The organism is Mesorhizobium sp. B2-6-1, assembly GCF_006440475.1.
GTDB lineage: Bacteria > Pseudomonadota > Alphaproteobacteria > Rhizobiales > Rhizobiaceae > Mesorhizobium.
Genome location: NZ_VFUH01000005.1, coordinates 1 through 57,443 on the forward strand (window position 1 = coordinate 1; position 57,443 = coordinate 57,443).

Here is a 57,443-nt window from a genome sequence, read left to right on the forward strand (position 1 = left end):
CTTAGAGTGTATTGCTGCCGGCACTCTTGCAATTTGGCCGCTTCCCCTTGACCGGATGCAAAAGCGCGGCCAACCCTAGTGTCACGGTTTTCATCGAAATCTCCCTGCTGATCCGAGGATGCGCGGCAATCGCGGCCTCGCTCGATCAACGCGCAGGCACCGACGTTTATTCCCGGGCATGCCAACACAATGGTGATTGGCAGAGGGCCCCGGGCGTCGCTATATCGGCGCCGTAAAGTCGGAGTTCTGGAATGGCACTCGATATAGGCTATGTCAGCGCGGTCGGGGCAGGGGCGATCTCGTTCCTGTCGCCTTGCGTGCTGCCGCTCGTGCCGCCCTATCTCTGCTACATGGCCGGCGTGTCGGTCGACGATTTTCGCGGTAATGCCGGAGCGGCAGCCAAAGCCGGCGCCCGCACCGCGCTGCTTTATTCCTCGATTGCATTCGTGCTCGGCTTCTCGACCGTGTTCGTCGCGCTGGGCGCCGGCGCCTCGACCATCGGCCGCCTTCTGCGCGTCTGGCAGGAGCCGCTGGCAATGGGCGCCGGCGTGCTGATCATCCTGATGGGGCTGAATTTCCTCGGCATCCTGCGCATTCCGCTTTTATCGCGCGAGGCGCGTTTCCAGTCGCAGGGCAAACCGGCAAGCGCGGTTGCGGCCTATGTCATGGGACAGGCCTTCGCCTTCGGCTGGACGCCGTGCATCGGCCCGGTGCTGGGGCCGATCCTGACGCTGGCCGGCGGCCGCGAGACAGTGGGCGAAGGCGCATTGCTGCTCGCCGCCTATTCGCTCGGCCTCGGTATCCCATTCCTGATCGCGGCACTGTTTTCCGGCGCCTTCATGCGTTTCCTCGGCAAATTCCGCGTCCATCTCGGCCGCGTCGAGAAGGCGATCGGCGCATTGCTGGTCGTCGCCGGCGTGTTTTTCCTCACCGGCGGGGTGCAGGCCGTGTCGTATTGGCTGCTGGAGAATTTTCCGCTGCTGGGCCGGCTGGGATAAGGCTGTCGGTATCGGGTGCGCACAAGATTGAACCTGTGACCCGCTGATTAAGAGTCGGCTGCTCACCATCTCACCGGAATTTAACCGCATTGGTGCAGCATGGCGCCCACTGCTAGCATAATTTGATTCCCAACGCTTTTCCTATGGTTGTCCTTCCATGAACCAGAGAACATGCCTATCCGTCATCCTCGCCGCCGGCGAAGGCACGCGCATGAAGAGCGCGCTGCCCAAGGTGCTGCACCAGATCGCCGGGCTGCCGATGGTCGCGCATGTGGTCAAGGCGGCCGAGGCAGCGGGCGCCGGCGACCTTGCGCTGGTGATCGGCCACGGCGCCGAGGAGATGCGCAAGGCGGCGCAGAAATTCGCGCCGGAGGTAGAGGCTTTCGTGCAGGAAAAGCGCCTCGGCACTGCGCATGCGGTGCTTGCCGCGCGCGCTGCTATATCAAAAGGTTACGACGATATCCTCGTCATGTTCGGCGATACGCCGCTGATCGATCCGGACGCCCTCACGGCCGCGCGCCTGAAGCTGGCGCAAGGTGCTGCCGTCGTGGTCATCGGCTTCCGCACGGCGAACCCCACCGGCTATGGCCGCCTGATCGAAAAAGGTGGCAAGCTCGTCGCCATCCGCGAGGAAAAGGACTGCTCCGACGAGGAGAAGAAGATCACCTTCTGCAATGGCGGGCTGATGGCGATTGCCGGCAGCCAGGCGATGAAATTGCTCGACGCCGTCGGCAACAGGAACGCCAAGGGCGAATACTATCTCACCGATATCGTCGAGCTTGCCAGCAACCAGGGCCTCGATGTCGTCGCTACCGAAGCCAGCTTCGAGAATGCGCTCGGCATCAACAACCGCGCCGAGCTGGCGCAGGCCGAAGGCATCTGGCAGGCACGCCGCCGGCAGGAAGCGATGCTTTCGGGCGTGACGCTGATCGCACCAGAAACGGTGTATTTCTCGCACGACACCGAGATCGGCGCCGATACCATTGTCGAGCCGAACGTCTGGTTCGGGCCGGGTGTGAAGATTGCAGGCGGCGCCAGGATTCACGCCTTCAGCCATATCGAAGGCGCCATCGTCGCCGCTCATTGCGATGTCGGCCCCTTCGCGCGGCTGCGGCCGGGCGCCGATCTCAAACAGAAAGCCAAGGTCGGCAATTTCTGCGAGGTCAAGCAGGCCGTCATCGAGGAGGGCGCCAAGGTCAACCATTTGACCTATATCGGCGACGCGCGGGTGGGCGCCGGGGCCAACATCGGCGCCGGCACGATCACCTGCAATTATGACGGCTATCTGAAGCACTTCACCGATATCGGCGAGGGCGCCTTCGTCGGATCGAATTCCTCGCTTGTCGCGCCGGTCACCATTGGCAAGGGCGGCTATATCGCCTCGGGCAGCGTCATCACCGAAAGCGTGCCCGACGATGCGCTGGCCTTCGGGCGTGCCCGCCAGAAGACGATCCCCGGCAAAGGCAAGGAATTGCGCGAGCGCTTCGCGTCGGCCGCGGTTGCCAAAAAGAGGTAAAACCGGTCTTCAAAAACTGAACGATTGCAGTAACTGGATTGCAAGTGCGCTGTGTCATGATGCATGCGTACGAGACTGTTCCCATTACACGGAACGAAACGCAAAGTAACTTTCGCGAGAGCCCGGCAATCCGTAGATAGCGCCGGGTTCTGCCGGGGATTGGGGACTGTCTGCATGTGCGGTATCGTTGGAATTGTCGGCCATTCGCAGGTTGCGCCGCTCATCGTCGATGCGCTGAAGCGGCTTGAATATCGAGGCTACGATTCGGCCGGCGTCGCCACCATAGAGAAGGGGGCGCTTGGCCGCCGCCGCGCCGAAGGCAAGCTGGTCAATCTCGAGCGCAGGCTGAAGGACGAGCCGCTCGACGGCACGATCGGCATCGGTCACACCCGCTGGGCCACGCATGGCGTGCCGAACGAGACCAACGCGCATCCGCATTTTTCCAATGGCGTCGCCATCGTCCACAACGGCATCATCGAAAATTTCGCCGAGCTGCGCGACGAACTGATCCGCGACGGCTATTCCTTCTCGTCGCAGACCGACACCGAGGTCGTCGCGCATCTGGTGGCGCGGGAAGTCGCCAAAGGCTTGAAGCCGGTCGATGCCGCGCACAAGGCGCTCAAGCGGCTGGAAGGCGCCTTTGCGCTGGCGATCATGTTCACGGGCGACGAGGACCTCATCGTCGGCGCCCGCAACGGCCCGCCGCTGGCGGTCGGCCATGGCGACGGCGAGATGTTCCTGGGCTCCGACGCCATCGCGCTTGCCCCGTTCACCAATTCGATCACCTATCTGGAAGACGGCGACTGGGCGGTGGTGCGCCGCAGCGGTGTCGCCATCTTCGACATTGACGGCGAAAAGGTCGACCGCAAGCGCCAGCAGTCGCTCTCGACCAGCTTCATGGTCGACAAGGGCAATCGCCGCCACTTCATGGAGAAGGAAATCCATGAGCAGCCGGAGGTGATCTCGCACACGCTGGCGCATTATGTCGATTTTGTTTCCGGCGTCTCCAAGCCGCTCGACCTGCCGTTCGACTTTGCTACGATTAACCGGCTGGCGATTTCGGCCTGCGGTACCGCCTATCTCGCCGGACTGATCAGCAAATACTGGTTCGAGCGCTACGCTCGGCTCCCGGTCGACATCGATGTCGCCTCCGAATTTCGCTACCGCGAAATGCCGCTGTCGAAGAACGACGCCGCCTTCTTCATCTCGCAATCGGGCGAGACCGCCGACACGCTGGCCTCGCTGCGCTATTGCCGCAAGGCCGGCATGAAGATCGGCGCCGTCGTCAACGTGCGGGAATCGACCATGGCGCGCGAATCCGACGTCATCTTGCCGACGCTGGCCGGGCCGGAGATCGGTGTCGCCTCGACCAAGGCCTTCACCTGCCAGTTGTCGGTGCTGGCCTCGCTAGCCGTCCGGGCGGGCGTGGCGCGCGGCACGATTTCGCGGGACGAGGAAAAGTCGCTGGTGCGGGCGCTTTCCGAGGCGCCGCGCTATGCCAACCAGGTGCTCAAACTCGAAGAGCAGATCGAACGGATCGCGCGGGACCTGTCGCGCTACAAGGACGTGCTCTATCTCGGACGCGACACCAATTTCCCGCTCGCCATGGAAGGCGCGCTGAAGCTCAAGGAGATCTCCTACATCCACGCCGAGGGCTATGCCGCGGGCGAGTTGAAGCATGGCCCGATCGCGCTTATCGACGAGAACATGCCGGTCATCGTCATCGCACCGCATGACCGCATCTTCGAGAAGACGGTGTCCAACATGCAGGAAGTGGCGGCGCGCGGCGGCAAGATCATCCTGATCACCGACGCCAAGGGCGCCGCGCAGGCGAGCGTGAAGACGATGGAGACGATCATCCTTCCGGACGTGCCGGAAATCATCTCGCCGATCATCTACGCGCTGCCGATCCAGATGCTGGCCTATTTCGCCGCCGTTTTCATGGGCACCGACGTCGACCAGCCGCGCAATCTGGCGAAATCGGTGACGGTGGAGTAGGCGTTTTTTAAACAGGTGCTTTAAAAACTTCGCAGTTCCAAAGCACCTTCCGGTTCACTAATGTTTGCGCTGCAACTCGCGCCCCGGTGAACCATGTCAGATGCTCTCAAGACCTCCGGCATGACCCGGCTGAGGAACTATTTCCTCACAGGCTTCGTCGTCTGCGCGCCGCTGGCGATCACCGCCTATATCGCGTGGTCCTTCATCGGTTGGGTGGATTCCTGGGTCAAACCCTATATTCCGGCACGCTACAGTCCCGATACCTATCTGCCGTTCCCGGTTCCGGGGTTCGGGCTGATCGTGGCGCTTGTCCTGATCACGCTGATCGGGTTCATGACCGCCAATATCGTCGGCCGCGCCATCGTCAATTTCGGCGAGCGCCTGCTTGGCCGAATGCCGCTGGTGCGGGGCATCTATCGCTCGCTGAAGCAGATTTTCGAAACCGTGCTGTCGAACAAAGGTGACATGTTCCGCCAGGTCGGCTTGGTCGAATATCCGCGCAAGGGGGTGTGGTCGCTGGTGTTCGTGGCCAGCGAGAAGGAAACCGAGATCAACCAGAAGCTTGACCAGGAAGGCGATCCGCTGACCGCTGTCTTCATGCCTTGTACGCCCAATCCGACGACGGGCTTCCTGATGTATGTGCCGAAATCGGACATCGTGCTGCTCGACATGACGATCGAGGATGGCGCCAAGCTGATCGTCTCGGCCGGGCTGGTGGCGCCGGAGGTGAAAACGAAGCTGGTGATGCTGAATGGCGAGCCGATCACGGGCACCCTGGCCAATCCGCCGCTCGGGCCTTATCCCGCCCGCAGGAGCCGCACCGCCTCGTCGCGGCCGAACAAGTAGAGCAGCAGGCGCAGCGCTTCGCCGCGCTCGGTCTGCAGGTCCGGATCACGCGACAGGATCAGTCTTGCGTCATCGCGGGCCGCTTCGAGCAGGTCCGCATGCGCCTCGATGCGCGCGACCTGGAAGCCCGGCGTGCCGGACTGACGGGTGCCAAGCAATTCGCCTTCGCCGCGCAGCTTCAGGTCCTCCTCGGCGATCACGAAGCCATCCTCGGTCTCGCGCATCACCGACAGGCGCCGCTTGGCCGTTTCGCCGAGCGGATCCTTGTAGAGCAATACACAGGACGAAGGCTTGTCGCCGCGCCCGACGCGGCCGCGCAACTGGTGCAGCTGGGCGAGGCCGAAACGTTCGGCGTGTTCGACGACCATGATGGTCGCGTCCGGCACGTCGACGCCGACCTCGATGACGGTTGTGGCAATCAGGATACGTGTCTCGCCCTGCTTGAAGGCGCGCATCGCTTCGTCCTTCTCGGCGCCCTTCATGCGGCCGTGGACGAGGCCGATCCGGTCGCCGAACAGCGGCTTCAGGGAAGCAAAGCGGTCCTCGGCCGACATCAGCTTTATCTCTTCGGATTCTTCCACAAGCGGGCATATCCAGTAGATTTTCTGGCCGCCGGCCACCGCTTCCACCATGCGATCGACGAGTTCGTCCAGCCGCTCAAGCGGCAGCGTGACGGTGCGGATCGGCTGCCGGCCGGCCGGCTTTTCCGTCAGCTTGGAGACGTCCATGTCGCCGAAGGCGGTCAGCACCAGCGTGCGCGGAATGGGGGTTGCCGTCATCACCAGCATGTCTGGCGCGTCGCCCTTGGCGGTGATGGCAAGCCGCTGGTGAACGCCGAAGCGATGCTGCTCGTCCACGACGGCAAGGACAAGATCGTGGAACGCCACCGTTTCCTGGAACAGCGCGTGCGTGCCGATGACGATGTCGATCTCGCCGCCGGCCAGTCCCGCCAGCGTTTCGGCGCGTTCGCGGCCCTTTTCGCGACCGGTGAGGATGGCCGTGCGCATGCCTGCCCGTTCCGCCAAAGGGGCGATCGTCGCCAGATGCTGGCGCGCCAGGATTTCGGTCGGCGCCATTAGGGCAGCCTGGCCGCCAGCCTCGACGGCACGCGCCATGGCCAGGAGCGCAACGACCGTCTTGCCGGAGCCGACGTCGCCTTGCAGGAGGCGCAGCATGCGCTCGGGGTCGGCGAGGTCTGCATTGATTTCGGCGAGCGCGAATTCCTGGGACGCGGTCAATGTGTAGGGCAGGGCCGCGCGCAGCTTGTCGACGATCCGGCTGTCGCCGGTGAGCGGCCGGCCGGACAGCCTGCGGACCCTCGACCGGACCAGGGCGAGTGACACCTGGCCCGCCAGCAACTCGTCATAGGCGAGGCGCCGCCATGCGGCGCCTTCGATGGCGACATCGATCGGGTCCGCGGGATGATGGATGCGGGCCAGCGCGTCACCGAAAGACGGGAAACTCTGGCGGCGCATGAAAGCACCATCCTGCCACTCAGGCAGTTCCGGCAGACGGCCGAGCGCCTGGCCGATGGCGCGGCGCAGCACCTTGGCGGACAGCCCCGCCGTGAGCGGATAGACCGGCTCGACCAGCGGCAGGTTTTCGGCGTCGCCGGCCAAGGCGATATGATCCGGGTGGACCATGGTCGGGCGCCCGTTGAACCATTCCATGCGTCCGGAGACCACGACATGCTCGCCCACAGGCATCGATTTTTCCAGATAGGCAGCATGGGCGTGGAAGAAGGTCAGCGCCACTTCGCCGGTATCGTCATGGGCGTAGACCCGGTAAGGCACCGACCTGTTGCCGCGCGGCGGCGGCTGGTGGCGGTCGATGCGCAGGTCGAGCGTGACAATGGCGCCTTCGGCCGAGCCGGCAATGCCCGGCCGGTTGCGGCGGTCGATGACGGTATGCGGCAGCACGAACAGAAGATCGCCGGCGCGCGCCGCTCGGTCGCCGAGATCGGCCGCGACGACTTTTTCGATCAGCGCACCGACCTTCGGCCCGACACCGGCGAGCGACGTGATCGGGACGAAAAGCGGGTCAAGGATGGAAGGACGCATGATGTCAGCTTATGTCGCGACGGCTGCAGCGCAAGGCTGACAGCCTCTTCTATCCACGCTATATGCGCCGCAGCAAGCGAGGATGCGGCACAATGACGGGAACGAAACGATCAAGCGAGGGGCTCGACGCCCGCCGCCGCAAGCTCTTGTTTCGCTCCTGGCACCGCGGCATGCGCGAGATGGACCTTATCCTTGGCACCTTCGCCGATGCTGAGATCGGCGCCTTGACCGGCGATGAAATCGACCAATATGAAAAGCTCCTCGATATTCCCGACACCGAGTTCCTGCCCTTGATCACCGGCGAACGTCCTGTTCCCGCCGAAATTGATTGTGCGGTCCTGCAAAAAATCATGGCTTCACGCCGGACAATGACCTTTTGAAGAACGCTTCCATGAGCCTCATTCCCACCATCGGCTTGCCGAAAGGCCGTGCCGGCCAGTTCATCGTCGACGGCGTCGCCGACGGCTATGAAGCCTTCGCGCTGGTGCAGGCGGCGCGCGAGATCGCGCCCGACAAGCCGGTGCTGTTCGTGGCGCGCGACGGGCAGCGCCTGCCGGCAATCACAGAGGCGCTGGCCTTTGCCGCTCCCGGCCTGCCCGTGCTGGAACTGCCCGCCTGGGACTGCCTGCCCTATGACCGCGTCTCGCCCGGCTCGGATGCGGCCGCCCGGCGGCTCGACGCGCTCGCCGCCATGATCGCGCTGGCGAGGAAGCCGCATCGCGCCGTCATTCTCACCACCGCCAATGCGCTGCTCCAGCGCATTCCGCCCGCGGATCTCATCGAGGCGCAGACCTTTCACGCCAAACCTGGCAACCAGATCGATATGAACGCGCTGGTGTCGCGGCTGGAGACATCGGGCTTCGAGCGGGTGCCGACGGTGCGCGGCATCGGCGAGTTCGCCGTGCGCGGCGGCATCCTTGACCTGTTCGCGCCTGGCTGGACCGAGGCGCTGAGGCTGGATTTTTTCGGCGATACGCTGGAATCGATCCGCGTCTTCGACGTGGCCACGCAGCGCACCACCGGGCAGCGCAAGTCCATGGCGCTGCAGGCGATGAGCGAGGTGGCGCTGACGCCCGAGACGATCAGCCGCTTCCGCCGCGCCTATATCGAAGCGTTCGGCGCGCCGTCGCGGGACGATGGGCTTTACGCCGCGGTCAGCGAAGGCCGGCGCTTCGCGGGCATGGAACATTGGCTGCCGTTCTTCTACGAGCGGTTGGAGACCGTGTTCGACTATCTGCCGGACACGCCTGTCGTTTTCGACCATCTGGCGCATGAAGCGCTTGCCGAACGCCACACGCTGATCCTCGATCACTACGAGGCGCGCAAAAAGCAGGCCGAAGGTGCGCTGAAGGACGCGGTGCCCTACAAGCCGGTGGCGCCGGACCTGCTTTACCTCTCGCCGGAAAATCTCGTCGCTTCTCTCGGACCGCGCGAAGCGATCGACTTCACCGCCTTCGACGCACCGGATGCGGGAGCAAGAAAGGTCTTCCACGCCGGCTCGCGCCATGGCCGCAGCTTCGCGGAAGAGCGCGCCGACCCCAACGTCAATGTCTTCGACGTGGCGGTGAAGCACATCGCCGACGAACGCGCGGCACGCCGCCGCGTCATTGTCGCCGGCTGGACCGAGGGCTCGCTCGACCGGCTCGGCCAAATTCTCGCCGAACATCGTCTGGGCAATCTTGCGCCGGTGGCGACCTTGGCGGAGGCGGAGAAACTCGAGCCGGGGCAGGCGGCATTGGCCGTGCTGCCGCTGGAATCCGGTTTCGAGACCGAAAGACTGGTCGTCGTCGCCGAACAGGACATTTTGGGCGACCGGCTGATCCGGCGCTCCAAGCGCAAGAAGCGCGCGTCCGACTTCATTGCCGAAGCCTCGGCCCTGTCGGCTGGCGACATCGTCGTCCATGCCGACCACGGCATTGGCCGCTTCATCGGCCTGCGCACAATCGAAGCCGTCGGGGCGCCGCATGATTGCCTGGAAATCCACTATGCCGGCGACGACCGGCTGTTCCTGCCGGTGGAAAACATCGAGCTCCTGTCGCGCTACGGCTCCGATACAGCCGAGGCGACACTCGACAAACTCGGCGGCGGCGCCTGGCAATCGCGCAAGGCGCGGCTGAAGAAACGCCTGCTCGACATGGCCGGGCAGTTGATCCGCATCGCCGCCGAACGGCAGATGCGCGCTGCACCCCCGCTGGTGCCGGCGGAAGGCCTCTATGGCGAGTTCGCCGCGCGCTTCCCCTATGAGGAGACCGATGACCAGCAGACGGCGATCGATTCCGTCAGGGACGATCTGGCGGCCGGCAAGCCGATGGACCGGCTGATCTGCGGCGATGTCGGTTTCGGCAAGACCGAGGTGGCGCTGCGCGCCGCCTTCATCGCGGCGATGGAAGGGTTCCAGGTGGCGGTCGTCGTGCCGACAACCCTGTTGTCCCGCCAGCATTTCAAGACCTTCTCGCAGCGCTTTTCCGGCCTGCCGATCCGCGTCGCCCAGGCATCGCGGCTGGTCGGCGCAAAGGATCTGGCAGAGACCAAGAAGGGCATTGCCGAAGGGACGGTGGATATCGTGGTCGGCACCCACGCGCTGCTCGGCAGCGCGATCTCGTTCAAGAATCTCGGCCTCCTGATCATCGATGAAGAGCAGCATTTTGGCGTCAAGCACAAGGAACGGCTGAAGGACCTGAAGACCGACGTCCACGTGCTGACGCTGTCGGCGACGCCTATCCCGCGCACGCTGCAACTGGCATTGACCGGCGTGCGCGAACTGTCGCTGATCGCCACGCCGCCGGTCGACCGCATGGCGGTGCGCACCTTCATCTCGCCCTTCGATCCGCTGGTCATTCGCGAGACGTTGTTGCGCGAGCGTTATCGCGGCGGCCATTCCTTCTATGTCGTGCCGCGCATCAGCGATCTGGCGGAAATCCATGATTTCCTGAACCAATCCGTGCCGGAACTGAAGGTGGCGGTGGCCCATGGCCAGATGCCGCCGGGCGAACTCGACGACATCATGAACGCCTTCTACGACGGCCAGTACGACGTTCTCTTGTCGACCACCATCGTCGAATCCGGCCTCGACATCCCGACCGCCAACACGCTGATCGTTCATCGCGCCGACATGTTCGGCCTGTCGCAGCTCTATCAGTTGCGCGGCCGTGTCGGGCGCTCGAAGGTGCGCGCCTACGCACTGTTCACACTGCCGGCCAACCGCAAGCTGACCGACACCGCCGAACGTCGACTGAAAGTGCTGCAGTCGCTCGACACGCTGGGCGCCGGCTTCCAGCTCGCCAGCCACGATCTCGATATCAGAGGCGCAGGCAATCTGCTCGGCGAAGAGCAGTCCGGCCACATCAAGGAAGTCGGCTTCGAGCTCTACCAGCAGATGCTGGAGGAGGCGGTCGCGGAGGTGAAGGATTCCGGCGAGGTGCTGGATGGCGGCTGGTCGCCGCAGATCGCCGTCGGCACGGCGGTGATGATCCCGGAGAGCTATGTGCCGGACCTGCAGCTCAGGCTGGCGCTCTATCGGCGTCTCGGCGACCTCGAGAGCACCGAGGAAATCGATGCTTTCGGCGCCGAGCTGATCGACCGTTTCGGCCCGATGCCGGAGGAGGTGAAGCATCTCCTCAAGATCGTCTTCATCAAGGCGCTCTGCCGCAAGGCCAATGTCGAGAAGCTCGACGCCGGGCCGAAGGGCGTCGTCATCCATTTCCGCAAGCGCGAATTCCCCAACCCGGTCGGATTGGTCAAGTTCATCGGCGAGCAGGGCTCGCTGGCCAAGATCCGACCCGACCAAAGCGTCGTCTTCACCCGCGACTGGCCAACGGCGGAAAAGCGTTTGGCCGGATCGGCTGTCGTCATGACGCAACTGGCGCGGCTGGTGGAGAAGGCGGCGTAGCCGGTCCGCACCATTCGCCAGCGCTGAAATTCCGGTCTAGAATAGGAAATCGGCTTCGTGTATGGAGCCGCCACCCCACATAGGGGGCTGGAAATGGCGGGCGAGGGTGCTCGCCGGAAAGAGCGTTGGGTGCAGCGATGACGAAATGGTCGCCGAATTCGTGGAGGGCAAAGCCGATCAAGCAGGTCCCTGCTTATCCGGACCTTGCCGCGCTGAAGAACACGGAGGCCCAGCTCGCCACCTTTCCGCCGCTGGTTTTTGCCGGCGAGGCGCGCAAGCTGAAGAAGCAACTGGCCAGCGTTGCCGCCGGCGAGGCGTTCCTGCTCCAGGGCGGCGACTGCGCCGAGAGCTTTGCCGAACATGGCGCGGACAACATCCGCGACTTCTTCCGCGTCTTCCTGCAAATGTCGGTGGTGCTGACCTTCGCCGGTGCGCAGCCGGTGGTGAAGATCGGCCGCGTTGCGGGCCAGTTCGCCAAGCCACGCTCGTCCGACAACGAGACCAAGGGCGAGGTGACGCTGCCGAGCTATCGCGGCGACATCATCAATGGCATCGAATTCGACCTCAAGTCGCGCATTCCCGATCCTGCCCGCCAGGAAATGGCGTACCGTCAGTCGGCGGCAACGCTCAATCTTTTGCGCGCCTTCGCGCAGGGCGGCTACGCCAGCCTGGAGAATGTGCATCGCTGGATGCTCGGCTTCGTCTCCGACAGCCCGCAGGCCGAAAAATACGAGTCGCTTGCCAACCGCATCACCGAGACGATGGATTTCATGCGCGCGGTCGGCATCACCTCCGAAACCAATTTCGCGCTGCGCGAGACTGATTTCTATACCAGCCACGAGGCGCTGCTGCTCGGCTATGAGGAAGCGCTGACGCGTGTCGATTCGACCTCCGGCGACTGGTACGCGACGTCTGGCCACATGATCTGGATCGGTGACCGCACCCGCCAGCCCGACCATGCGCATGTCGAATATTGCCGCGGCATCAAGAACCCGCTCGGCCTGAAATGCGGCCCGTCGCTGACGCCGGACGGCTTGCTGGAACTGATCGACCTGCTCAACCCCGAGAACGAGCCAGGCAGGCTGACGCTGATCGCGCGCTTCGGTTCCGACAAGGTCGCCGAGCATCTGCCGAAGCTGGTGCGGGCGGTGCAGAAGGAAGGCCGTAGCGTCGTCTGGTCGTCAGACCCGATGCATGGCAACACGATCGAGGCGGCCGGCTACAAGACGCGGCCGTTCGACCGCATCCTGAAGGAGGTGCAGACGTTCTTCGAGGTGCACCGCGCCGAAGGCACGCATCCGGGCGGCATCCATGTCGAGATGACCGGCAAGAACGTGACTGAATGCACTGGCGGTGCCCGCGCCATCACCGCCGAGGAATTGCAGGACCGCTATCACACCCATTGCGACCCGCGCCTCAATGCCGACCAGGCCATCGAACTGGCGTTCCTGGTGTCGGACCTGCTCAAGAAAAGCCACCCGGTGCAACACAAGCAGGTCGCCAACGGCTGACCCCCGTCCAAAGCAGTTCACAGGAAAAGCGCTTCCTGCCGAAAAATCAGTCTTGCTTGTAGAGCAGCCAGCTCTTGCCGGCGCGGCCCGCCATCGTCGAATGCCTGGTCACGCGGTTACGTCCGCTGACCTTTGAGCGGTAAAGCGCCCGGTCTGCCTTGCTGTAGAGGTCTTCAGGGCCCTCGGCTTCGGATGCCATGCAGATGCCCATCGAGACGGTGACGGTGCCGTAATTCATGCCGGTCTGGCTGCTGGTGAAAGGCGACTGCTCGATCAGCGCGCGAATGCGTTCGGCGATTTCGTAGGTGGCGTCCTCGCTTGCGCCCTCGACGATCAGCGCGAATTCCTCGCCGCCGGTGCGGGCGACGAACATGTCGGCGCGAATGCTGGTCTGGAATATATCGGCGATGATCTGGAGGATCTTGTCGCCGACGGGATGGCCGTACCTGTCGTTGATGTCCTTGAACCGATCGATGTCGGCGAGGATCAATGCGTTGAACAGGATGCCTTTGTTGCTGTTGTAGATCCTGGTGATTTCCTTGTCGAAGGCGCGACGGTTCCAGATTTGCGTGAGGGGGTCGGTGTCGGCCAGGCGCTTGTATTCCTCGAGCTTCGACTTGACGCTTTCCAGTTCCGCGGTCTTGTCGCTGAGCGTCGAGGCAACTTGCCGGCCATGATCGATCGTCGAATTGGTGGCGACCGCCATGGCGTTGACGATCTTCTGCAGAACATCCGGCGACAGCAGGCTGTTTCTGCCGAGTCCGCTCGACGTTTCGTTGAGGATCCTGCCGTATTTCTCGATGTGGCTGCGCTCGCTCCTCAGCAGCGAAGCGATGTCCTCAAGTTCATTGGCGATGACTTCCCTGGCGTGCTCGACGATGCCGGAGCCATGGTTCTGGGCAAAGAAGGCGCGTCCGATCCGGTCGAGGTCGTCCTGTGTCGGTCGGCCGCTCAGCGACACGACGGCAAGGCTGAGCTCGCGATTGGATCCGCTCAAGGCCTCGTAGAAGATCTCGTAATTGCGTGGCAGGCCGAGCACGCCGAGCTGGCGCATTGTGGCCAGGACAGTGCTCGCAATATCGGTGCTTCGTTCGCTCTGGGCGGCTGCCGGCTGCATGTTCTGTTCACTCTTCCCCGGGAACACGCTGCGGCATTCGCAGGCATCCAATGTCGCCGACCTGGGGAACGCTGGCCATTCCAGTCCATCTTGCGAAGAAGGCGCGTCCCCACTCACGACTTTCGCTTGCGAGGATCATAGATGCAGCAGCGCTAAAGTTTCCTTAATCCGCTGAATCCGGCCTGTTTTTCGCTGATTCCGGCTTTACACGCCTTCATCCGTGAACAAACAATTCCCGAGCGCGCCAAATGCATGTCGCATTTTCTTGCGCGCAGCCACCGAAAAGCTGGGATCCTGTCAGCAGCGATTTCTTTTGGGATGGTGCGATGAGTGAAAATCATACGGGATCGTGTCTCTGCGGAGCGGTTCGCTTCAGGACACGAGGGCCGTTGCGCGGCGTCATCTATTGCCATTGCTCGCAATGTCGCAAGCAGAGTGGACATTTCTATGCCGCAACCAATGTCCCGGACGCCAATATCGATATCGACGGCGCCGACAACATCACCTGGTATGAGGCGTCCGCCTTCGCCGGGCGCGGTTTTTGCAAGACATGCGGATCGCTGCTTTTCTGGAAACCGCGGGACGACGCCTATGTTTCGGTTCTGGCGGGATCGTTCGATGAACCGACAGGCCTCAAGGGCCAATGCCACATATTCGTGGGTGACAAGGGCGATTATTATTCGATCGACGACGCGCTGCCTCAATTCGAGAAGTCGACCCCATCGGTGAAGGTCGCCGACGAATGAATTTTGGGCGAGCCAGCTTATTCCATTGATCGGGCCATTGCTTTATCCCGTGCCGGTGATTCGCAAAGGGGTTTGGCATGCAGCGGCTGATCGACGCTTATTTCAACTCGCTGCGGGCGTTCCGCAAGCTGGCTGCAACTGAAAAAGCTTTCCAGCAGGAGCTGGCGCTGCTCGCCCTTGCCCTTCCGATCGGCTGGTTCGTTTCGGTGTCGTGGCGCGGCTACGCGCTGCTGATCGGCGCGGTGCTGCTCCTGATCATGGTCGAGGTGCTGAACACCGGCATCGAAGCGGCCTGCGATGCCTTTAGCCGCGAATTCAATGTCGACATCCAGCTGGCCAAGGACTGCGGTTCGCTGGCGGTACTGATCTCCGTGGCGATCGTCGCCGGCGTCTGGGGCATCGCGATCATCGAGCGTATCGTCGGGCTGCCGATCTGAGCTTTCGACCGCCGGCCGGCGGTCAGTTTTCCCTGGCACGTTCCTTTCGGGCGAAATGGCGGGCGATGAGCCAGGCGAGTACGGCCACGGCCAGGCCGATAGCCAGGCCCACCAATATCCGCTCATGGCGAAGCAGCGCCTGGCCGATGAAATGCTCGGCGCCCAACCCGAAGACATAGCCGATGGTGCTGAACAGCACCGCCCAGACCGCCGAGGAAATGGCGTTCAAGACGATGAAGCGGGGTGCTGCGATGTTCGACAGGCCGGCCGCGATGCCACCGACCAGGCGCATGCCATAGACGTAGCGGTTCGACAGCACGAAGATGTTGGGATGGGTGTTGAGCAGACGATAGGCGCGGCGGAAGCCGGGCCGCTTGCGCAACCCGACGACATAGCGATGGTCCGCGAAACTTCTCCCCAGGATGAAGAAGCAGGTGTCGCCGGCGAAGGCCCCAAGCGCTGCCACGACGACAGTCTGCCAGAGGACGAAGATATGCTGATGGGCGAAGAAGCCGCCGAGTATGGCGGCACTCTCGCCCTCGGCGACACAGCCCAGAAAAACGGCGATCAGCCCGTATTGTTCGATGAAATGATGGATCGCGTCGCTCATGACGGCGATTGCTGCGACAGCCTCTCGTCGATCCGCTTGACCAGTTCGGTCAGCCGCACGATCTCGTCGCGCATGCCGATGATCTGGCCGTGGCGCATTTCGTCCAGCTTTTCATGCAGCGCCATGATCTCGATCTCGGCCTTCAGATTGACCTCGTAGTCGTGGGCGGCATCGATGCGGTCGCGCTCGGTCTGGCGGTTCTGCGCCATCATGATCACCGGCGCCTGCAGCGCCGCGACCATGGACAGGACGAGATTGAGGAAGATGAACGGGTAGGGGTCGAAGGCGTCGCGCGCCAGAAGCCAGGCATTGGCTGATGTCCAGACGATCAGGAAGGCAATGAAGCCAAGGATGAACGACCAGGAACCGCCAATGCGGGCGATGCTATCGGCAAGGCGGTCGCCAAAGGTCTGGTGGAAGGCGACGGCCTTGTTGGTGTCCCTGGAGATCGTTGTGCGCTCGAGCGTCGACTGCAGCACCCGGTTCTCCAGGGCGCTGAGACCGTCCGGCTTTCGTCTCAGCCAGCGGTTCGCCAGATCGTCGATTGTCTTGTTCATGGCCGTCTCCAAGGGCTTGGCTGGCGATAGACGTAGAGGCTGCCGGCCCGCGCGGGAAGTGCTAGATTTGATGGGAACCGGAGGGACTTATGGTCGACTTCATGAAAATTCGCGCTCGCGCCGCAAAGCGCAAGGGCGGCGAGGAGGAACTGGTCTCGCTGCTCGGGCCGATTCCCGACAACGCCGCCGTGGCCGACATCGGCGATGACCGTATCCTGTCGACGATGGCCGAGTGCGTCTTCGCCGCCGGTTTCGTCTGGCGCGTCATCGAGCAGAAATGGCCCGGATTCGAAGAGGCGTTCCTGCGCTTCGAGCCGAAGCGGTTGCTGTTCCAGCCTGACGATTTCTGGCATGAACTGGCATCCGACCAGCGCATCGTGCGCAATCCGCAGAAGATCAAATCCGTTCGCGACAACGCTGCCTTCGTCGAGCGCGTGTCAAAAGAGCATGGCGGCTTCGGCACATTCCTCGCCGAGTGGCCCGCCGACGACCAGGTCGGGCTGATGGCCTATCTCGGCAAGCATGGCAGCCGGCTCGGCGGCAATACCGGCCAGTATTTCCTGCGCTGGCTGGGTTGGGACGCCTTCGTCATTTCGGCCGACATGGCGGCCGCCCTTCGCGATGCCGGGCTCGATATCGCCGAAAGCCCGACGTCGAAGAAGGATCTCGACAAGATCCAGGCCCAGGTCAACCGTTGGGTTGCGGATACCGGCCTGCCGCGCCGGCACATTTCGCGCATCCTGGCGATGTCGATCGGGGAGAACCATTCGCCGCAGGCGCTGCGCGACTATATGGGCAACGACTGATGTCGAAATTGGCCCAAGCAAACGCCATTGCGGGGCGAATTTTGCCGCGCTAAGTCAGCAGCATGACCAAGAAGCCCGACATACTGCGCATCGCCGTTGCCCAGCTCAATCCGACAGTCGGCGACGTTGCCGGCAATCTCGCCAAGGCCCGCGAGGCGAGGGCGGATGCCGCGCGTCAAGGCGCCGATCTCGTGCTCTACACCGAGCTTTTCCTCGCCGGCTATCCGCCTGAGGATCTGGTGCTGAAGCCGGCCTTCCTGAAGGCCTGCGAGCGGGCCGCGCAGGAGATTGCCGCCGACACCGCCGATGGCGGTCCCGGCGTCATCATCGGCACGCCGCTGAAGCGCAAGACCGGCACCCACAACTCGATCGTCTTCGCCGATGGCGGCAAGATCATCACCGAGCGCTATAAGGTCGATCTGCCGAATTATGGCGAGTTCGACGAGAAGCGCGTCTTCCAGGCCGGACCGGAGATCCAGGGGCCCGTCAATTTCCGCGGCGTGCGTCTGGGAATCCCGATCTGCGAGGACATCTGGGGCGACATCGGCGTCTGCGAGACGCTGGCCGAGAGCGGCGCGGAAATCCTGCTGGTGCCGAACGGCTCGCCCTATTACCGCGCCAAGATCGATGTGCGCCACCAGGTCGTCATCCGCCAGGTTATCGAATGCGGGCTGCCGATGATCTATGCAAACCAGCTCGGCGGCCAGGACGAGCTGATCTTCGACGGCGCGTCGTTTGCCATAGGTGCCGACAAGCGGCTTGCTTTCCAGATGAGCCAGTTCGAGGAGGCGGTCGACATCACCACCTGGAGGAGACAAGGCGAAAACTGGGTCTGTTCGGAAGGACCGATGTCGAAGATCCCCGAACGGGAGGAGGCCGACTACCGCGCCTGCATGCTGGGCTTGCGCGACTACGTCAACAAGAACGGTTTCAAGAACGTCGTGCTCGGCCTGTCGGGCGGCATCGATTCGGCCATCTGCGCGGCCCTTGCCGTCGATGCGCTGGGCGAGGAGCGGCTGCGCGCGGTGATGATGCCTTACCGCTATACGTCGAAGGATTCGCTCAAGGATGCTGAAGACTGTGCCCGCGCACTCGGCTGCCGCTATGACATCGTGCCGATCTTCGAGCCGGTCGAAGGTTTCCTTCATGCGCTGACGCAGCTTTTCGAAGGCACCAAGGAAGGCATCACCGAGGAGAACTTGCAGAGCCGCGCGCGCGGCACCATCCTGATGGCGATTTCCAACAAATTCGGCTCGATGGTGGTTACGACAGGCAATAAGAGCGAGATGTCGGTCGGCTATGCCACGCTCTATGGCGACATGAATGGGGGCTTCAATCCGATCAAGGACCTGTACAAGATGCAGGTCTATGCACTGTCGCGCTGGCGCAACAGCCACGTGCCGCCGGGCGCGCTCGGACCGTCGGGCGAGGTGATCCCGAAGAACATCATCGACAAGGCGCCGTCGGCGGAACTGCGCGAGAACCAGACCGATCAGGATTCGCTGCCGCCCTATCCGGTGCTGGACGACATCCTCGAATGCCTGGTCGAGAACGAGATGGGCGTCGACGACATCGTCGCGCGCGGCCATGACCGGGCGACGGTGACGCGCATCGAGCACCTGCTCTACGTCGCCGAATACAAACGCCGGCAGGCGGCGCCCGGCGTGAAGATCACTAGGAAGAATTTCGGCCGCGACCGTCGCTATCCCATCACCAACCGGTTCAGGGATCGCGGCTAGACACCGTTCCGGCCGAAAATTCGCGTCATGCCGCAGGCGAGGGTAGCGATGCCTGAGTGTGAAATCAGCTTCGACCTGTCACGGATCGACTTCAGGGCGACATCCGACCTGTTGATGGCAAGCTATTGGGGCGGCGGGCGCAGTGACGAGACCCACCGCCGCGCCTTCGCGAATTCGCTCTGCGTCGGCGCTTATGTCGAAGGTAAACAGGTCGGCTTCGGCCGGGCGATCACCGACCGCACAGTGTTTGCCTATCTGGCCGATATCATCGTCTGGCCGCAGCATCGCGGGCAGGGCATCGGCTCGCGGCTGGTGCAGGCGCTGATCGATCACCCCGAGCTCGGTAGCGTTTCGCACTGGAGCCTGTCGACCAGCGACGCGCATGGGGTTTATGAAAGACTGGGATTCAAGGCATCGACCGATGGCCGGTACATGCGCCTCGATCGTAAGCCGATCCGCTGACCAAGCGCCATTGCCGTTGTTGCAAATTTATCCCAGTGCTTGGACCAGATGCCGTTTTTGGTGACCGCCAGCCTTGGCGATGCGATGAGGCATCTCTATAAGGGCCTCTCCGCGATTCCCTTTAGGGAGGACCGAATGCCAGGATTTGACATCGTTATGCGAGGCCGCGAAGCCTAGGTCCCGACCGGCGCGCCGCAGGGTTTTCACCCTCGGAACGGAGCCGGATCGAGAACAGGCCTTTGCCGATGCCGGTCGCCGCCTTCGGGCAAGCGGCCATTCATAACCGAACCTCCGCATTCCCGGGCATTGAGCCCCTTGCGCGGTTTTTTCATTTTCGACCTTACCGGGATCGGGCTTTTTGCGCCCGAATGACATCATGGCTCGTTTTCGAATCGATTTGCGCGCGAGCGCCTTTCGCAGCGTTCTTGGCTTTACTTTCACCCACTGGCGGCGCCAGCCCTGGCGGCTTTCGCTGATCATGGCTGGTTTCCTGCTGTCGACGCTGGCCGATGTGCTGACGCCGCTCTATTCCGGCCGGCTGGTCGATGCCGTCGCCAGCAGCGCCGGCGCCGACGAGATCGCCTGGAATGCCGCGATGACCGCGTTTTCCATGCTGATGGCGTTGGCGCTGGCAGGTGTCGTCCTGCGCAATCTGGCCTTCATGGGTATCGTCGAACTGACGCTGAAGATGATGGCCGACATCGCCGCCGACGCCTTCCATCGTGTCCAGCGCTTTTCCACCGATTGGCACGCCAACAGCTTCGCCGGATCGACCGTGCGCAAGGTGACGCGCGGCATGTGGGCGTTGGACCTGCTCAACGACACGATCCTGATCGCGCTGCTGCCGTCGGTCGTCACGCTGGTCGGCTCGACGCTGCTGCTGGGCTGGTTCTGGCCGCTGATGGGAGCGGTTGTCGCCGCCGGCTCGGTGCTGTTCATCGCCGTCACGGCGATGCTGTCGCTGGGCTATGTCGCGCCGGCGGCCAGGCTCGCCAACACCTGGGACACACGCCTTGGCGGCTCGCTGGCCGACGCGGTGAGCTGCAACGCCGTGGTCAAGGGGTTTGGCGCCGAGGAGCGCGAGGAGAACCGGCTTGCCAAGGTCGTCGCCAAATGGCGTGCCCGCACGCGGCGCACCTGGGTGCGCGGCACCATCAACGGCACCACGCAAGGGGTGCTGCTGCTGGTGATGAGAGCGGCGGTCATCGGCCTGGCGCTGATGCTGTGGTCGTGGGGGCAGGCAACGGCCGGCGACGTCGCCTTCGTGCTGACTTCTTTCTTCGTCCTGCAAGGCTATCTCAGGGATATCGGAACGCATATCCGCAACCTGCAGCGCTCGATCAACGACATGGAGGAACTGGTCGATTTCCAGTCCGAACCGCTCGGCATCGAGGATCGGCCCGGCGCCGGACCGATCCGCATCACGCAAGGGGGCATCGCCTTCGACGACGTCACCTTCCATTATGGCAGTCACCGTTCGCCGCTCTATCGCGATTTCTCGGTCGATATCGCGCCGGGCGAGCGGGTCGGGCTGGTCGGCCATTCCGGGTCGGGCAAGACGACTTTCGTCAAGCTGATCCAGAGGCTCTATGACGTGAACGCCGGCCGGATCCTGATCGACGACCAGGACATTTCGGAGGTGGCGCAGGCGTCGCTGCGCGCGCAGATCGCCATCGTGCAGCAGGAGCCGATCCTGTTCCACCGCTCTCTGGCCGAAAACATCGCCTATGCCCGACCCGGCGCCACGCAGGCCGAGATCGAGCACGCGGCAAAGCTGGCGAGCGCGCACGACTTCATCGTCAACCTGCCGAAGGGCTACGGCACGCTCGTCGGCGAGCGCGGCGTGAAGCTGTCGGGCGGCGAGCGCCAGCGCGTGGCGATCGCACGCGCGTTCCTCGCCGATGCGCGCATCCTGATCCTGGACGAGGCGACGTCGAGCCTCGATTCAGAATCGGAGGTGCTGATCCAGCAGGCGATGGAGCGGCTGATGGTCGGCCGCACCACGCTGGTCATCGCGCACCGGCTTTCGACGGTGCGGGCGCTCGACAGGCTGTTGGTCTTCGATCGCGGCAAGATCGCCGAGGAAGGCTCGCATGACGCGCTGATCCGGCTGCCGGGCGGCATCTACCGCCGCCTGTTCGAGCGCCAGGCGCTCGAATTGACCAAGGGACTTGTCACCTGATCGGGGCCTCCGGCTCTGGCCCGGAGGCCATCCCATCAGGCGCCGGCGGCCTGACGGGCGGGCGGCGCGGGACATGCGGTTGCTGGCGGAGCCGCGTCCGCCAAGTCTTTTCATTGCTTGCGCCATGTTCTATGTCTGCGGCACGGCACGGGGGCGCGTCTTGTCAATCACAAAAGCATCCGGTACGCCCCGCTCATGACAGTTACCGTTCGTTTCGCCCCTTCGCCGACAGGCCGCATCCATATCGGCAATGCGCGCACCGCCCTGTTCAACTGGCTGTTCGCCATGAACCATAAGGGGCGCTTCATCCAGCGCTTCGACGACACCGATGTCGCGCGCTCGAAGCAGGAATTTTCCGACGCCATCCTTTACGACCTGCATTGGCTTGGCATCTTTCCCGACACCACCGAATACCAGTCGCGTCGCTTCGAGATCTATGACGCGGCGGTCGAGCGGCTGAAGGCGGCGGGCGTTCTCTATGCCTGCTATGAAACGCCGGAGGAGCTCGACCTCAGGCGCAAGGTGCGCCGTACGCGCGGCCTGCCGCCGGTCTATGGCCGCGAAGCGCTGACGCTGACGTCGGAACAGATCGCCGAATATCAGGCCGATGGCCGCCGGCCGCACTGGCGCTTCCTGCTGCCCAATTTCACCGGCGATCCGCAGCAGCCGGAGCGCACCGAAATCCATTGGAACGACCTGGTGCGCGGGCAGGAAACCGTCGATCTCGCCTCGCTGTCGGACCCGGTGCTGGTGCGCGAGGACGGCACCTATCTCTATACGCTGCCATCCGTTGTCGACGATATCGAGATGGGCGTCAGCCATGTCATCCGCGGCGACGACCACGTCACCAACACCGGCGTGCAGATCGCGCTGTTCCGGGCGCTGGGTGCCGAGCCGCCGGAATTCGGCCACCACAATCTGCTGACCACCGTTTCGGGCGAGGGGCTGTCGAAGCGCACCGGCGCACTCTCCATCGAAAGCCTGCGCGAGGACGGCATCGAGCCGATGGCGGTCGCATCGCTGGCCGTGCTCGTCGGCACGTCGGAGAATGTCGCCGCCGCGCACGACCTGACCGAACTCGCCAGCCGTTTCGACCCGGCGGCGACCTCGAAGTCGGCGGCAAAGTTCGACCCGGACGAGCTTTTCGTGCTCAACCGGACGCTGCTGCACCAAATGCCGTTCTCCGAAGCGCAGAATCGGCTGGTGGTGCTCGGCATATCGGGCGAGCAGGCGGAACCGTTCTGGCTGGCTGTGCGCGGCAATCTCGACAGGCTGGCCGATGCTGTCGGCTGGTGGCGCATCCTGCGCGAAGGGCCGCAGGAGAAGCCGGAATTTTCCGACGCCGATCGAGATTTTCTTCACCAGGCCATCGATCTGCTGCCCGAGGAGCCTTGGAACGGGACCGTCTGGAAGGACTGGACGGCCAAGATCAGGGAAGCGACCGGCCGCAAGGGCAAGGCGCTGTTCATGCCGCTGAGGCTCGCCCTTACCGGACTGACTTCGGGACCGGAGCTTGCAGATCTATTGCCGCTGATGGGTCGGGAAGGAACGTTGGCCCGACGACCCTGACCTTCCGCTGTTCCGGCGGCAGCGTCGAGACCGGCGATGTGACCGGTTTGACCGCAAGCCGCTTGATGGCGTCGCGGTCCAGCCCGCCTGCGGCGTTTGCCAGCGTCTCGGGATCGGCACCTGGATCGGGTTTGGAGGCAGGCACCGGAATGAACGGGGCGCCCTCCGTTTGCGGCCGCGACTGTTGCTGGCTTGGCGGATTGCCGCCGATGATCTGGAAGTTCTGCGCGGCGTTGCAGCCGCAGGCCGGCGGCCGCGACAGGTTGGGCTGCTTGTAAAGATAGGCCGTCGGCAGTTCGCTGTAGGGTCGGCCGGTGACCGACGATGTCATGTCGGCTGAATCGTCGCCCATGCCGCGCGAATAGAAGACCTGGATCTCGGTGCCGGGACAGCTCGATTCGCAGTTCTTCTGGTCGCGCTCGAAATCGCCGACCGAGGCGGCATTCGACATCGGAAAGAAGTAGCCGTCGCAGGTGCGCACGCAGGTGGTACGGAACTCGCCGCCGACGCCCGGAAAATCCGGTATGCCGGACCGGCCCGGCACGCGGCGGATATTGCGCTCCTCGTCGGGATCGTCAGACTGGTCGAGCGTATCAAGCCGGCGTGTGTCGCCGCCGAACAGCTGGTCGAACAGATTGCCGTTGCCTTGTTCCCGTTTCGCTTCGCGCAAGAGTTCGCGGCGGGGCGCCACCGCGTCCTCGCGGCAGCCATTGGTGTCGAGCGCGGCCAGGATGCGTGCGCGATCGCGCCGCGAACCGCCGCCGGCGAGGCGGGCGCGCTTGGCCTGCAAGCTATCGAGATTGGCGTTCATGCGCTCGATGGTGGCGTTGAACCCAGCGCATTGGCTGACATTGCGGCTGAATAGAGAGAAGCCGCAGCCGGCGCTGCTGGACTGGCCGCGCGCCTTTGAAATCTGCTCGCGTTGCCGGTCGATCGCGGCGTCATATTTCCGGATCAGGGCCGGACCGCCACTGCCGCGCGAGGTCGCGGCAAGATCGGTCTCGAGCTGGCGGCAGACACGCGAGGCGGCCTGCGGCTCGGAGACGGCGGCGCCCGAAAGCAGCAGGCCAAGCAGCACGGCGAGATGCGCCTGCTTCCACCCTTTGCCCATCATCCGCCGAAACCCTGCTTGGTTGTTCGCCGCACGCTACGTGCTCGTGGTTAAACCGCAGTTTACCCCCGAATCGGCGTTCAGCCCAGATCGACGACAGCCTGCGCCTTGTGGGCGGCCTCGACCACCGCCAGCGCTGTCATGTTGACGACGCCGCGCGAAGTCACCGAGGGCGTCAGGATATGCGCCGGCTTGTCGGTGCCGAGCAGGATCGGGCCGACATGCAGGGCATCCATCATGGTCCTGAGCGCGGTCAGCGTGATGTTGGCGGAATCGAGGTTGGGGAACACCAGGAGATTGGCTTCGCCCTTCAGACGCGAATGCGGATAGACGCGCTGGCGCAGATGTTCCGACAGCGCGGAATCGGCATGCATCTCGCCGTCGCATTGCAGCTCGGGCGCGATGCGCGCCAGGATCGCCGCCGCCTGCCGCATCTTGAGCGCACTCGGCGAATCGCGCGAGCCGAAATCCGAATGCGACAGCAGCGCCGCCTTGGGCTCGATGCCGAAGCGCTGGATCTCCTCGGCCGCCAGCACGGTCATTTCGGCGATCTCGTCGGCGGTGGGGTCGACAGAAACATGGGTGTCGGTCAGGAAGATGATGCCGCGTTGCGAGATCAGCATGGACAGCGTCGACAGATCCCGGTCCTTGATGCCGGTTCGTGGCCCGATGATCAGCGTGACGTTGCGCAGGTGCCGCTCGAAACGCCCTTCGAGGCCGCAGACCATGGCGTCGGCGTCGCCGCGCTTCAATGCGAGGGCCGCGATCACCGTGTTGTCGGTGCGCACCATGGTGCGCGCAGCCTCCGTCGTCACGCCGCGCCGGCCGGCCAGCTCGATCAGGAGGTCGACATAGTGGCGGTAGCGCGGATCGTCCTCCGGGTTGATCAGGCCGAAGTCGACGCCCGGCTTGATGCGCAGTCCGTAGCGCTTCAAGCGCACCTCGATGACGTGCGGGCGGCCGATCAGGATCGGCTCGGCGATGCCTTCCTCCAAAACCACCTGCGCGGCGCGCAGCACGCGCTCGTCCTCGCCGTCGGCATAGATGACGCGCTTGGCGCTCGACGCCTTGGCCGACGAGAACACCGGCTTCATCACCAGGCCGGAGCGGAAGACGAAGCGGTTGAGCTTGTCGATATAGGCGGAGAAGTCGCTGATCGGCCTTGTCGCGACACCGGTGTCGCAGGCCGCCTTGGCGACGGCCGGGGCGATGCGCAGGATGAGGCGCGGATCGAAGGGCGAGGGGATCAGGAATTCGGGTCCGAACACCGGCGTCTCGCCGGAATAGGCGCGCGCGGCGACATCCGAAGGTTCTTCGCGGGCAAGGGCGGCGATGGCCCGCACCGCGGCCATCTTCATCTCCTCATTGATGGCGCTGGCGCCACAGTCCAGCGCGCCGCGGAAGATGTAAGGAAAACACAGTACGTTGTTGACCTGATTTGGAAAATCGGACCGGCCCGTGCAGATCATCGCGTCGGGGCGCGCCGCCCGCGCCACTTCCGGCATGATTTCCGGATTGGGATTGGCCAGCGCCAGGATCAATGGCTTCGGCGCCATGTGCTGGAGCAATTCCGGCTTCAGCACGCCGGCGGCCGAAAGCCCGAGGAACACGTCTGCGCCCGATATGACGTCGGCCAGCGTGCGCGCCTCCGTGTCCTTCACATAAGGGTCTTTCCAGCGGTCCATCTCATCCGTGCGCCCCTTATAGGCGACGCCGAAACGGTCGGTGACCCAGATGTTCTCGACCTTGGCGCCGAGCGAGACCAGCAGGTTGAGGCAGGCCAATGCCGCCGCACCCGCGCCCGAAGTGACGATCTTGATGTCGGCAATGGTTTTGCCGGCGAATTCCAGGCCGTTGAGCACTGCGGCGGCGACGATGATGGCGGTGCCGTGCTGGTCGTCATGGAAAACCGGTATGCCCATCCGGGCCTTCAGTCGCTCTTCGACCTCGAAGCATTCCGGCGCCTTGATGTCCTCGAGGTTGATGCCGCCGAATGTCGGTTCCAGCGCCGCCACCGTTTCGACCATGCGCTCGATCTCGGGCGCGTCGATCTCGATGTCGAAGACGTCGATGCCGGCGAATTTCTTGAACAGGACCGCCTTGCCTTCCATGACCGGCTTGGAAGCGAGCGGGCCGATATTGCCCAGGCCGAGCACGGCCGAGCCGTTGGAAACGACGCCGACCAGATTGGCGCGCGCCGTGTAGTCGGCCGCGGTCGCCGGATCGTCGCGGATTTCGAGGCAAGGGGCCGCCACGCCGGGCGAATAGGCGAGCGCCAGGTCGCGCTGGTTGCCGAGCGGCTTGGTGGCCTGGATTTCGAGCTTGCCCGGCGTCGGGTGCTTGTGGAAGTAGAGCGCGGCTTCGTCGAGGTCCGAACGTGCCGTTTTCTTGCTCTCGCCGTTCATTCCGGGCCTCCCTGCGATCCTGCGTGCCGCCTTCTTAGCATGCGGCCGAGATTTTTCGCGACCCCAAATGACGCAATCGCCATTCACATCGACGAAGCCGGGATAAGCGATCTATTTCAACGGTTTGAGCGGAATTTCTTCGGCGCCGGCGCTACCGGGTCTCAAAAGGCGCTGACATAGAGGCCGCCGTCCACCGGTATGTTCTGGCCGGTCAGGTAGCCGGCATGGACCGAGCACAGGAAGGCACAGATCTGGCCGAACTCTTCCGGCGTGCCAAGCCGCTTGGCCGGCACGTCGGCACTGATGCGCGCCTTGCGGGCGGCTGCCGCGGCCGGGTCTTCAACGCTGCCGGCCTCGTGCGGACCGCGCAGCCGGTCCGTATCGAGCTTGCCGGGCAGCAGGCTGTTGATGGTCACGTTGCGGTCGACCACCGTGCGCGCCACGCCGGCAAGAAAGGAGGTCAGGCCGGCGCGCGCGCCGGACGACAGATCAAGGCCGGGGATGGGGACATAGACCGATAGCGAAGTGATGTTGACGATGCGGCCGAAACCGCGCACGGCCATGCCGTCTATCACCGCCTGCACCAGCTCGATCGGCGTCACCATGTTCTGGGTCACGCCTTCGAGCATCTTGGCACGATCGAGCTCGCGGAAATCGCGCAGCGGCGGGCCGCCATTGTTGTTGACGAGGATGTCGGGTTGGGGACAGGCGGCGAGAAGCGCCTTCTGCACCTCGGGCTTCGATACGTCGCCGACGACTTCCGTGACGGTCACGCCGTAACGCTCGCGCAGCTCCGCAGCGGTTTTGGCCACCAGCTCGGCGTTGCGCCCGTTGACGACAATGTCACAGCCGGCCTCGGCCAGAGCCATGGCGCAGCCTTTTCCGAGCCCTTTGCTCGAAGCGCAGACGATGGCCTTCTTTCCGCGGATACCGAGATCCATGACGATTTCTCCTGTGATTCGCCGGCAGGCTAGCTCTTGGGCTGGACCAATCGCAACCGTCATACGGTTGTTGCATGAATCGGGGCATAGGCTCGCGAAAGCAACGGTGAATTCGCGATGTCCGGCCAAGAGCCCCGCACGTTCCGCAGCATGTTCATCTCCGACGTCCATCTCGGGTCGAAGGCGGCAAAGGCCGATTTCCTGATCGATTTCCTTAGACATCATGATGCCGACATCATTTATCTCGTCGGCGATATCGTCGATGGCTGGCGCCTGAGACGCAGCTGGCACTGGCCGCAGAGCCACAATGACGTCGTGCAGAAATTGCTGCGCAAGGCGCGCAAGGGCGCCACCATCACCTACATCGCCGGCAACCACGACGAATTCGCCCGCCAGTTCCAGGGCGTGCATTTCGGCGGCATCGTCGTAGCCGACCGCGCCATTCACGAAACCGCCGACGGCAGGCGGCTGCTCGTTATTCATGGCGACCAGTTCGACACGGTCGTGCACAATCAGCGCTGGCTCGCCTATCTCGGCGACCACGCCTACGACGCCGCCATGCAGGTCAACCGTGTGATCACCCGGCTGCGCCAGCTGCTCGGCCTGCCTTACTGGTCGTTTTCGTCCTGGGCCAAGGTCAAGGTCAAGAAGGCGGTGAACTTCATCGGCTCGTTCCAGATGGTGCTCAGCGACGAGGCGCGGCGCTCCCATGTCGACGGCGTCATATGCGGCCATATCCATCATGCCGCGATCGAAAACTATGGCGACGTCCAGTACATCAACACCGGCGACTGGGTGGAAAGCTGCACGGCGGTGGTCGAACATTTCGACGGCCGGATGGAAATCCTGACCTGGGCGCATGTCTTGCCCGACGCGCCGGACGAACCCTTCATCCCGATGCTGATCGAGGACCGGGTGGTGCAGGCCGCCTGACTGCGGGTGCCAGGCACAGATTCCGGTGTTAATCGATTAGGCCAATCGGTTTCGTCCGGTTTTTCCTCATGTTAAGGGTCAATCCACACTGCTCGCCGTTCGTGGACGGCAGCGTTATTGGATCGATTCATGCCGCTGCCGCCGCTTTCACCCGAACAGCTCGTCAAGCCTCGCCATTTCGAACTGCGCATGAGCCTGATCTTCGCGACATTGTTCGTGTCGCAGGGCACGCATCTGCCTTACTTCCCGCTGTGGCTGCAGGCGAAAGGTTTTCACGCCGAGCAGATCGCCGTCATCCTGGCGGCTCCGATGTTCCTGCGCGTCGTGACGACGCCGCTGCTCACCGCGCTCGCGGACCGGGCGAGGGACCGCGCCGACGTCTATATCGCGCTCGTCGCGGCATCGATGATCATTTCCGCCGGCTATTTTCTGCCGGCCTCCTACGCCGTCGTGCTTGCGGTGTCGCTGGCGCTGACGATCGTATGGACACCGCATTCGCCGATGGCCGATTCGCTCGCGCTTTCGGGCGTGCGCCGCTTCGGCTCCAACTACACCAGCATGCGCAAGTGGGGTTCGATCTCGTATCTCTGCGCCAACGTGGCCGGTGGTTTCATCCTGACCGCGGCAGGGGCGCAAGCCGTCCCGGCGATCATTTTCGCGGCACTGGGTGCCGCGCTCTTTGCCGCGCTGCTTGCGCCGCGTCTTGGCCGGCCGCGCCTTGCCTCACCGCTTTCGGCCGCGGAGATCCAGCACTCGGCACCAAGTCTCTTCGATGCCTATTTCGTCTATTTCACCTTGGGTGTCGGCATCCTCACCGCCAGCCACGCCTTCCTTTACGGCTTCGTGTCGATCTACTGGAAGTCGATCGGCATCGGCGACACCGTCGTCGGGCTTCTGTGGGCGTGGGGCGTGGTGGCCGAAGTCTGCATGTTCGTGTTTTTCAACCGCATATTCGCCTCCGTGTCGGTCGTCAGGGTGATGGTGATTGCCGGCATCGGCGCGGTCGTGCGCTGGATCGCCTTTCCGCTGATCTGGCCGCTTGGCCTCGGCGTCGCCGGGTTTTTCGGCGTCCAGACCCTGCATTCGGTGTCGGTGGCCATGGTGCTGATCGGCCTGCAGAAAATGATCGGCGAAACGGTCTCGGAAGAGCGCACCGGTGCCGCACAGGGCATCGCCTATTTCTTCAACGGCTTCTTCATGGCCGCCGTGACGCTCGCCTCCGGCCCGCTCTACGACCGTTTCGGGGTCGACGGCTTCCTGGCCATGATCCCGATCGCGATCATCGGCCTGGTGCTGGTCGGACTCGCGGCGCGCTCAGCCCCAAAGCGCCGGATCGGGCGGTGAAACCAAGGATCCCTCATAGGCGAGGCCGGGCACACGATCCCGCGCAAGCAGCAGCGGTCCGTCGAGGTCGACGAAATCGGCGTCCTGGGCGAGCAGCACCGCCGGCGCCATCGCCAGCGACGTGCCGACCATGCAGCCGACCATGACGCCGAAACCCAGTTCGCGGGCGCGGTCGCGCAGCACGAGCGCCGCCGTCAGCCCGCCCGACTTGTCGAGCTTGATGTTGACGGCATCGTAGAGACCGGCGAGCGCGGCCAGATCCCCCGCCTCATGCACGCTCTCGTCCGCGCAGATCGGCACCGGATGCGCGATGTGGCGCAGGATGCCGTCATGGCCCGCCGGCAGCGGCTGTTCGATAAGCGCGATGCCTTGCTCGGCGGCAAAGGCGAGGTTCGCGGCGACGGTGTCGTCGTTCCAGCCCTCGTTGGCGTCGAGGATGATGCGGCTGTCGGGCGCGGCCTGCCGGACGGCGCGGATGCGCGCAATGTCGTTGTCGCCGCCGATCTTGACCTTGAGCAGCGGGCGCGCCGCGTTGGCACGGGCCTGCGCCGCCATCGCCTCGGGTTCGCCAAGCGACAGCGTGTAGGCCGTCTCGAGCTGATGCAAAGGAGCCGGCCAGACTACGTCCGCCACCGCCTTGCCGCCGATTTTGGCTTCCAGGTCCCACAAGGCGCAATCGATGGCGTTGCGCGCCGCGCCCGCCGGCATGGCGCCGAGCAGGGCGGTCCGGTCGATGCCAGCGGAGATTTGCCCGCGCATGGCCTCTATCGCGGCGCGAACCCCATCCATGGTCTCGCCATAGCGTTTGTACGGCACGCATTCGCCACGGCCCGTGTAATCGCCTTCGCTGATCGTGCAGGTGATCACTTCGGCTTCGGTCTTCGAACCACGCGAAATGGTGAAGGTGCCGGCGATCGGAAAACGCTCGGCCTCGACCGAAATGACACGCGCCATAATTTTCTGCTCCGGCTGTGCGAGAAGGGTCGTCGGCAAATCGACAAGGCCGGACCCGTCAGGCTAAACAGGACGCCATGTTGACCATCGGCAAGCGCGACGCAAGCGGCAAGACCGCCTCGGAGGCTGACCACGAACCGCGCGTGTCGGTCGGTGAGGAAGCAGGCGTTCTCGGGTGCGCCTTCTCGGGAATCTGGACGACGCGCACCGTGGCCGCGGTCGACGCAGAGATGCGCAAAATCGAGAAACGGAGCGGTTTCAAGACTTTGGCGCTCGATCTTTCGCACATCGAGAAGATCGACACCGCCGGCGCGTGGCTGATCGACCGCCTGGTCAGCGCTTTCGAGAAGAAAGGTGTCGAGGTCAGGCTGCAGGGCCAGAGCGACGTCGCCTCGATCCTGCTCGGCGCGGTCGGCGATGCGGTGCGGCGCGAGCCCGAATCGGGGCCGGTCGGGCCGCCCAACATCGTCATTCGCGCGCTGGAGGCGGTTGGCCGCCGCGTCTACGAAATGCGCGACGATTTTCTCGCCTCGATGAACATACTGGGCGCCACGATCCGTGGCGCGCAGATGAAGCTCGGCCGCGGCCATGCCGTCAATCCGGCGGCGATCTTCAACCAGATCGACCGCATGGGCGTCGGAGCCATTCCGGTGGTGGTGCTGATGTCGGCGATCGTCGGCGCCATCGTTGCCCAGCAGGGCGCCTACCAGCTCAGCTATTTCGGCGCCGACATCTTCGTCGTCGACCTCGTCGGCGTGCTGATCCTGCGCGAACTCGGCGTGCTGATGACGGCAATCATGATCGCCGGCCGCTCGGGCAGCGCCATCACCGCCGAAATTGGCTCGATGAAGATGCGCGAGGAAGTGGATGCGCTGAAGGTCATCGGGCTCAACCCCATCGGCGTGCTGGTCTTTCCGCGCCTGGTTGCGCTGGTGATCGCCCTGCCTTGCCTGACCATCATCGCCAATTTTGCCGCACTCGGTGGCGGTATCCTCGCGGCTTGGCTCTATTCCGACATCGCACCCGCCGCCTTCATCGACCGGCTGCGCGTCGCCATCGACCTCAGCACCATTTTCGCCGGCCTGATCAAGGCGCCGTTCATGGCTATGATCATCGGCACCATCGCCTCGGTCGAGGGCATGAAGGTCGGCGGCAGCGCCGAATCGCTTGGTCAGCACGTGACCGCCTCGGTGGTGAAATCGATCTTCGTCGTCATCATCCTCGACGGGCTTTTCGCCATGTTCTATGCAGCGATCGAGTTCTGAAATGGCGATGGGAAACGGCATCGAGACCAGGGCCAAGGAGGGCGCGGATGACAGCGAGATCGTGCTTTCGGCGCATGACATCACCGTTTCCTTCGGCGACAATCTGATCCTCGACAAACTGTCGCTCGATATCTGGCGCGGCGAGATCCTCGGTTTCGTCGGCGCTTCGGGCGCCGGCAAATCAGTTCTGCTGCGCACCATCCTTGGTTTGACGCGCAAGCAGTCCGGCACGATCAAGCTGTTCGGCGTGGATATCGAAAAGGCCGACGATGCCGAACGGCTGCGCATCGACATGCGCCTTGGGGTGCTGTTCCAGCACGGCGCGCTGTTCTCGGCGCTGACGGTGCTGGAAAACGTCCAGGTGCCGATGCGCGAATATCTCGACCTGCCGCGCAAGCTGATGGACGAACTGGCGATGCTCAAGGTCGAACTGGTCGGGCTGCCGCCGGACGCGGCGCAGAAATTCCCGTCCGAGCTGTCGGGCGGCATGATTAAGCGCGCGGCACTCGCTCGCGCGCTGGCGCTCGATCCCGACATCGTCTTCCTCGATGAGCCGACCTCGGGCCTCGATCCGATCAGCGCGGCGGAATTCGACGAGCTGGTGGTCAAGCTGCGGGATACGATGGACCTGACCGTCTACATGGTGACCCACGATCTCGACACGCTTTTCACCGCCTGCGACCGCGTCGCCGTGCTCGGCAAGAAGAAAGTGCTGGTCGAAGGCACCATCGACGACATGCTGAAGAGTGAAGAACCGTGGGTAAAATCGTATTTCCGCGGAAAACGAGCCCGGCAACTTGATCTTGCCGCGCGCGCATAGCCATAAGTGAAGCAATGGAAACCAGAGCCAACTACGTTATTGTCGGCATCTTCACGCTGGTGGCGATCCTGGCGGCGTTCGGCTTCGTCTATTGGACGGCGGCGATCGGCGACAAAGGCGAGACCACGTTGTTGCGCGTGCGTATACCGGGCTCGGCTTCCGGACTTGGCCGCGGCAGCTTCGTGCTGTTCAACGGCGTCAAGGTCGGCGACGTCAGGCGCGTCTATATCGATGTCGACAATCCGACGGTCGCAATCGCCGACACCGAGATCGACCGCATGACGCCGATCACCAAATCGACGCAGGCCGATATCGGCCTGGCGGGCCTGACCGGACAGGCCAATATCGAACTCAAGGGCGCCGACCCCAAGGAAGTAAAACTTCTCGACCAGGCCGAGAAGGAAGGCAAGGTCGCCGAGATCGTGGCCAACCCGTCGGCGGTGACCAATCTTTTGCAGACGGCGCAGAACATCTTCACGCGCGCCGACACGGTACTGACGCAGCTGGAGGGGTTCACCAAGGATGTGCGCGGGCCGCTGACGCAGACCGTGCAGAATGTGCAGACGTTCTCCGACGCGCTGGCCAGGAATTCCGATGGCGTCGACAAGTTCCTGTCCGCGGTCAGCGCGCTGTCCGATGAGCTGAAGGGCGTCTCGGGCAAGCTCGACGGCACGCTGAAGGCGGCCGAAGGGCTGCTCAATGCGGTCGACAAGGACAAGATCAAGAGCATCGTCGCCAATGTCGATACGGTGACCGGCAACCTCAAGGAAACGTCCAAACAGCTCGATGGGGTGATCAGGAATGTCGATACGGCCGTGGGATCGGTCAATGATTTCGCCAAGCAGACGCAAGGTACGCTGGCCAAGGTCGACGGCGTGCTCGACGGCATCGATCCGGCGCAAGTGCGCACGGCGCTGGCGAACATCCAGAAGGCAAGCGAAAGCGCCGACAAGGCCGCCTCGGACATCGCCGAGGTGACCGGCAAATTCGCGAACCGGGCGGACGACATAGACGAGACGATCAAGGATGCAAGGCAGCTCGCGCAACGGCTCAACGACGCCTCGGTGCGCGTCGACGGCATCCTGGCCAAAGTCGACAAGCTGCTCGGTTCGGGGCAGGCGGACGGCGTGATGGCGGACGCCAGGGACACGCTGAGGTCGTTCAAGCAGGTTGCCGATACGCTGAATTCGCGGCTTGGCGTCATCACCGACAATATAGCCCGGTTCTCCGGCCAGGGCCTTTCGAATGTCGAGGCGCTGGTTCAGGACAGCCGCCGTTCAATCAGCCGCATCGAGGAGGCGGTTACCGACCTCAGCCGCAATCCGCAGCGCATCCTGTCGGGCGGCGAGGGCGAGGTTCGGCAGTACGATGGCAGGGCGCGGCGTTGACTTCGGTCTCGGCTCGCCGCAGAAACAGTGTCTGCATCCGCGGGTTGTTGTTACAATCCAGGGATAGTGAGGCCGGGGACAGCAGGGATCGCGCGTGAAGTCGACGATTGTGTTCAGATCGGGCGTGGCCTTGCTTGCCTTGACCCTTGCCGGTTGTGCCGCGCTGCCGGGCGGCGGGCCTGCGCCGCTTGACACGTTCGAACTGTCGGCGCCGTCGGTCGAGGCGCATGGCCACAGCCGCCGCCAGATCCTGATCGCCCAGCCATCCGCGCTCAAGGCGCTGGACAGCCAGAACATCGTCATAAAACCGTCCCCGCGCTCGATCCAGTACCTCAAGGGCGCGCAATGGGCGGACCGGCTGCCGCTGATCGTGCAGGCTCGGCTGGCCGAGACGTTCCAGCGCTCGGGCAGCTTCGCCGGCGTGGGCAAGCCGGGCGAGGGACTGGCGATCGACTACCAGGTCATCGTCGAGATTCGTTCGTTCGAAGTCCGTGTCGACGGCGGCGATCATGCCGAAGTCGACCTGTTCGTGCGCATCCTCAACGACCGCAACGGCGAGGTGCGTGCGTCCAAGAGCTTTACGGCGACCGCGCCCGTCTCGGGCAGCGGCAACCAAGGCTATGTCGGCGCGCTCGATGCTGCTTTCGGCGACGCGGCCAAACAGATCGTGCGCTGGACCGATTCGGCGGTCTGAGCGGCGATCCCGGGCGGGCGCCAGCCACCAGGCTACAAGCGGTCGAAGGCGTCCGGCCGCAGCTTTCCGGCCTTCATCAGGTGCTGCAGGGTGTAGGTTACGGACAGCGCGTCATCGAGCGCATCGTGTCCCTGCAATGGCGGGTGTTGAACGCCATAATAGTCGGCAAGCTTGTTGCTCGGCGTCCTTGCCAGGTCCTCGATCGGCATCCCGGCCGAGATCAGCAGCTTTACGGTATTGTCAAAACGGGCGGCCGGGATGGAGGCGAGGATGCCTGCGATATAGCAGCTGATGGCTATCATGTTCAATTCGTCCTTGCCCCAGGACCAAAATCGCGCCCCATTAGAGAAACGATCGACGTCAACAAGGGCTTCTCCTAGCGCGACCCCCTCGATCTCCAGCTTTTCTTCTGTGATGCCAGTCAGCTCGGTGAAGAAAGGGTCGAGCGCGTATCTCCTGCCAAACCGGTCGATCGGTCTGACATAGGCCTTGTGCGTGCTCAGGACGGGAAAGTCGTCTTCGAGCCCAAGCCTGACCGCGCCGATCTGCGCGATGACCGGGTCGGGATCGTGGGCCGCGCACCAGAATCTGCGTTGCGAGCCCTCAAGGCAAAGAAACTCGCAGTCGAATATGATCGCCGTCTTCACAAGTCAGAGATCCAGTTCCGGATGCGACGTCCACCCTTCCAAGCCAAAAGGCGGGAGACAAGTCCCCCGCCTTTTTTCATTGGCTGTCTGCCGCTGCCTAGTGCAGGCGGCCGCTGGCGTGGGCCAGCATGGTGTAGACCTTGCCTGTATCCGAGGTCAGGTAGGTCTGCGCCATGATGTTGTCGCGGTCGTTGCGCGACACGTCCTTCAGCAGCTTCTCGAAATCATCGCAGTAGCGGTCGACGGCGGCGCGGAACTCTGCCTCCGTCTGGTACTTGCGACGGATCTCGTCGAACGTCTGCTGGCCCTTCAGCGTATAGAGCCGCCGCGTGAACACGTCACGCTCGCCGCGCCGGTACCGATTCCACAGTTCGATCGACGCATCGTGATCGATGGCCCGTGCGATGTCGACGGACAGCGAGTTCAGTGATTCCACGACGTGAAGCGGCGAACGCTGGGCAGGGGCGGCGCGCGGTGCGTCGGCGGGTGTTGCCGGCTTGGCTTCGTCCTCGCGTGACGCCCCGCTCAGGAGATCGCGCACCCAGCCGCCCTGTTGCGTGCGGGCGCCGGCGTCGGGACGCTGGCGCGGCGCCGTGTCGGCGGGGCGCTCCAGGTCAAGCGTGCCGCGTAGCGCCGTGCCGCCCGCCGGCGCCTGCGGCGCGCGAAGTTCCGGCTGTGGCGCGGGAGCGCGGCGCGGCGGCTCTGCCGCGCGGGGCGCTGCCGGGGCTTGCGGCGCCGGGCGCAAATTGCGCGATTCCGAGGGCTCTCCACCACTGCGGCCGGACTTCGCAACGATGTCCGAAAGCTCCTTCAGGGCGTTGATCTGCTCGGAAACCGCGCGGCGGATGGCCGATGTCGATTCCTTGGCCTCTTCCGGCATCTCGATGACGCCCTTCTTGAGCTCGGCGCGGGTGAGGTCGAGCTCGCTCTTGATGGCGCCGGCGGTGCGGCGCATCTCCTCGGTCGCGTCGGAGAAGCGCTTGGTCGCCGAATCGACGACGTCGGTGATGGCGTTGCGGATCTTGTCGGCCGATTCCAGCGTCCTGCCTTCCGCATTTTGCAGCGTCTGGCCGACCAGATTCTCGAACGAGCGCATGACCCTTTCGAGATCCTCCGACTTCTTGACCAGGCCGACAGCGAGATCCTCGAGTGAAGACTGCCTTTCTAGCGTGTGTTCGAGGTTGCTCTGGGCCGAGCTCAGGAGGTCCGAAGCACCGGCGAGCAGGCGGCTGTGTTCATCGAACTTGGTGGCGATCGACGCGACCTCGCGCAAGGTCGACGACGACAGTTCCGTCAGCCTTGTCGTGTTCGAATCGACCAGCCTTGCCGAGCTGGCGAAGGTCTGCGCCGCTTTCTCGGTGGTTGCCGCGAAGCTTTGCGTGCTGCCGGTCAGGCGTTCGTCGACCTGGCCGAGATTGGCCGCGGCCTGTTCGATCAGCTGACCGAGCTGCGCGCTCGACGTGGTCATTCGGCCGATCAGGTCGGCGACACTGTCGGATAGCGACGAGCGGGCACCTTCGACCGCCGAAAGGGTCTCGGCGGTGCGGCTGGCGAGCGCGTTGACGAGGGCTGCGTTTTCGCTGCGCAGCTTCTCGGCGGCACGTTCGGTGACCTCTTCCATGCTCTTTTGCAGTTCCGAGCCGCCCTGGGCGAAACGCTCGACCAGCGGCCGCGCGGTCTCGTCGAGGATCTTCGACATCTCCGCCGACCGTGCCGCGAGCATGGTGTTGAGCTCGCGGGTGTTGGCGCCGATCGTCTTGGCGGCGTCGTTGGTGCTCTGGCCGATATGCTGGCCGACCGCGGTGAAGGTCTCCGCGATGACATTGGCGCGCGACACGAGTTGCGCTTCGGCGCTCGACACCTGCTCGTTGAGCTTCTGGCCCATCGTCTCGGCGGTATGGGCTAGCCGGTTCTCGACGCTGGCGATCTGCTCTTCGACGCGGGCAGCAGCCGTTGCCGCGGTCGATGCGAGCCGCTCGTCGGCGCCGGCGAGCGCCTGCTCGATTTCACGGGCATGCGCGGCCAGTTCCTGGCCGGTCTGGCGCGCACGGTCGGCGACCCTCTGCTCCGTGCTGGTGAAGGCGCCAACGATGCTCTGCGCATGTTCGCCGATGGTCGAGGTGCTGGCGGCGATGCGGGAAACCAGTCGGTTGTCCGCATCATCGAAGATGCGGGCGATTTCGGAGGCGCGGCCTGACAGCGCTTCCGAACCTTCGGCGATGCGCGAGACCAGGTGCTGGTCGGCGGCGTCGAAGATGCGGCCGAGATCCGCTGCACGCGCGGCAAGAGCTTCGGCCGATTCGCCGATGCGCATGCCGAGCCGCTGATCGGCGCCTTCGAAATTGCGCAGGATATCGCCGGCGCGCGCGGCTAGCGACTGTGCCGTTTCGACGGCCCGGGCAACCAGCTTCTGGTCGGCCGCGTCGAAGGTGCCGGCAATCTCGCTCACCCGAGCCGCCAACTGGTCGGCGGTCTCCTGGGCGCGGGCGGCCAGCTTCTGGTCGGCCGCGTCGAACGTGCCGGCGATTTCGCTTGCACGGGCGGCAAGCTGATCGGCGGTTTCATGGGCTCGCGCCAGCAAGGAACTGGACGCATCGTCCGCGCGGGCAAGCAAGGCGCTCGACGTGTCTTCCGCACGGGCGTGGAGACGGCGATCCGCCTCCTCGAAGGTGCGGGCGATGTCTTCGGCCCGAGCCAGCAGGGCGGCCGAGGTCTGCTCGGCGCGCTCGGCGATCTTGCGATCCGCATCGGAGAAGGCCTGGCCCGCCTGCTCATGCAGGACGCTGGTGACTTCCAGGACCTTCTCGCGCAAGGCGCCGGCCACGAAGACGGCGCTCTTCTCGAGCACGTTGCGCACATTGTCGACGCCTGTCGACAGCGCACGCTCCATGGTGCCCGCACGCTCCTCGATGATGCCGGTCTGGCGACTGAACGCCTGCTCGATCTTGTCCACGTCGGCGGCGATCGCAGCGGAGATGTCGGTGCTCCTGGCCGCGATCTGGTCGATGTGACCCGACAGTGAACGATCGATATCCTTGCGGGTCTCGGCGAGCCTGCCGAGATCGTCTTCCAGCGCGCGGCTCAGCACGTCGCGGCCTTCGGCCAGCTTGCCGACATGTCCGGCGATGATGCCGTCGAGATCGCCACGGCTCTCCGACAGCCTCTGCAAATCGGCCTCCAGCGCGCGCTTGAGGATGTCGCGGCCTTCGGCCAGCTTCTCGACCTGGCCGGCGACAAGGCCGTCGATGCTCGAGCGGCTTTCGGCCAGCTTGGCGAGATCGTCCTCGAGTGCCTTCGACAGCACCGAACGCTCCTGGACAAGCCGCTCGGAGTGGCTATTGACCAGTCCGTTGACGTTTTCCAGATCGTCTTCGAGTGCCTTCGACAGCGCCGAACGATCCTGGACAAGCCTTTCGGAGTGGCTGTTGACGAGAGTGTTGACGTTTTCGAGGTCGGCTTCGAGCGCCCGGGCGAATTGTCCCCGATCTTCGACCAGTTTCTGGGACTGGTCGGCGACGGTGTTCTTGATCGTATTGAGATCGGCTTCCAGCGCACGGCGCAGGATGTCGCGGCCTTCGGCCAGCTTCTCGACCTGGCCGGCCACCAGCCCGTCGATGCTCGAGCGGCTCTCGGCCAGCTTGGCGAGGTCCTCCTCAAGCGCTTTCGACAAGGTCGAACGGTCCTGGACCAGCTTGTTCATGTGGTCGGCAATGACGCTGTTCACGTTCTGCAAGTCCGCCTCGAGAACCCGCGACAGCTGCCCGCGGTCCTCGGCCAGCCTCTCGGACTGGCTCGATATGACGCCCTTGATCGCGTTGAGGTCGGACTCCAGCGCCCGCCTGAGAATATCGCGGCCTTCGGCCAGTTTCTCGACCTGACCGGCGACCAGGCCGTCGATGCTCGAGCGGCTCTCGGCGAGCTTGGCAAGGTCGGCTTCGAGGGTCTGCGACAGCAGGCTGCGATCCTCCGCCAGGCGGCCCGAATGGTCTTCGATCAGCCCGCGTATGCTGGACAGATCGTCCTCCAGCGAACGGCCGAGCTGCGAGCGGTCTTCCGCCAGTTTGGCCGAATGCGCCTCGATGAGGTCCTTGATGCCGGCGATGTCGTTCTCCAGCGCCTTGGCGAGTACCGCGCGGCCCTCGGCGATCTTCTCGACCTGACCGGCGACAAGGCCATCAATGTCGGCGCGCGTGTCCACGAGCTTGCCGAGGTCGGTTTCGAGCGCGCGCGAGAGAATGTTGCGGCCCTCGGCCAGCTTGCCAACATGTCCAGCAACCATTTCGTCAATGATTGTACGGGCTTGCACCAGCTTTCCGGAGTCTTCGTTGAGAGCCTGGGAGAGCCGGTTGCGGCCTTCTTCCAGCCTTTCGAGGTGGCTGCCGAGCGAAGCGTCGATGGCAGCGCGCGATTCGTTGACCTTGCGCAGATCTTCTTCGAGAGCGCGCGCGATCAGGCTGCGGCCTTCGGCCAGCTTCTGCACCTGGTCGGTTACCGCAGCATCGATGCCGGCACGGCTCTCGGCGAACTTGGCCAGATCGGCCTGCATCGCGGCCGCCATGCGCTCGCGGCTCTCGGAAAGGCTGCGGCTGTGATTTTCGACCGCTTCCTCTATGCCCACGCGGGCATCGGCAAGCCGCTGGATATCGGCATCGAACGAGCGCGAGACGACGTGGCGCGCCGCTTCCATGCGTCCGGCGAAATCGCTGGCGCGCGCTTCGAGCATGGACGAGGTCGACGTGACGATATCGGCCATGTCGGCGCCGATCTGGGTCTTGCCCTGGTCGATCATCGCCGTCAGCGTGTCCTTGCTCTCGGCGAAGGTGTGGGCGATTTCGCGCGCGCGTTCGACCAGCGTTTCGTTGATCTGCCGGGCACGGGCTTCGAGTGCTGCGTTGAGCTTCTGCGTGCCGGTGTCGAGAGCCTCGGCGCGGGTCTGGAACTCGCTGATCAGCGCCTGGCCGCGCTCGGCGAGCGTGCGCTCGATGCCGTTGAGGCTGGCCTCGAATTCCGAATTGAGTGTGCGCGCGGCGCCACCAAGCAGCGACACCATGCCGTTGGTGCGATCGTCGAGCAGGTCGGTCAACGACCGGGTCAGGCCGTCTGTCGTGTCCGTCAGCTTGGCGATGCGCGTGTCGAGCAGGCTGGCGAAAGCCTCGCCGGAAGTCGAAAGCTTGTCGGTTATGGTGTCGAGCCGTCCTTCCACCGAATCGAAGATCGACAGCGAACTTTCGTTGATGCGGTCGATAAGCGTGTCGCCGGAATTGGTGATGGTCATCGACAGTTTGGTCGATGCATTGAGAATGCTGTCGCGGATGAGGTCGCTGGCAGCGCCGATTTCGTCCTTGAGGGTGTCGTGCGCGCCGGCGATCGAAGCGCGAACCCGCTCCGCATGGCTGACGACCGCCTCGCGCTCGCTGCCGAGCCCGTCGACGAGCGAGCGGATGCGGGTTTCGTTTTCCGAATAGGAGCGCTCGATCTGGTTGACCTCGCTGTGGACCAGCGTTTCCAGTTCGACGGCGCGGGCCAGCGTGCGTTCGATGCCTTCGCCCATGGCGGCCACCTCGCGGCGGACGGCCTGGCCGATCATCATGACGCGATCCTGGGCCATGTTTTCCGGCTCGGTAAGGCGGAAGGCCACTTCCGTCATCGACTGGGCGGCGATGCGCATGTCCTGCGCGCGGCGAATCATGGCGGCGAAGGCCCAGAACAGGATGACCGGCACGATGGCCGCGACAGCAAGGCCGATCAGTTCGGGACGGGCGAAGAACTGGTCGAGCGTGCGGATCCTCCAGATGCTCGGCCCGAAGAGGAGGTTGGCCAATCCGCCCGCGCCGGCGATCCAGGCCAGCGAAACGAAGGCGATAACCCAGTAGATCGTGTTCGAGGCGCGCCGGTTGAGGCTGTGCAGAAGCGTCTTGTAATCCTTCTGACGATCGTCATTGGCCGGCGAGAAGCCGGCGGGCTGACCGCCATTGCGTGTTTCGACGGGGCGCAGTTCGGCGGGTCTGGTCTTTGGCGCGGGATTCGCGGCCTGGGCTTGGTTGACGACGGGTGCCTGCGTCTGATTGCGTCCCTCGCGCGCCAATTCGTCGGCGGCCTGGGATATCTGCGCTTCCAGATCTTCCATCGAGGCCGCTATATCGAGGTCGCCGCTGCCGGTGTCGCCGCTGAGGTCGAGATCGAGTGCCTTCTCGAGTTCCCTGGCCACATCGTTGTCCAGAGATCTGGTCGTCGTTGTTTTCTTCGCCATGCCTTCGCTACCCTGTACTAGCTGCCGCGGGCTTATGATTTTGGTTGTCGCACCCACGCGCAGGAGGCTGAAAATGGACCCTCGTATCGTAATGACACAGGGGGGTAAAGAAAACATGCATTCCGCGGGATACGTAAAACTTTAAATATAAGGTTAACGGAAGCGTGATTCCGGCGCCGCTTTCGCAACATTTTTTCCGGCCATCCATTAACCCGTTGTCCATTGGATTCGCCTAGTTTTTCAGGCGGCCGAAGAAGCGGAGTTCGAGTTCATGCGTGGCGAAAGCGGCATTGCCTTCTCAATGCCCGGGGGCGATGTATCGGGAACGAGGCGGTCCCGACCGATCGATTTGGCACACCTTGCGCGGCAGACGATGGGCGACCGCGGCCTCGAACAGGAGGTGCTGGCGCTCTTTGTACAACAGGCGCTGTCGGTGCGCGACAGGATAGTCGATGCGGACATCAAGGACCGGCTGCTCCTGGCGCACGGCCTGAAGGGTTCGGCGCGTGGTGTCGGGGCCTTTGCCATTGCCGATTGCGCCACCGAGATAGAACGGCAGCCGGAAGACAGCCAGACGCTTACGCGGCTCGGCAAACTGATCGACGAAGTGCGCGATTTCATCGCCGCCATCAACCGCTAGACCCGTTTGCGGAAAAACGTCACCGAGCGGCGCTTTCTCGCCGCAGTTGACTTGTGTGCCCGAGTGATTATCTCGGCGGAAACTCCCTCAGGTGACAAATGACCAAACTGACCTTCATTGCCCATGACGGCACACATTTCGACGTGGATGCCGAGAACGGCTCGACGGTCATGGAAAACGCCATCCGCAATGCCGTGCCGGGTATCGAAGCGGAGTGCGGCGGCGCCTGCGCCTGTGCAACCTGCCACGTCTATGTCGACGAGGCCTGGACGGCGGAAGTCGGCGAGCCGGAAGCAATGGAAGAGGACATGCTGGACTTTGCCTACGACGTCCAGCCGAATTCGCGGCTATCGTGCCAGATCAAGGTGCGCGACGCGCTCGACGGACTGGTGGTGCGGGTGCCCGAGCGCCAAGGCTAAAAGCCGATTTTTGCCCGAGGCAATGAATCCGGGCAGGGGGTTCCTTGGGGGCCGGCTGTTGACGTCGCCTTGAATGGAAAACCCGCCTGTGCGGCGGGCCTCCGGCGCAACTCAGCACCACAACCAAATATCTACCATAGTTGCGGGCACCCCGTCAAGAAAAAATTCCTATCGTGAGAAGCTGCCCTGCCATGAAAAGGTGGCGGGGCAGCCGGACTGGCAGTCGTCCATCCCTTGCAACCCGAGTTCGCAGCTCTGATTTTTGCGGCTGCCGCTTGGCAGCAAGCCGGAGGTCATGCAGTCTCACGCCAATCCAGCAGCGAGGCGCGCACCATGACCGGCATCACCAGGACAGACGTACTCATTGTCGGGGCAGGGCCGGTCGGCCTGTTCGCCGTGTTCGAGCTCGGCCTGTTCGACATGAAGTGCCACCTGATCGACATCCTCGACCGGCCCGGCGGCCAATGCGCGGAACTCTATCCGGAAAAGCCGATCTATGACATTCCCGGCTGGCCGTCGATCTCGGCGCAAGGGCTGGTCGACAAGCTGCTCGAGCAGATCGCGCCGTTCAAGCCTGATTTCACCTACAATCGCATGGTCTCCAGCCTGGAGAGGTTGGAGGACGGCGGCTTTCGCGTCACCACCGACGAGAACGAGGTGTTCGAGGCCAAGGTGGTGGTGATCGCCGCCGGCGGCGGCTCGTTCCAGCCGAAACGCCCGCCCATCCCGGGCATCGAACCCTATGAGGGCAAGAGCGTCTTCTATTCGGTGCGCCGGATGGAAGACTTTCGCGGCCACGACCTCGTTATCGTTGGCGGCGGCGATTCGGCGCTGGACTGGACGCTCAATTTGCAGCCGGTGGCAAAAAGCGTGACCCTGGTCCACCGGCGCCCGGAGTTCCGCGCCGCCCCCGACAGCGTCAACAAGATGTACGCCATGCAGGAGATGAAGCAGCTGGATTTCCAGGTCGGGCAAGTGACCGGCTTGACCGGCGCCGCCGGCCAACTGTCGTCCGCCCTGATCAAGGGGCCGGAGGGCGACATCGAAATTCCTTGCACGCGGATGCTGCCCTTCTTCGGCCTGACCATGAAGCTCGGACCGATTGCGGAATGGGGGATCAACCTTCACGAGAACCTGATTCCGGTCGACACCGAGAAGTTCCAGACGTCGGTCCCGGGCATCTTCGCGGTCGGCGACATCAATTGGTATCCCGGCAAGCTGAAGCTCATCCTGTCGGGCTTTCACGAGGTCGCGCTGATGGCCCAGGCCGCCAAGCGCATCGTCAGCCCGGGCGAACGCATCGTCTTCCAATACACGACCTCGTCGACCAGCCTGCAGAAGAAGCTCGGTGTGGCGGAGGCCTCCTGACGCGTATCGCTTCAGTCCGCCAGCACGGGGGCCTCGGGATGGCCGCGCAGCGGTTTTTCGGGCATCAGGCTGAGCGTCAGCAGCGCCATGATCAACATCACCACGGCGGCGACGAAGATCAGCCCGAAGGCGGCAGCTTCGGCACCGGCGCCGGTCGCCTGCGCGCCTTCGCCCGCCAGCGGCAGCCCGTTGCCCAGGGCGACCGCACCGAGGATAGCAACGCCGAGCGCGCTGCCCAGCGAGCGCAGGAACGTCAGAACGCCGGTGGCGACGCCAAGGTGCCTGGGGTCGACTGCGTTCTGGACAGACACCGTGGCCACCGGAAAGGTGGTTCCGCTGCCGAGCCCGACGCATGTCGTCAGGATCTCGACAACCAGCAGCGAGGCGTGCCCCGCCACCAGGCTGAGGACGCCGAGGCATAGAACGGCGAAGGCCAATCCGAAGATGGCGATCCGCTTGTAATGGACGAAACGCGGAATGGTGCGCCCGCTGAATGTCGCGCCGGCCACCGTGCCAAGCATCAGCCCCAGGAGGGCGGTGCCGGATTCGCTTGCCGACAGGCCGATGACCGACTGGAGATAGACCGGCAAGTAGACAGACAGGCCGATATTGGCCGCCTGCAGAAGGAACATGGAGAGCGTGCCGGCAAGGACGATCGGGTTGCTCAGCACCTCGAGCGAAATCAGCGGCTCGGTTGCGCGCAGCAGCCGCAGCGCAAAGGCGCCCCACAGGACCAAGGAACTGGCGACGAGCCCCAGGATCTCCGTCGATAGCCAGGGGTATTCGCTGCCACCCCAGTTCAGCGCCAGAAGCAGCAGGGCCGTGGCGGCGACGAGAAGCAGCGCGCCGAGCCCGTCGATGCGATGCCGTCTTGCCGCGACCGGCAGCTTGCGCAGCGGCTTGTTGATGATGGCCATGGCCAGGATGCCGAGCGGAATGTTGATCCAGAAGATCAGCGACCAATGGAGATGTTCGGCGAACGTGCCGCCGAGCAAGGGCCCGGCGATGCTGGCGACTGCCCAGGTGCCCGAGATCCAGGCCGCATAGCGTGCCCGCTCGCGTGGCGGCACGAGGTCGCCGATGACGGTCTGCGCCAGGGAGAAAAGCCCGCCGCCGCCGGCGCCCTGGATCGCGCGGCCGATCACCAGCACGAACATGTTGGGCGCCATCGCACTGACCAGCGAGCCGGCGAGGAAGATGAGGATCGCGCCATAGACGGTCGGCCGGCGGCCGTAGACGTCGGAGATCTTGCCGTAGAGCGGCGCCATGGCGGTTGCGGTCAGGAGATATCCGGTCACGATCCAGGGCAGGTACTCGGCGTGGCCGAGCGCTCGCGCGATGGTCGGCATGGCCGGTGCCACAATGGTCTGGTCAAGTGCTGCCAGCAGCATCGACAGGAGAACGCCGCCGATAATGGCGTTCTTTTCGCTTTCCGTCAGCGGCGCGCTCGCGGCCGCCACGGCCTGATTGTCGACAGCCTGGTCCATAATCTTTCGTCCATATGCTTGCGCGCGCCGTCCGGTGCGTCGGCTGGGCTAGCCGGGTTGCATCCGCGGCGCGATCGGTCGTGATGCTCGTGTTTGAAAGGTCGTGCCCTTGCCAACCCCTGATATGTCGTCCCGTATAGGCCGATTTCGACCGTTGCCCGGAAATTTTTCGAAGCTGGCACTACGCTTCGGCCCGGTTGGCTCGCACCGCCGCCCCTTAGGCGACATACATCAGGACGTTCACGTCGGCGGCAACCGGCCGTTGCCGATGCGCTCGACGCGATAGCGCAGGAGCCGCAGGATGCGGCTTTCGAAATTGACGCTTTCGACGCGATCGAACTGCACCTGGGCACGGTCGTGTCTGGCGAGAATGGCGGCGGTGATCTGGGCGGCCTTGGCCTTCGCCGCATCGCAGTCCTTCTGCGGGTAAGCGGCTTTCAGCGCGTCTTCCAGTTCGCGGGCGTGATTCTTGGCGATCTCGACATGGCGTTCCTCATGGCGCTTGATGTCGGCCGACAGCGTGTCCCAGAACAGCCGCACATCCGCGTCGGCCTTGCGTGGGCGGCTCCATTCGGGAAGGATAACCTTGACCTTGACGGTCACGGCGGCGTCGGCGATCCGGCAGGAGCCGGACTGCCCGGCATAGCTGATGCGCGTGGTGAAGGCCATCTGTGTGGCGCCGGGATGCCGCGAGCCCGTGCTCTTCACCTGCGGACCACGTTTGGAAAGCTGTGCCTCGATGTCTTCTAGCGTCCTGCCGCCGACGGCGAAGTAGCTATATGTCTTGACGAGATTGGCCGCGCCCGCCGGAACGGCGGTGGCGGCAAGCAGCAATGCGCAAAGCAGGGTTCGTTTCATCAGGTTGCCTCTCGTCCTACCTTGCTTTACGGCCATTGCCGGCGCAACGGAATTGATCTGGTGCGGATCACACATGGTTGATGAGCCCCACGGTTGATGAGCCACACGGTTGATGAGCCACACGGTTGATGAGCCACACGGTTGATGAGCCCCATGGTTGATGAGCAATGACGGCGAGGCGATGGCAGTTGGCGCACGGGCGTCATCTCGACCTTGGCGACAAGGCCGTGGTGGTCGGCATTCTCAATGTCACGCCCGACAGTTTTTCCGACGGCGGTCTGTTCGATGCCGCCGAAACCGCGCTGGTCCAGGCGCGCCGCATGCTGGGCGAAGGGGCCCTGGTCGTCGATGTCGGCGGTGAATCGACCAGGCCGGGCGCGTCCGCGATCACGGCGGGCGAGGAGCAGGCGCGCATCCTGCCGGTGATCGAGGCGCTGGCGCGTTCCGGCGAGGTGCTGATTTCGGTCGACACCTATCGTGCGGAGACCGCGCGGCTGGCCGTCGCGGCCGGGGCGCATATCGTCAACGACGTCTGGGGCTTGCAGCGCGAGCCGGACATTGCGCGTGTCGCAGCCGAAACCGGCGCGGGGCTCATCATCATGCATACCGGGCGGGATCGCCGGAAACTGCCCGACGTCATCGCCGACCAGTTCGCGTTCCTCGAAAAATCGCTTGAAATCGCCCGCCGACACGGCATCGCCGACGATCATATCGTTCTCGATGCCGGCTTCGGCTTCGCCAAGGAGACGGCCGAGGATAACCTCGACCTGATGGCGCGGTTTTCCGAGCTCAACGCCCTCGGATTTCCGCTGATGGCCGGAACCTCGCGAAAACGCTTCATCGGCACCGTCACTGGCCGCGATGCCGCCGAAAGAGGGGCTGGGACTGCGGCGACGAGCGTCATACTGAGATTGAAGGGCGCCGACCTGTTTCGCGTCCACGATGTCGCAATCAACGTGGACGCGCTGGCCGTGGCGGATGCTATGCTGGCGCGCGAAACCGCCGCTTCGGAACGCTGAACCATGTATGTCATCCGCCTGAAGAACTGCGCCTTCTTTGCCCGGCACGGGGTGCTGGACGAGGAGGAGGCGCTCGGCCAGCGCTTCTATGTCGACGCCTCGCTCACCGTGGAGCCCGGGCGCGCGCTGGTCGACGATGCCATCGGGGAAACCGTCAACTACGGCGTTGCCTTCACGGTGATCGAGGAGATCATCACCGGACACAGGCGCTTCCTGATCGAGGCGCTGGCCCTGGAAGTCGCAAAAGCCCTGACGGAGCGCTTCCCGCAGATCAGGAAAGCCGAAATCACGGTCCGCAAGCCGAATGCGCCGGTGCCCGGCGTGCTCGATTACGTCGAGGTGACCGTTGTCTGGCCGCAGTAACACCGTCTATCTCAGCCTTGGCGGCAATCTCGGCGATCCGGCGAGTTCGATGGCGGCGGCGCTGCGCCTGCTCGACGCCGATCCCGCCACTCGCGTGGCCGCGGTGTCCTCGCTCTACCGCACGCCGCCCTGGGGCAAGCTCAACCAGCCCGACTTCCTGAACGCCGCCGCCGAACTCTCGACACGGCTCTCGCCGCGGGCATTGCTCGACCTGTGCCTCGATGCAGAGCGCAAGCTGAAGCGCGTGCGCGAGGAGCGCTGGGGGCCGCGCCTGATCGATATCGACATCCTGGTTTTCGGCGACCGCGTCATCCACGAAACCGGCTTGGAAGTGCCGCATCCGCGCATGCTTGAACGTGCCTTCGTGCTGGCGCCGCTGGCCGAGATCGCGCCCGATCTTGCGGTAAGCGGGCGAAGCGTCTCGGAGCGGCTGGCCGCCGTCGATGCGGCCGGTATCGAACGCCTGCCGTCGGGCCGCGACTGGTGGCTGGATAGACCAGCGTCAGCCTGAGAACCCGCCATCGTCCAGAAAGGTTTTTTCCTCCGGCGTGGTTTCGCGGCCGAGCATCTTGTTGCGGTGCGGAAAACGGCCGAAGCGCCGGATGATGTCGAGGTGTTCTTCGGCGTATTTGAGGTAGTCCGGCGCATTGGCCGCGGTGAGCTCGACCGACCGTTCCTGGTCGGCGAGCAATTCCGAATGTTCGAACGGCAGATACAGGAACACCCGCAATTCCGGTTCGAGCACCAGATCCTGGCCTGACGTTACGGCTTTTTGGGCGAAATGCTTCGCCAGCGGGTCCGTGGCGTACATGTGGCCGGTGCCGCGAAAGCAGTTGCGCGGAAACTGATCGAGCAGGATCATCAACGCCAGCGAGCCTTCGGCATGCTCCGACCAGCCGTCGCATTCGCGCCGTGCGGCCGCGTAATGCAGCTCAAGAAAGCGGTTGCGGAAATCGCCGTCGAAAACATCGCTTTTCTCGAACCATGCGTCCGCTCCGGCATCACGCCAGAATCTGGTGACCGACAGGGCTCCGCTGTCCAAATCCATGCTTTTCTCCTATCAATCCGCCGGCTCGGACTTGTGCAGAACGCCGGCCGTTTCCTCGTTGAGCGCCTGGCCGGGGCGGCGCGGCGTGGAGAGCGGCGTCGGGATCGGCGTGCCGATATTGCCCTTCAGGAAGCGCTGTCCGGAGCGGATGCCTTCGGCGAGTTGCGTCTCGAAGCGGGCGGTGTCGCGGCGGCGGACGTCTTCGACCACCTCGGCGACGTCTTCCGGGTCTACGCCCAGGGCCTCCAGCGTCGAACCGCCAAAAACCAGCGCCGATTCGAATGTTTCACGCAGCTGATAGTCGACGCCTGTGCGGATGAGCTGTAGCGCGGTGCCTCGGTCGAAGGCGCGCGCCAACACGGTAAGCAAGGGAAACTCGGCTTTGACGAGCTCGGCGATGCGTACGGCGGCATCGGGTTTGTCGACGCAGATGAGCACGGCGCGTGCGCGCCCGGCACCGGCAGCGTGCAGGATGTCCAGCCGCGTGCCGTCGCCGTAGTAGACCTTGAAGCCGAAATCGGCCGCCGCCTGGATCATCTCGACATCGTTGTCGATGATCGACACGTCGATGCCGCGCAGCAGCAATGGCTGGCTGGCGATCTGGCCGAAGCGGCCGAATCCGATGATCAGCACGCTGCCGGTCAGCCCTTCGGCGACGTCGACGCCATCCAGCGACAGCTCGTCGCGCGGCGTCAGATACCGCAACGCGACGATCGCCAGCGGCGTCAGCACCATGGAGATGATGACGATGGCCGTCAGCGTCGCGTTGGCCTGGCCGTCGATGATGCCGACGGAAGCGGCGGCCGAATAGAGGACGAAGGCGAATTCGCCGCCTTGCGCCATGAAGACGGCGCGTTCCAGCGCCTCGCGATGGCCCGACTTCAGGATGCGGGCGACGATGTAGATGCCGAGCGCCTTCATGACCATGTAGGCAACGACATAGACGGCGATCAGCCGCCAGTTCTGAACCACCACATGCAGGTCGAGCGACATGCCCACGGCGAGAAAGAACAGGCCGAGCAGGATGCCGCGAAACGGTTCGATATCGGCTTCGAGCTGGTGGCGGAAGGTCGATTCGGACAGCAGCACGCCGGCCAGGAACGCGCCCATCGCCATCGACAGGCCGCTGAGCTGCATGGCAAGGGCGGATCCGAGAACGACCAGAAGGGCGGCCGCCGTCATCACCTCGCGAGCGCGGGCATCCGCCAGGATACGGAAGAAAGGGTTGAGCAGAAAACGTCCGGCCAGCACCAGGCCGATGATCGCGGCAAGGCCGATACCGACCTCGGCCAGCCGCTCCGACAGGCTGGTGTCGGTGCCGCCTGGCGCCAGGAACGCGATCAGGGCCAGCAGCGGCACGATCGCCAGATCCTCCAGCAGCAGGATGGAGACGATGCGCTGGCCCTTGGGCGAGGCGATTTCGCCGCGCTCTTCCAGAAGCTGCATGACGATCGCCGTCGAGGTCAGCACGAAGCCGGCTCCGGCGACGAAGGATTGCGCGATGGAAAAGCCTCCGGCTATTCCCACGCCGGTCAGCAAGACCGCGCAGACCCCGACCTGAAGCGCGCCCAGGCCGAAGATCTCGCGGCGCAAGCCCCAGAGCCGCGACGGCTGCATCTCCAGCCCGATAATGAACAGGAACATCACGACGCCGAGCTCGGCGACGTGGAGGATGGCTCCCGATTCGGAAAACACACCGATGCCGAACGGGCCGATCACCACGCCCGCGGCCAGATAGCCGAGAATCGAACCCAGGCCCATACGTTTGAAGATCGGAACGGCGACAACACCCGCGGCGAGCAGCGCCACCACCTGAACAAGCTCGCTGCCCGCTGCCTCTGCCGCCATTCCCGCCATTCCGCTCGTTTGAGGACCGCAGCCTGTGCGGTCGGGTCAAGACGCCTCGGATCAGGCGCCAGCGCCCCAAGGATAGGGGCTTCGGCGGGCATGTAACAGCCCGAATCCTGCGGCGGGCAATGTTGCAGGCACGTTACACAAGTTGAGCGCGAGGCCGCGTTGCGTCTGGCTGCAATCGGAGGTTAAGCACGCTCGGCTTCGGCCAGTGGAGGGTGTGGCGATCAAGCCGCGCCCTTTTTGAGGAGATGACTGACATGAAGAAGTTTTTGCTCGTTGCCGTCGGCCTGGCGGTGCTCGCCGGCTCGGCTTGCTCCAAGGCGCCTGAGTGCACGGCCGAGGTCGCCACCAAGAAGGCGCAGGACATGGCCGCCGCGCTGCAGGAGGCGGTTACCAAGGATCCGTCCAAGGCGGCCGATCTGACGGCCAAGGTGCAAGAGGTGACGACCAAATATCAGGGCACCACGACCCTGGCCGACGCCTGCAAGGCCTATGATGAGGTGACGGCGGCGATCAAGGGCTGATCGTTCCTATCGACGTCTTCAAAAGGAGGCAGTGGCGATGGGCCGCCGTCTCTTTTTGTGTTTGGTTACAGGCGGTTGATACGCGCTCAGTTCGGCGCGATGGAGCCGACTTCGATCGCGTCGACCCGCTTCAGGCTCATGCCGATCACCGGCACCAGCTGGTCCGCGACGCGCACTGCAACCGTCACCGTCATCGAATTGTCGTCGGGGATGCGTGCCTGCATGACGCCGCGCAGCTGGTTGCGGTTGATGGTGAACACCACCTTGCGGGCATCGACCACATTGCCGCCGATGATATCGAGGCCGGCACCGGCCGCGCCGCCCATGAAGGAGCCCTTGTAATCGCGCCCCTTGCGCTCGATCTTGGCCGACATCGGCTGGGTGAACATGCCCACACGGCAGCCGCCGTCGAGCGTCATGCCCATCTTGCCGTCGGGCGTCGAGCCGGTGAAGCTGCAATTGAACTTCGTGCCCTTGTATTTGCCGGCGACGATCTCGCCCGGGCCCACCCACTTGCCTTCGGCGGACCGGAAGAACTGCTTGTCCGGCTCCGCCGCGGACGCCTGTGCGGCAATGCCGGCGACAGTGGTGATCGCAACCGCCAGGGGCAACAGGCTGGACAGAATTACGCTTTTCATCGACGACACCCGGCAACAAAGAGGCTGTTTTGGAACCAGTGCGACCATGAACAAGATTGGTTAATGCTTCGTCACTGCCAAGGTCGTCGTTCACTTGCCAGGCGGGGTGTTCTCGCTTTCCTTCCTGCTTGCGAACGATGTCAGCGCGGAGAGGAAATCACCCAGTCCCGGCCGTTTTGCCGCACTGAAGGGCAGGGGGCGCGCCGTCTCCATCGCGGCGATGCCGATGCGCGCCGTCATCATGCCGTTGACGACGCCTTCGCCGAGCTTGGCGGAGAGGCGCGCAGCCAGGCCGTGGCCGACGATCTGCTGGACGAAACTGTCGCCGACGGCGATCGAACCGGTGACCGCCAGATGCGCCAGCACGCTGCGCGCCAGGCGAAAGAAACCCAGTGTTCCCGGCCGCCCGCCATAGAGTTCCGAAAGGCGCCGGATGAGGCGCCCGGCCTCGAACACGACATAGGCTACGTCGACGAGCGCACGCGGACTGACGGCCGTCACCAGCGACACGCGTTTGGCGGCTTCCAGGATCATGATCTTGGCCCTGGCGTCGAGAGGGCCAAGGATCTCCGCCTCAGCGAGACGCACCAGATTGGCGCCATCGATGATCTCGTCGCGCAGATCGGCCAGCGCGCGCCTGCCCGCGGCCGTTTCGGGTTTGGCCGCGACGAAGGCCGACAGCTCGTCGACCGCCAATCGCGCCGCCTTGGGATCGTCGCGTGCAATCGCATCGAGCGCACGTTTCTGCAGCTTTTCGACCTCGGCAAGCCGGGCGATCGCCAGGAACTCGCGAATCAGGATCACCACCAGCGCCAGCACGGCGACGGCAGCCATGCCGGCGGCCAGCCAACCCAGCCACTCGGCGCGCGCGAACAGATCGCGAATGAGCTGATCGGTCCACAGGCCGATGGCCAGCGAAACCAGCACCCCGAACGCGCCGAAGAAGATGGAGCCAAGCAATGAACGTTTCCTGCGAGCGACCGCCGGCGGCGGTTCGGCAGCGACGATGTCCGGCTCGTCGAACACGTCGATCTCCGACGGGATGACCAGCGCGACATCGCTCTTCACCGCGCGGGGCTTGCGCTGTGTGTCGGTCTGGACACGGCGCGCCTCCGGCGCCCCGGCCTGGGCACGGCGCGCCTGCGCCGCGTCCTGCTGCGATGTGGCCGCCGGTTCGATGCGGAATGCTGCCGGCTTGCGGGGCGCGGTCATGCCAGATGGTCTCCGATCAGGAACTGCAAGGCACGATCGAGACGGATATGCGGCAGTGACAGCGTGACGCCCTCGGCCGTGCGCTCGAGCTTTGGCGGGCGAAAGCGCACGAAGCGGATCGCCGGGTCGGTATTGTCCTGCCTGTGCGCTCCCCCGGGAGCTTCGAAGACAGCATCAATTTTCTCCGGTAAATCACCGGGAAATATGGCCGTTTCAGCTTTCCCGTCAAAGGTGTCGCCATTGATTGTCTCGCCCGCGAGCGGTGTGCCGATGATGACCGGCAATGTCTCGCGGCCCTGTTTGACGGTGCCTTCCCGTGTTGCGCGCACCGCCGCCATGGCGACGACGTCGACGCCGGCGCCGGTGAAATTCGCCCGCGCCACGGCGCGGTCTGCCAGCCGCCGCACGATCGCCTGCAAGCGGTCATGGCTGTCGTGATGCAGGTGGTCGGCCTTGGTGGCGGCGATCAGGATACGATCGATGCGCCGCGAGAAAAGATCGGTGAGGAAGCTGCCGCGTCCAGGACGGAAACAGGCGAGGATCTCGGTCACCGCGCGCTCCAGGTCGGCCATGGCTCCGGGGCCGGCGTTCAGCGCCTGCATGGCGTCGATCAGCACGATCTGGCGGTCGAGCCGGGTGACGTGTTCGCGGAAGAAGGGTTTGACGACATGGGTCTTGTAGGCCTCGTAGCGCCTTTCCATCATCGCGTGCAGCGAGCCGCTGCGCGGGCGCTTGTCGCCCAGGCTGGCCAGAGGCGCGAAGGTCAATGCGGGCGAGCCTTCGAGATCGCCAGGCATCAAGAAACGGCCCGGCGGCAAAGTCGAAAGCGCCCGCTCGTCGAGCTTGCAGGCTTTGAGATAGGCGGCGAAATCCTCGGCCAGGCGGCGCGCCGTCATCTCCTCGGCATCGGCGTTCGGGTCGATCTCGGCCGATAGCGCCCGCCAGGCCCGCGACAGGTCCTCGCGCACCGGCAACGCAGCCATTTCAAGGGCTTCGCGCGAAAAATCGGCGAAGGATTTTCCGAGCAGCGGCAGGTCGAGCAGCCATTCGCCGGGATAGTCGACGATGTCGACCGACAGTTTTCCGGAGGAAAACATCCTGTTCCAGCCGGAAGCCGATTCATATTCGATGGTCAGCCGCAATTCGGAGATGGCGCGTGTCGAATCGGGCCAGACGCGGTCGTTCACCAAGGCGGCGATATGGTCCTCGTACTGGAATCGCGGCACCGCGTCGTCGGGCTGCTCTTCGAGGAAAGCGCGTGCGATGCGCCCGGATTTCTGCGCCTCGAACAGCGGCAGGCGCCCGCCATGAATAAGGTTGTGGACCAGCGCCGAGATGAAAACCGTCTTGCCCGCCCTGGAAAGGCCCGTGACGCCCAGCCGCAGCGACGGCGAAAATAGCCCGCTGGCGCGGCCCGAAAGCGTGTCGAGCGCAATTCTCGCCTCGTCGGTGAAAGTGGTCAGCGATGACGCCAAAATTGTCTCTCGATGCTGCGACAGGTCCGATATAGGCGTTGCCGTGCTGGTTTGAAATGGCGTCAGAGGTCAGCCGGCGTCAGGAATACCTCGAGATAGCCGGCACCCTGGGCGGCCCCGGCAAGATCGCCGCTGAAGCGCACGACCGCCAGGCCCGAGGTCGGGAAACCATGATTGAGCATGGCGCGGGCGCTTTCCTCGCCATCGCCGGACACCGCCATGGCGAGATCCTCCGTCATCGGATTGTGGCCGACGAGCAGCATCGAACCCACCCCACCATTGTCCCGGATGAGGCTGAGGTACGCGGCCGCGTCCTCGCTGTAGAGCGCGTCGACGAACAGAACCCGGCCGGTGTCGGCCCGACCGGCCACGCCTTCCAGCGTCTCCTTCGCGCGCCGGGCTGTGGAGCAAAGCGTCAGATCGGGCACATAGGAGCGCGACCGCATGGCGATGCCCATCGCCTCCGCATCAGCGCGGCCGGACGCATCGAGAGGGCGATCGAAATCACGCATGCCGGGCAGCGCCCATCCGGCTTTGGCGTGCCTCAACAGATAAAGCCTGCTCACCCAACCTCCACCGTGCCAACAGCCCGAACCGTGCTGTGATTAGCCATAAGAACGGCGTGGCGCACAATGGCAGTCGTTTTTCGGACATGACGAATCATCAGCCGGCGGCCGCCAGTACGAAGGATCCGGTACCTAAGACCAGCCCGAATCACCTCAATCGCGCTCATCGAGGCAGATTAACAATTGCGTGAATCGGTAATCGATTGCGCTTGTGCAGGCGTTTGACCGCGAATATATAGGCGCCAAATTTGGGGCTGTTTGGGTGAGTCGAATGAACGATGCCGTTACCGCCGATTACGTACCCTCCGAAGACGAGCCGTTCATGAACGAGCGGCAGAAATCCTACTTCCGCTCAAAGCTCGTCACCTGGAAGAATGACATATTGCGCGAAGCGCGCGAAACCCTCGAAATCCTACAGCAGGAAAACGCCAATCATCCCGATCTAGCCGACCGCGCCTCTTCGGAAACCGACCGCGCCATCGAACTCAGGGCGCGCGACCGCCAGCGGAAACTCATCGCAAAGATCGATTCGGCCTTGCAGCGCATCGAGGAAGGCACTTACGGCTATTGCGAGGAGACCGGCGAACCGATCGCGCTGAAGCGGCTGGATGCCCGCCCGATCGCAACCTTGTCGATCGAAGCGCAGGAGCGGCACGAGCGCCGCGAGAAGGTCTATCGCGACGATTAGCCTGCGGTCTGCATTCAAGAAGATTTCAGCGATATCGCTCTCGAAATGGCCGGTTTTCCGGCCATTTCTTTTTTCAGAACCCGGGCGATGCGCGCAAAACCCCGATCGGTTTTTCGGACCGGGCGCAAGCGCTGCTCATCTTTTCTGGCTGGAGAGTTCGCCCAGAAGCCTGGTCATCTCATCGTCGAGCGACGGCGGTGTTTTTGCCACCGGCTTGGTCGCCGGACTGCTCGAGCGGGGCTGGTCGAGCGAAACCTCGAGTTCCTTCATCAGCGTTTCATCGATGCTTTCCTGCCCCGGCGGTGGTGAAGCCGGCGGCGGGGCATGCCGGACGGCATTGACGTTTGCGGAGCCGTAGGAAGGCAGCGGCGTGACATTGGTCGGCTGATAACCCTGCGCCGCCGGCTTCGGCACCGGCTCCGGAGCGCGCTGGCGGGCGGGTGGCGCTGCACTCACCGGCTGCGGAGCAGGTGCCTGTCTCGCCGGCGCCGGGGTGGGCTGAGGCGGACGCGGCTTTGCCACCGCGACAGGCTGCTGCGAACCGCCATCTCCGGTCAGCGCGGGACGGCGTGGCGCAGAAAGGCGGATGTCACGCTCGACGACGACATCGGTCGGGCCGCCGATCAAAAGCAGATGCTCGATGTCGTCGCGGCGCACCAGCACCAGGCGGCGATGGCTGTCGACGGCGGTGGCGTCCATGACCGCAAGCCGCGTCTTGCGGTTCCGGCCGCCCGCGACAAAGGTGCCGAAGGTCAGGTTGCGAACGAGTTTGACGATGATGAGGACGATAACCAGCAGGACCAGCGCCGCGAAGGTCCACAGCAGTGCCGCTACATAGCCGGGGCCCGCTACGCTATCCAGCCATTGCAGCATTGGTTCCCCCTGATCGGTTTGGAAGTGACGCGACACTAGACCGTTGCGGCGGGCTACCGCAAGTTGCCTTTCACGCTTCATGAACAGCTTGAAACACTGGAGGGCCGGCCGACATCATTTTTATCTGACATTTGCCGCCCGGGCCTTTTCGGGACCAGGAGAATATGATTCAACCCGACAGGGGCGGGCGTCGGCACACATTGCGGCGAGTATCGGAACACCGGACTTCAAGAGCAGGGGGCACATGGCCAAGGAAACGCGCGGCGATTTCTATCCGGTACCGATCGTCGATCAGAACACGCGGCCGGGCGCCGTTACCCGGCTCGTCATCTTCATTGCCGTCCTGACGGGGGCCGCGATCGTTTTCGGCCTGTTTCGCGAGCGGCTCGGCGACCCTTTCCTGCTGGGCATGCTCGGCGTGCTGGCGATGATCGGCGTCGGCTTCCTGTTCGCCACGGCGATCGGCTTCGTGCAGATCACTCCACGCTCGACGGGCGACGAACTGTCGAAGGCATTCGTCGATTCGATGTCGCAGGGTCTTCTGGTCACGGACACCAAGGGCCGCGTGGTCTATGCCAACCGCGCCTATGCCGACATGACCGGAGCCTCTTCCGCG

Annotated in this window: 48 protein-coding genes (1 of these 48 running past the window's edge); 29 read left to right on the forward strand and 19 right to left on the reverse strand. The window is 64.1% G+C overall.

Annotated elements, in window-relative coordinates; genetic code table 11:
- Positions 1-251: 251 nt before the first annotated feature.
- From FJ443_RS12490 to FJ443_RS12505, 4 genes are all read left to right on the forward strand, one after another.
- Entirely contained in the window at positions 252-998 is a 747-nt protein-coding gene (locus FJ443_RS12490) for a cytochrome c biogenesis CcdA family protein (protein ID WP_140664254.1), read from the forward strand.
- Positions 999-1,155: 157 nt separating this feature from the next.
- Complete coding sequence (glmU, locus tag FJ443_RS12495) at positions 1,156-2,514, forward strand: bifunctional UDP-N-acetylglucosamine diphosphorylase/glucosamine-1-phosphate N-acetyltransferase GlmU (protein ID WP_140557818.1); 1,359 nt, start codon at positions 1,156-1,158, stop codon at positions 2,512-2,514.
- Positions 2,515-2,688: 174 nt separating this feature from the next.
- The gene (gene glmS / locus FJ443_RS12500; RefSeq protein ID WP_140560900.1) at positions 2,689-4,512 is read left to right on the forward strand and encodes a glutamine--fructose-6-phosphate transaminase (isomerizing); all 1,824 of its coding nucleotides are present in this window, start codon (positions 2,689-2,691) and stop codon (positions 4,510-4,512) included.
- Between the two features lie 93 nt (positions 4,513-4,605).
- Positions 4,606-5,358, forward strand: a complete 753-nt coding sequence (locus tag FJ443_RS12505) for a DUF502 domain-containing protein (protein WP_140557815.1) — start codon at positions 4,606-4,608, stop codon at positions 5,356-5,358.
- Here the strand turns inward: FJ443_RS12505 and recG are convergent.
- A complete protein-coding gene (gene recG, locus FJ443_RS12510; protein ID WP_140515263.1) occupies positions 5,310-7,418 on the reverse strand; it encodes an ATP-dependent DNA helicase RecG in 2,109 nt (702 codons plus the stop codon). The genes FJ443_RS12505 and recG overlap by 49 nt on opposite strands.
- Positions 7,419-7,510: 92 nt before the next feature.
- Here recG and FJ443_RS12515 point away from each other — a divergent pair, with 92 nt between their 5' ends.
- From FJ443_RS12515 to FJ443_RS12525, 3 genes are all read left to right on the forward strand, one after another.
- On the forward strand, positions 7,511-7,798 hold the full coding sequence (locus tag FJ443_RS12515; RefSeq protein WP_140498959.1) for a succinate dehydrogenase assembly factor 2: 288 nt from the start codon (positions 7,511-7,513) through the stop codon (positions 7,796-7,798).
- Between the two features lie 11 nt (positions 7,799-7,809).
- Positions 7,810-11,307 (forward strand): transcription-repair coupling factor, encoded by a 3,498-nt coding sequence (gene mfd, locus FJ443_RS12520; RefSeq protein WP_140664258.1) that lies wholly within the window; start codon positions 7,810-7,812, stop codon positions 11,305-11,307.
- Between the two features lie 137 nt (positions 11,308-11,444).
- Complete coding sequence (locus FJ443_RS12525; protein ID WP_140515265.1) at positions 11,445-12,818, forward strand: 3-deoxy-7-phosphoheptulonate synthase class II; 1,374 nt, start codon at positions 11,445-11,447, stop codon at positions 12,816-12,818.
- Between the two features lie 46 nt (positions 12,819-12,864).
- On the opposite strand, the gene FJ443_RS12530 is transcribed toward FJ443_RS12525, so the two are convergent.
- A complete protein-coding gene (locus FJ443_RS12530) occupies positions 12,865-13,935 on the reverse strand; it encodes a diguanylate cyclase (RefSeq protein WP_140560903.1) in 1,071 nt (356 codons plus the stop codon).
- Between the two features lie 326 nt (positions 13,936-14,261).
- On the opposite strand from FJ443_RS12530, the gene FJ443_RS12535 reads away from it, so the two are divergent.
- Both FJ443_RS12535 and FJ443_RS12540 read left to right on the forward strand, forming a co-directional pair.
- Positions 14,262-14,681, forward strand: a complete 420-nt coding sequence (locus FJ443_RS12535) for a GFA family protein (protein WP_140560904.1) — start codon at positions 14,262-14,264, stop codon at positions 14,679-14,681.
- Positions 14,682-14,758: 77 nt separating this feature from the next.
- The gene (locus FJ443_RS12540) at positions 14,759-15,118 is read left to right on the forward strand and encodes a diacylglycerol kinase (RefSeq protein ID WP_140557810.1); all 360 of its coding nucleotides are present in this window, start codon (positions 14,759-14,761) and stop codon (positions 15,116-15,118) included.
- Between the two features lie 22 nt (positions 15,119-15,140).
- On the opposite strand, the gene FJ443_RS12545 is transcribed toward FJ443_RS12540, so the two are convergent.
- Both FJ443_RS12545 and FJ443_RS12550 read right to left on the reverse strand, forming a co-directional pair.
- Positions 15,141-15,728: a DedA family protein gene (locus FJ443_RS12545; RefSeq protein WP_140498949.1), complete on the reverse strand. Its 588-nt coding sequence runs from the start codon at positions 15,726-15,728 to the stop codon at positions 15,141-15,143.
- On the reverse strand, positions 15,725-16,285 hold the full coding sequence (locus tag FJ443_RS12550) for a DUF1003 domain-containing protein (protein ID WP_140498947.1): 561 nt from the start codon (positions 16,283-16,285) through the stop codon (positions 15,725-15,727). The genes FJ443_RS12545 and FJ443_RS12550 overlap by 4 nt, the downstream gene beginning before the upstream one ends.
- A gap of 89 nt (positions 16,286-16,374) precedes the next feature.
- Between FJ443_RS12550 and FJ443_RS12555 the strand changes: the two genes are divergently transcribed.
- From FJ443_RS12555 to gltX, 5 genes are all read left to right on the forward strand, one after another.
- Positions 16,375-17,091 carry a DNA-3-methyladenine glycosylase I gene (locus FJ443_RS12555; protein ID WP_140664261.1) on the forward strand — a complete coding sequence of 239 codons (717 nt, stop codon included), beginning with the start codon at positions 16,375-16,377 and terminating at the stop codon, positions 17,089-17,091.
- A 62-nt stretch (positions 17,092-17,153) separates the two neighbouring features.
- Complete coding sequence (locus tag FJ443_RS12560; protein ID WP_140525390.1) at positions 17,154-18,830, forward strand: NAD+ synthase; 1,677 nt, start codon at positions 17,154-17,156, stop codon at positions 18,828-18,830.
- Positions 18,831-18,878: 48 nt separating this feature from the next.
- Positions 18,879-19,292, forward strand: coding sequence for a GNAT family N-acetyltransferase (locus FJ443_RS12565; protein ID WP_140498941.1), 414 nt, complete (start codon positions 18,879-18,881; stop codon positions 19,290-19,292).
- 376 nt (positions 19,293-19,668) lie between these two features.
- On the forward strand, positions 19,669-21,474 hold the full coding sequence (locus tag FJ443_RS12570; protein WP_140664265.1) for an ABC transporter ATP-binding protein: 1,806 nt from the start codon (positions 19,669-19,671) through the stop codon (positions 21,472-21,474).
- Between the two features lie 195 nt (positions 21,475-21,669).
- Complete coding sequence (gltX, locus tag FJ443_RS12575; protein ID WP_140584338.1) at positions 21,670-23,043, forward strand: glutamate--tRNA ligase; 1,374 nt, start codon at positions 21,670-21,672, stop codon at positions 23,041-23,043.
- Here the strand turns inward: gltX and FJ443_RS12580 are convergent.
- From FJ443_RS12580 to FJ443_RS12590, 3 genes are all read right to left on the reverse strand, one after another.
- Entirely contained in the window at positions 22,961-24,157 is a 1,197-nt protein-coding gene (locus FJ443_RS12580; RefSeq protein ID WP_140560906.1) for a DUF2865 domain-containing protein, read from the reverse strand. The two genes, gltX and FJ443_RS12580, sit on opposite strands and share 83 nt — an antisense overlap.
- 77 nt (positions 24,158-24,234) lie before the next feature.
- Complete coding sequence (locus FJ443_RS12585) at positions 24,235-26,559, reverse strand: NADP-dependent malic enzyme (RefSeq protein WP_140498933.1); 2,325 nt, start codon at positions 26,557-26,559, stop codon at positions 24,235-24,237.
- Between the two features lie 161 nt (positions 26,560-26,720).
- Complete coding sequence (locus tag FJ443_RS12590) at positions 26,721-27,500, reverse strand: SDR family oxidoreductase (protein ID WP_140664268.1); 780 nt, start codon at positions 27,498-27,500, stop codon at positions 26,721-26,723.
- Between the two features lie 117 nt (positions 27,501-27,617).
- On the opposite strand from FJ443_RS12590, the gene FJ443_RS12595 reads away from it, so the two are divergent.
- Together FJ443_RS12595 and FJ443_RS12600 are read left to right on the forward strand one after the other, a co-directional pair.
- On the forward strand, positions 27,618-28,433 hold the full coding sequence (locus FJ443_RS12595) for a UDP-2,3-diacylglucosamine diphosphatase (RefSeq protein ID WP_140664271.1): 816 nt from the start codon (positions 27,618-27,620) through the stop codon (positions 28,431-28,433).
- 129 nt (positions 28,434-28,562) lie between these two features.
- Positions 28,563-29,777, forward strand: a complete 1,215-nt coding sequence (locus tag FJ443_RS12600; RefSeq protein WP_140664274.1) for an MFS transporter — start codon at positions 28,563-28,565, stop codon at positions 29,775-29,777.
- On the opposite strand, the gene dgcA is transcribed toward FJ443_RS12600, so the two are convergent.
- Positions 29,748-30,731, reverse strand: a complete 984-nt coding sequence (gene dgcA, locus FJ443_RS12605; protein WP_140664277.1) for an N-acetyl-D-Glu racemase DgcA — start codon at positions 30,729-30,731, stop codon at positions 29,748-29,750. The two genes, FJ443_RS12600 and dgcA, sit on opposite strands and share 30 nt — an antisense overlap.
- A 77-nt stretch (positions 30,732-30,808) precedes the next feature.
- On the opposite strand from dgcA, the gene FJ443_RS12610 reads away from it, so the two are divergent.
- The 4 genes from FJ443_RS12610 (at position 30,809) to FJ443_RS12625 (ending at position 34,898) form a co-directional block, all read left to right on the forward strand.
- The gene (locus FJ443_RS12610) at positions 30,809-31,996 is read left to right on the forward strand and encodes an ABC transporter permease (RefSeq protein WP_140515277.1); all 1,188 of its coding nucleotides are present in this window, start codon (positions 30,809-30,811) and stop codon (positions 31,994-31,996) included.
- Position 31,997: 1 nt separating this feature from the next.
- A complete protein-coding gene (locus tag FJ443_RS12615; RefSeq protein ID WP_140515278.1) occupies positions 31,998-32,816 on the forward strand; it encodes an ABC transporter ATP-binding protein in 819 nt (272 codons plus the stop codon).
- Between the two features lie 14 nt (positions 32,817-32,830).
- Complete coding sequence (locus FJ443_RS12620; protein ID WP_140564477.1) at positions 32,831-34,204, forward strand: MlaD family protein; 1,374 nt, start codon at positions 32,831-32,833, stop codon at positions 34,202-34,204.
- A gap of 94 nt (positions 34,205-34,298) precedes the next feature.
- Positions 34,299-34,898 (forward strand): ABC-type transport auxiliary lipoprotein family protein, encoded by a 600-nt coding sequence (locus tag FJ443_RS12625; RefSeq protein ID WP_224618578.1) that lies wholly within the window; start codon positions 34,299-34,301, stop codon positions 34,896-34,898.
- A gap of 32 nt (positions 34,899-34,930) precedes the next feature.
- Here FJ443_RS12625 and FJ443_RS12630 read toward each other — a convergent pair whose 3' ends face one another.
- On the reverse strand, positions 34,931-35,545 hold the full coding sequence (locus tag FJ443_RS12630; RefSeq protein ID WP_140664279.1) for a 3'-5' exonuclease: 615 nt from the start codon (positions 35,543-35,545) through the stop codon (positions 34,931-34,933).
- A 97-nt stretch (positions 35,546-35,642) separates the two neighbouring features.
- Positions 35,643-41,795, reverse strand: coding sequence for a kinesin (locus FJ443_RS12635; RefSeq protein ID WP_140664282.1), 6,153 nt, complete (start codon positions 41,793-41,795; stop codon positions 35,643-35,645).
- Positions 41,796-42,066: 271 nt separating this feature from the next.
- Here FJ443_RS12635 and FJ443_RS12640 point away from each other — a divergent pair, with 271 nt between their 5' ends.
- From FJ443_RS12640 to FJ443_RS12650, 3 genes are all read left to right on the forward strand, one after another.
- Positions 42,067-42,435: an Hpt domain-containing protein gene (locus tag FJ443_RS12640; protein WP_140498914.1), complete on the forward strand. Its 369-nt coding sequence runs from the start codon at positions 42,067-42,069 to the stop codon at positions 42,433-42,435.
- A 98-nt stretch (positions 42,436-42,533) separates the two neighbouring features.
- Complete coding sequence (locus FJ443_RS12645; protein ID WP_137931040.1) at positions 42,534-42,854, forward strand: 2Fe-2S iron-sulfur cluster-binding protein; 321 nt, start codon at positions 42,534-42,536, stop codon at positions 42,852-42,854.
- Positions 42,855-43,187: 333 nt separating this feature from the next.
- A complete protein-coding gene (locus FJ443_RS12650) occupies positions 43,188-44,222 on the forward strand; it encodes an NAD(P)/FAD-dependent oxidoreductase (protein ID WP_140557796.1) in 1,035 nt (344 codons plus the stop codon).
- An 11-nt stretch (positions 44,223-44,233) separates the two neighbouring features.
- Here the strand turns inward: FJ443_RS12650 and FJ443_RS12655 are convergent, their stop codons facing one another.
- Together FJ443_RS12655 and FJ443_RS12660 are read right to left on the reverse strand one after the other, a co-directional pair.
- On the reverse strand, positions 44,234-45,709 hold the full coding sequence (locus FJ443_RS12655; RefSeq protein WP_140664285.1) for an MDR family MFS transporter: 1,476 nt from the start codon (positions 45,707-45,709) through the stop codon (positions 44,234-44,236).
- A 240-nt stretch (positions 45,710-45,949) separates the two neighbouring features.
- Entirely contained in the window at positions 45,950-46,567 is a 618-nt protein-coding gene (locus FJ443_RS12660; RefSeq protein ID WP_181165355.1) for a DUF922 domain-containing protein, read from the reverse strand.
- A 167-nt stretch (positions 46,568-46,734) separates the two neighbouring features.
- On the opposite strand from FJ443_RS12660, the gene folP reads away from it, so the two are divergent.
- Genes folP through folK form a run of 3 tightly spaced genes read left to right on the forward strand, consistent with a single transcriptional unit; the run spans position 46,735 to position 48,460 of the window.
- The gene (folP, locus tag FJ443_RS12665) at positions 46,735-47,586 is read left to right on the forward strand and encodes a dihydropteroate synthase (RefSeq protein WP_140664288.1); all 852 of its coding nucleotides are present in this window, start codon (positions 46,735-46,737) and stop codon (positions 47,584-47,586) included.
- A 3-nt stretch (positions 47,587-47,589) separates the two neighbouring features.
- On the forward strand, positions 47,590-47,949 hold the full coding sequence (gene folB / locus FJ443_RS12670; RefSeq protein ID WP_140498905.1) for a dihydroneopterin aldolase: 360 nt from the start codon (positions 47,590-47,592) through the stop codon (positions 47,947-47,949).
- Entirely contained in the window at positions 47,933-48,460 is a 528-nt protein-coding gene (gene folK / locus FJ443_RS12675; RefSeq protein WP_140664291.1) for a 2-amino-4-hydroxy-6-hydroxymethyldihydropteridine diphosphokinase, read from the forward strand. Before folB ends, folK begins: the two co-directional genes overlap by 17 nt.
- On the opposite strand, the gene FJ443_RS12680 is transcribed toward folK, so the two are convergent.
- Positions 48,452-48,997, reverse strand: coding sequence for a DUF924 family protein (locus FJ443_RS12680; protein WP_140664294.1), 546 nt, complete (start codon positions 48,995-48,997; stop codon positions 48,452-48,454). The two genes, folK and FJ443_RS12680, sit on opposite strands and share 9 nt — an antisense overlap.
- Positions 48,998-49,009: 12 nt before the next feature.
- On the reverse strand, positions 49,010-50,845 hold the full coding sequence (locus FJ443_RS12685; protein ID WP_140515288.1) for a monovalent cation:proton antiporter-2 (CPA2) family protein: 1,836 nt from the start codon (positions 50,843-50,845) through the stop codon (positions 49,010-49,012).
- Between the two features lie 263 nt (positions 50,846-51,108).
- On the opposite strand from FJ443_RS12685, the gene FJ443_RS12690 reads away from it, so the two are divergent.
- Complete coding sequence (locus tag FJ443_RS12690) at positions 51,109-51,375, forward strand: hypothetical protein (RefSeq protein WP_140547541.1); 267 nt, start codon at positions 51,109-51,111, stop codon at positions 51,373-51,375.
- A gap of 86 nt (positions 51,376-51,461) precedes the next feature.
- Here FJ443_RS12690 and FJ443_RS12695 read toward each other — a convergent pair whose 3' ends face one another.
- The 4 genes from FJ443_RS12695 to FJ443_RS12710 all read right to left on the reverse strand — a co-directional run bounded on the left by FJ443_RS12695 (position 51,462) and on the right by FJ443_RS12710 (position 55,266).
- Entirely contained in the window at positions 51,462-52,013 is a 552-nt protein-coding gene (locus tag FJ443_RS12695) for a hypothetical protein (RefSeq protein WP_140498896.1), read from the reverse strand.
- A 90-nt stretch (positions 52,014-52,103) separates the two neighbouring features.
- The gene (locus FJ443_RS12700; RefSeq protein WP_140664297.1) at positions 52,104-53,225 is read right to left on the reverse strand and encodes a TIGR01620 family protein; all 1,122 of its coding nucleotides are present in this window, start codon (positions 53,223-53,225) and stop codon (positions 52,104-52,106) included.
- The gene (locus tag FJ443_RS12705) at positions 53,222-54,700 is read right to left on the reverse strand and encodes a YcjX family protein (RefSeq protein WP_140664299.1); all 1,479 of its coding nucleotides are present in this window, start codon (positions 54,698-54,700) and stop codon (positions 53,222-53,224) included. Before FJ443_RS12705 ends, FJ443_RS12700 begins: the two co-directional genes overlap by 4 nt.
- A 62-nt stretch (positions 54,701-54,762) precedes the next feature.
- The gene (locus tag FJ443_RS12710; RefSeq protein WP_140664302.1) at positions 54,763-55,266 is read right to left on the reverse strand and encodes a histidine phosphatase family protein; all 504 of its coding nucleotides are present in this window, start codon (positions 55,264-55,266) and stop codon (positions 54,763-54,765) included.
- A 271-nt stretch (positions 55,267-55,537) separates the two neighbouring features.
- Here FJ443_RS12710 and dksA point away from each other — a divergent pair, with 271 nt between their 5' ends.
- Positions 55,538-55,954 (forward strand): RNA polymerase-binding protein DksA, encoded by a 417-nt coding sequence (gene dksA, locus FJ443_RS12715; protein WP_140498888.1) that lies wholly within the window; start codon positions 55,538-55,540, stop codon positions 55,952-55,954.
- Positions 55,955-56,089: 135 nt separating this feature from the next.
- Here dksA and FJ443_RS12720 read toward each other — a convergent pair whose 3' ends face one another.
- Positions 56,090-56,827 carry a flagellar biosynthetic protein FliO gene (locus tag FJ443_RS12720; protein ID WP_181173491.1) on the reverse strand — a complete coding sequence of 246 codons (738 nt, stop codon included), beginning with the start codon at positions 56,825-56,827 and terminating at the stop codon, positions 56,090-56,092.
- Between the two features lie 244 nt (positions 56,828-57,071).
- Here FJ443_RS12720 and FJ443_RS12725 point away from each other — a divergent pair, with 244 nt between their 5' ends.
- Positions 57,072-57,443: the 5' portion of a response regulator gene (locus FJ443_RS12725; protein WP_140515292.1), read on the forward strand. 2,205 nt of this gene lie beyond the right edge of the window; only the first 372 of its 2,577 coding nucleotides appear in the window; its start codon is at positions 57,072-57,074; its stop codon lies off the right edge, out of view.

Bases quoted from the DNA above. Each gene is read 5' to 3' on its own strand.
- FJ443_RS12490 (WP_140664254.1), top strand. From the start codon at position 252: ATGGCACTCGATATAGGCTATGTCAGCGCGGTCGGGGCAGGGGCGATC.
- glmU (WP_140557818.1), top strand. From the start codon at position 1,156: ATGAACCAGAGAACATGCCTATCCGTCATCCTCGCCGCCGGCGAAGGC.
- glmS (WP_140560900.1), top strand. From the start codon at position 2,689: ATGTGCGGTATCGTTGGAATTGTCGGCCATTCGCAGGTTGCGCCGCTC.
- FJ443_RS12505 (WP_140557815.1), top strand. From the start codon at position 4,606: ATGTCAGATGCTCTCAAGACCTCCGGCATGACCCGGCTGAGGAACTAT.
- recG (WP_140515263.1), bottom strand. From the start codon at position 7,418: ATGCGTCCTTCCATCCTTGACCCGCTTTTCGTCCCGATCACGTCGCTC.
- FJ443_RS12515 (WP_140498959.1), top strand. From the start codon at position 7,511: ATGACGGGAACGAAACGATCAAGCGAGGGGCTCGACGCCCGCCGCCGC.
- mfd (WP_140664258.1), top strand. From the start codon at position 7,810: ATGAGCCTCATTCCCACCATCGGCTTGCCGAAAGGCCGTGCCGGCCAG.
- FJ443_RS12525 (WP_140515265.1), top strand. From the start codon at position 11,445: ATGACGAAATGGTCGCCGAATTCGTGGAGGGCAAAGCCGATCAAGCAG.
- FJ443_RS12530 (WP_140560903.1), bottom strand. From the start codon at position 13,935: ATGCAGCCGGCAGCCGCCCAGAGCGAACGAAGCACCGATATTGCGAGC.
- FJ443_RS12535 (WP_140560904.1), top strand. From the start codon at position 14,262: ATGAGTGAAAATCATACGGGATCGTGTCTCTGCGGAGCGGTTCGCTTC.
- FJ443_RS12540 (WP_140557810.1), top strand. From the start codon at position 14,759: ATGCAGCGGCTGATCGACGCTTATTTCAACTCGCTGCGGGCGTTCCGC.
- FJ443_RS12545 (WP_140498949.1), bottom strand. From the start codon at position 15,728: ATGAGCGACGCGATCCATCATTTCATCGAACAATACGGGCTGATCGCC.
- FJ443_RS12550 (WP_140498947.1), bottom strand. From the start codon at position 16,285: ATGAACAAGACAATCGACGATCTGGCGAACCGCTGGCTGAGACGAAAG.
- FJ443_RS12555 (WP_140664261.1), top strand. From the start codon at position 16,375: ATGGTCGACTTCATGAAAATTCGCGCTCGCGCCGCAAAGCGCAAGGGC.
- FJ443_RS12560 (WP_140525390.1), top strand. From the start codon at position 17,154: ATGACCAAGAAGCCCGACATACTGCGCATCGCCGTTGCCCAGCTCAAT.
- FJ443_RS12565 (WP_140498941.1), top strand. From the start codon at position 18,879: ATGCCTGAGTGTGAAATCAGCTTCGACCTGTCACGGATCGACTTCAGG.
- FJ443_RS12570 (WP_140664265.1), top strand. From the start codon at position 19,669: ATGGCTCGTTTTCGAATCGATTTGCGCGCGAGCGCCTTTCGCAGCGTT.
- gltX (WP_140584338.1), top strand. From the start codon at position 21,670: ATGACAGTTACCGTTCGTTTCGCCCCTTCGCCGACAGGCCGCATCCAT.
- FJ443_RS12580 (WP_140560906.1), bottom strand. From the start codon at position 24,157: ATGATGGGCAAAGGGTGGAAGCAGGCGCATCTCGCCGTGCTGCTTGGC.
- FJ443_RS12585 (WP_140498933.1), bottom strand. From the start codon at position 26,559: ATGAACGGCGAGAGCAAGAAAACGGCACGTTCGGACCTCGACGAAGCC.
- FJ443_RS12590 (WP_140664268.1), bottom strand. From the start codon at position 27,500: ATGGATCTCGGTATCCGCGGAAAGAAGGCCATCGTCTGCGCTTCGAGC.
- FJ443_RS12595 (WP_140664271.1), top strand. From the start codon at position 27,618: ATGTCCGGCCAAGAGCCCCGCACGTTCCGCAGCATGTTCATCTCCGAC.
- FJ443_RS12600 (WP_140664274.1), top strand. From the start codon at position 28,563: ATGCCGCTGCCGCCGCTTTCACCCGAACAGCTCGTCAAGCCTCGCCAT.
- dgcA (WP_140664277.1), bottom strand. From the start codon at position 30,731: ATGGCGCGTGTCATTTCGGTCGAGGCCGAGCGTTTTCCGATCGCCGGC.
- FJ443_RS12610 (WP_140515277.1), top strand. From the start codon at position 30,809: ATGTTGACCATCGGCAAGCGCGACGCAAGCGGCAAGACCGCCTCGGAG.
- FJ443_RS12615 (WP_140515278.1), top strand. From the start codon at position 31,998: ATGGCGATGGGAAACGGCATCGAGACCAGGGCCAAGGAGGGCGCGGAT.
- FJ443_RS12620 (WP_140564477.1), top strand. From the start codon at position 32,831: ATGGAAACCAGAGCCAACTACGTTATTGTCGGCATCTTCACGCTGGTG.
- FJ443_RS12635 (WP_140664282.1), bottom strand. From the start codon at position 41,795: ATGGCGAAGAAAACAACGACGACCAGATCTCTGGACAACGATGTGGCC.
- FJ443_RS12640 (WP_140498914.1), top strand. From the start codon at position 42,067: ATGCGTGGCGAAAGCGGCATTGCCTTCTCAATGCCCGGGGGCGATGTA.
- FJ443_RS12645 (WP_137931040.1), top strand. From the start codon at position 42,534: ATGACCAAACTGACCTTCATTGCCCATGACGGCACACATTTCGACGTG.
- FJ443_RS12650 (WP_140557796.1), top strand. From the start codon at position 43,188: ATGACCGGCATCACCAGGACAGACGTACTCATTGTCGGGGCAGGGCCG.
- FJ443_RS12655 (WP_140664285.1), bottom strand. From the start codon at position 45,709: ATGGACCAGGCTGTCGACAATCAGGCCGTGGCGGCCGCGAGCGCGCCG.
- FJ443_RS12660 (WP_181165355.1), bottom strand. From the start codon at position 46,567: ATGAAACGAACCCTGCTTTGCGCATTGCTGCTTGCCGCCACCGCCGTT.
- folP (WP_140664288.1), top strand. From the start codon at position 46,735: ATGACGGCGAGGCGATGGCAGTTGGCGCACGGGCGTCATCTCGACCTT.
- folB (WP_140498905.1), top strand. From the start codon at position 47,590: ATGTATGTCATCCGCCTGAAGAACTGCGCCTTCTTTGCCCGGCACGGG.
- FJ443_RS12680 (WP_140664294.1), bottom strand. From the start codon at position 48,997: ATGGATTTGGACAGCGGAGCCCTGTCGGTCACCAGATTCTGGCGTGAT.
- FJ443_RS12685 (WP_140515288.1), bottom strand. From the start codon at position 50,845: ATGGCGGCAGAGGCAGCGGGCAGCGAGCTTGTTCAGGTGGTGGCGCTG.
- FJ443_RS12690 (WP_140547541.1), top strand. From the start codon at position 51,109: ATGAAGAAGTTTTTGCTCGTTGCCGTCGGCCTGGCGGTGCTCGCCGGC.
- FJ443_RS12695 (WP_140498896.1), bottom strand. From the start codon at position 52,013: ATGAAAAGCGTAATTCTGTCCAGCCTGTTGCCCCTGGCGGTTGCGATC.
- FJ443_RS12700 (WP_140664297.1), bottom strand. From the start codon at position 53,225: ATGACCGCGCCCCGCAAGCCGGCAGCATTCCGCATCGAACCGGCGGCC.
- dksA (WP_140498888.1), top strand. From the start codon at position 55,538: ATGAACGATGCCGTTACCGCCGATTACGTACCCTCCGAAGACGAGCCG.
- FJ443_RS12720 (WP_181173491.1), bottom strand. From the start codon at position 56,827: ATGCTGCAATGGCTGGATAGCGTAGCGGGCCCCGGCTATGTAGCGGCA.